This window comes from Paenibacillus glucanolyticus, assembly GCF_037333485.1.
In the GTDB taxonomy this organism is placed as follows: Bacteria; Bacillota; Bacilli; order Paenibacillales; family Paenibacillaceae; genus Paenibacillus_AQ; species Paenibacillus_AQ glucanolyticus.
On sequence record NZ_CP147845.1, the window covers coordinates 6535001 to 6590000 of the forward strand.

Below are 55000 nucleotides of genomic sequence, written 5' to 3' on the forward strand. Positions count from 1 at the left end.
ATTAGAACAAGCCCGGGATTTTCATGCCGCCTGTAAATTTGCCCATATCGGCATTTGCGATTTCTTCTGCCTTGGCAAGTGCGTCATTAACCGCTGTGAGCACCAAGTCCTGCAGCATTTCCACGTCATCCGGATCAACTGCCTCCGGCTTGATGTTGATGGACAGAATTTGCTTGTGCCCACTCACTTCTACGGTAACCACGCCTCCGCCGGAAGTGCCTTCAACGGTTTTGGTAGCCAGCTCTTCCTGAGCTTTCAGCATTTGCTCCTGCATCTTTTTCACTTGCTTCATCATTTGGTTCATATTATTCATGGTTCATCTCTCCTTATAATAGGGTGCACGCAGTCACGTGCTAGTCTTTTATGACAACGAGGTCTTCCCCAAATAACTGGATCGCCTCATCAATCCATGGTTTTTCTCCACCGGCTTCAGCATCAGCCACCTCGTGCTCCAGCTTAAGCTCTTCTGCCTGAGGCTTGCCTGCTCCTTCAACCGCGTCGCTCCAGTCACGAAGCATCATCGTCACCAGATGATACGGCTTGCCGAGCGTAGAATCAAGCACCCCTTCAATCACCTGCTTATTCGCAGGTTTCTCGGTCGTTTCGCGGTGGATGTTGTTTTTGAAAGCGACAAGCACCTTGTCCTCCCATACGGACACCGGCTCTCCATCCATCAGCCACGCGTGGACCGTAACCTTCTCCTCTTTTACATTCTGGAGTATTTGGGCCCACTGCCGCTGAACTGCGGTGTACTCTTCCCCGGTTCGGGAAGCTACATACTGATCCATATGCTGCGGAATCTTGGCTGATGATGCTGCTTTCGGCGCTGGTGTACGGGTAGACTTGGCAGCTTCCCGTTGGTTCGACGTTGGAACACCGTTCTGCATCAGGCGTTCCAGCTTCTTCTCGAGCGCGGCTACATGCTGCTTCAACTGAGCCAGCTCCCCGGCGTCGGCTGTACCATGGGCACTTGTTGCCCCACCCGCGGATTGAGGAATACCGGAAAGCTTAAGCAGGGCTACCTCAAACAAGGTTTGCGGCTGCGAGGCGTACTTCATCTCACTCTGATAGCGGCTCAGCGTATCAATCATCTGAAATAATTCATCGCGGCTGAAGGCATTGGCCATTTCCTGAAATTCTGCCGGATTCAGAACCCGGTCGGTCAGTTTGTCGGCATCGGGCACCATCTTGATCATAAGCAAATCACGGAAATAATACAGGAGATTCTCCATGCACTTGTCGGCACTTTTTCCCTCCTGCATAAACTGCTCCACGATTTGCAGCACGAGCCCGGCATCCCCCTGTTTCACGGCGCTGGCAAGACGCCCAAACTGCTCCGAGGCAATACCACCCGTCATGTCCATGACCTGTTGATAAGACACCGTGCCACCGGTAAACGAAGCGATCTGATCCAGAATACTCAGTGCATCACGCATACCGCCATCCGATAGACGGGCAATATACTGCAGCGCTTCATGATCTGCCGTAATTCCCTCTTCCCCGCAAATCTGCTGCAATCGACCGGTTTGCTCATCAAGGGAGACCCTCCGAAAATCAAACCGCTGACAGCGTGAAATAATCGTTGCAGGAAGTCTATGGGGCTCTGTTGTCGCTAGTATAAACATCACGTGTGCCGGCGGCTCCTCCAGCGTTTTCAATAAGGCATTGAATGCTTCCGTCGTCAACATGTGCACTTCATCGATAATATAAACTTTGCGCCGGACCTCGGTCGGTGCGTATTTGACCTTCTCCCGCAAATCACGGATCTCCTCGACACCGCGGTTGGATGCAGCGTCGATCTCCTGAACATCCATAACGGCTCCGGACGTTATCCGCCGGCAGGCTTCGCATTCGTTGCAGGGTTCCTCAGCCGGACCATGCTCGCAGTTCACGGCTTTGGCCAAAATTTTAGCGGCACTGGTCTTGCCCGTACCCCGTGGACCGCTGAACAGGTAGGCATGGGAAACCCGCTGCTCGCGAATGGCATTCTGCAGGGTCTGGATAATATGCTGCTGGCCCACCATGTCACCGAATGACTGCGGTCGCCAAGCACGATATAACGCGATATGTTCCACTGTGCTTTACCCTCTTTCAACTTCCACTTCACGAAGATTAATAACTAATCGGTATAGACTGCAGCCCCATCTCCGTGTGCGTTGCTCTTACTTTCATGGTCAATCTCAACCTGAAAAAGCGTGAGTTAACGGTTATATTATACTACATTCTATACTACTTTCCCCTGCCTTAGCAAAACGTTTACTTGGAAATCTTTATCCAAGTTAGCATGAAGGATTTCCCTCGATATCAGGCAGCCTCGACAAAAAACACCCTTGCCAATGGCAAAGGTGTTATGTGCAGTTATGTATACCGTGCACCTGTTATTGATAATTGCGATCCGAGCGGCAATCCTGAACAACAACTCGGGCTAGGCACCCCTCCGGCACAAAAGCGATCTTGCTTATGGCTGCTTCCTTCCGGACCTGACCAGGTTCACAAGTGCTCATTGCGGAGGACCCAACCGTCAACATTGAGTGCAGGGACCAGCCTCACATCGACAATACCTCTAACAGGAATTCAACCTCGCTACAGCGGATTGCGAGTTACAGGGCACCGCTACCTCCCCGTCTAGCACGGCGAACTTTAGTATATCGCATGGCTATCAAAAAAGCAACCGACGGAAGAAGTTACAAGGCATATCACGCCTATAGACAGACAAAAACCCTTCGGCCATAGGGGCGAAGGGTTTGTTTATTAGATACCGTATTTCTTTTTGAATCTATCAACACGACCGCCAGCATCCAGGAATTTCTGTTTACCTGTGAAGAACGGATGACAGTTCGAGCAAATCTCTACACGAAGATCTGGTTTTACAGAACCTGTTTCAAACGTATTACCGCAAGCACAAGTAACTGTAGTAACGTGATATTTCGGTTGAATATCTTGTTTCATTGTAGCTTTCACCTCTTTCCGCCCTGAGCCTCATGCGGACCCAGAGTTATATGGACACATAAACCGAGTATATCACGAGCATATCGATTGCGCAATAGCCCATACACAAAACATCAGACAAGTTCACAAATGGAATTTCACCCTGTTTTTAGCAGATAAACAACGGGCCATGTACCGGTTAAATCAGAGACGTTCTCTTCTTCGGTCTTGCCTGTCCGGCAGGAGGTACATGAGTGTAGGATCCAATGACCACATCAGGTAATTCCTCTTGCATAATCTCAATGGCCTGCTTCATCCCGAGAATCTCGCCTTGTGCAGGCGGAATGAGCTGGAGATAGCTTTCAGGGTCGATATTAAGATTACGAAGCTGGATTAATTTAAGCCCAGTACGCCGGGCAAACTCAATCATGGCTTCCAGCTCTTCCTCGCGATCGGTTACGCCGGGGAAGATCAGATAGTTGATGGAAGTATACACGCCTTGGTCGGTTGCATAGCGAAGGGACTTCTCCACATTAGCGAGCGTATATCCTCTTGGTTTGTAGTATGCGTTATAATGGCCATCCAATGCACTGATGGTACTCACTCGCATCAAGTCAAGGCCCGCATCCACGATGCCGCGGATAAAATCGGTCAAACCCGCATTGGTATTAATATTGATATATCCCATATCCGTCTGTGACCGAACTTCTCTCATCGCTTCGATAATGATCTTCGCTTGTGTGGAAGGCTCACCCTCACAACCTTGGCCAAAGCTGATGATGGACTCCGGTGTTTTCAGATTTTCCAGCATCACCTGCACCAGCTCATCTACCCTCGGGCGGAAATTCATCCGGGTCTGAGGGGCGACAAAGCCGCTGTCATCCGGCTGTTCCGAGATACACCCGAAACAGCCTGCATTACAGGAATAGGATACGGGAACCGCACCCTCCCAGCGATTCAGGAACGTGTTCGATGCCGTGAGGCATTCGTATCCCAATGCACAGTTGGACAGATGCTCATAGAGCCGGTTCTCCGGATATTTCTCCTTCAGAGTCTTAACCCCAAGCTCAAGATCATTCAAATCGCAATTCATTGGATTCCACTTCTCAGGGTCATCGGACAAGCGCGCAGTTGTGTAGAATGCGCCATCCTTCCACACGACAGCCGAATAACCGAAGAGCGGCAGCTTGTATTCCTTGTCTGACTTCACATAGCCTGGCAAGCACAATCGGGTATAGCCTTGCGGCAAAAGCGCTCCGACAGCTGTATACCCGTCTTCAAGCGGCATCATTTCACCGGTCTCAGGATCCATCCCGATGGCTCGGGTACTCGGAAGGCCGACCAGCGTAGCCCCATCTGGCAGAGGTATCAATTCATCATCCAATATTTCAACGATCATATCCCCACTGCGGGCAAGCCCGTACAGCTCAGAATGGTCGTATACGTTCCCTTGTTCATCTGCATAAACCAAATACATGTTGATCTCCTATTCTCCGATTGTTCAGGGCTTTACGTCTGAGGTGCCGTCGCTGCAGATGCACGCGATGGACGTCTGGCCGACTGGCCCTGAGTCCCGGTTCCGCTGCTGCTGTTGGCATTAACATCAAATGAAGCCAAGAATTCCGCATTGTTCTTGCTGTCGCGCATTTTTTTGAGGAACCCTTCCACAAAGTCAGCGGAATCGTTCATATTTTTACGGATTGCCCAAATGGTGTCCAGTTCATCCTTGTTCAGCAGCACCTCTTCACGCCGTGTACCCGAGCGACGAATGTCGATTGCCGGGAAAATACGACGTTCCGCGAAACGGCGGTCCAAATGCAGCTCCATATTGCCTGTTCCTTTAAATTCCTCATAAATGATATCATCCATCCGGGACCCGGTTTCAACCAAGGCAGTAGCGAGTATGGTCAGACTTCCGCCTTCTTCCACGTTACGCGCAGACCCGAAGAAACGCTTCGGACGATGGAATGCCGCAGGATCAATACCGCCGCTTAGCGTTCTGCCGGAAGGAGGAATGACCAGGTTGTATGCACGGGCAAGACGGGTAATGCTGTCCAGCAAAATAACAACGTCCTTCTTATGCTCCACCAGCCGCAATGCACGCGACAATACCAGTTCCGCAACCTTGATATGGTTCTCCGGAAGCTCGTCGAACGTTGAAGCAACCACCTCGCCCTTTACGGAACGCTGCATATCCGTTACTTCTTCTGGCCGTTCATCGATGAGTAAAACAAACAGTTCAATCTCTGGATTGTTGGTTGAGATGCTGTTGGCGATTTCTTTCAAGAGGAGCGTTTTCCCTGCTTTTGGCGGCGCCACGATCAAACCGCGTTGTCCTAAACCTACAGGTGCAAGCAAATCCATAATTCGGGTTGACAACTGATTAGGGGATGTTTCAAGAACAAGCTTTTCTTGCGGATAAAGAGGAGTCAAGGCTGGGAAGTGCAAGCGTTCCGCTGCAACGGCTGGATTCTCTCCATTTACGGCGTTAACCTGCAGCAGTCCGAAGTAACGTTCGTTCTCTTTAGGTGTTCGACATTTGCCTGAGACCAAATCTCCGGTCCGTAGATCAAATTTGCGAATTTGGGATGCCGAGATGTATATGTCCTCCGTGCTTGGCAAATAGTTAATCGGTCTAAGGAAGCCGTATCCTTCCGGCAAAATCTCAAGTACGCCCTCCATAAACATCAAGCCGCTCTGTTCCGCCTGGGCTCGGAGAATCGCAAATATCAGTTCTTTTTTCTTCAACTGGCCATAATAAGGAATCTGATATTTCTTGGCCAGCTTATACAGATCCGTCAGCTTCATGCCTTCCAAATCGGATATTTGTAAATCCATTCAATAACCACCTATTCAATTATTTGTTTCTGTCGCAGCAGAACCTGCTGTCATGTAGTCTATTATTCTATGAGAGCTTTACTAGGAGCATTACCCAAATCAGAGGGAGATATGCAGTTCGGTCCACATATTTCCCTCATTTTGGAAAAAATCACTCTTCCTCGGTCTCACGCCATACGTCAGCACCCAGCATTCGCAGATTGGATACCAGATGATCATAACCGCGATCAATGAATTCCACGCCACTGACTTCGGTTACCCCTTCGGGTACGGTTAGACCCGCAATGACTAATGCGGCACCTGCGCGAAGGTCCGTCGCCTTGACTTTGGCTGCGTTCAGCGGCCCGCCTTCAATAATGGCTGAGCGTCCCTCCACACGGATTCTGGCCCCCATGCGAACTAACTCTGGTACATGTTTAAACCGGTTGCTATATACAAAATCACTGAGGACACTGACGCCTTCTGCTTGGGTGAGCAGGCTGGTCATCGGTGATTGCAAATCCGTTGCAAATCCAGGATATATAAGAGCCTTCACGTCGGCATGCTGATACCGGTCCTTACCGGTAACGCGAATGCTTTCGTCCAGTTCTTCGATGCCAACGCCCATCTCGATCAGCTTGGCCGTAAGGGCTTCAAGATGCTTCGGAATGACGTTGTCGATCAGAACATCACCGCGTGTAGCTGCAGCAGCAATCATATATGTACCGGCCTGAATCCGGTCTGGAATAATGGAATGACGGCAGCCATGCATCTCGGTTACGCCCTCAATCCGGATGGTCTCCGTCCCGGCGCCCTTGATGACAGCTCCCATGGAATTTAATAGTGTAGCAACATCTATAATTTCAGGCTCTTTCGCCGCATTTTCGATAATTGTGGAGCCTTTGGCCTTGGCAGCCGCCAGCATAATGTTAATGGTTGCACCAACACTGCTTACATCCAGATATATCTTAGCGCCCCGCAGCTCTTTGGCGTGCAGATGAATCGAACCGTGTTCATTGGTCACGGTCGCACCCAGGGCTTCAAAGCCCTTAATGTGCTGGTCAATGGGACGAGGTTCAAAATTACAGCCGCCCGGCAGTCCGATCACGGCTTCTTTAAATCTTCCAAGCATGGCGCCCATCATATAGTAGGACGCGCGCAGTTTCTTCACGGGTCCGTTAGGCATCGGAATAGATTTGATATCAGAAGGGTCAATTCTCATCTGATTGCCTTCCCATGAAACTTGACCGCCTAACTCTTCCAGTATCTCAGCATAAACAGCTACATCGCTGAGAAGCGGCAAATTATCAAGTACGACTTCCGATTCCGCCAGGATTGCGGCGGGAATTAACGCAATTGCACTGTTCTTGGCACCACTGATTGTTACAGTACCTCGCAGTGGGCGTCCACCGCTGATCATCAATTTTTCCATAAGCTTTCGGGTCCCCCTACATCACTTCGCAGCCGGAAATGGTTCTGATAGCCGTCATTATAGTAAATGAAATGGAAAAACACCGGCTATGCGGTGTGCTTTCCATTTCATTGTATGCAGCATAAGACAGCCTAAATATCTCAGGTGATTCCAATCGTCCTGTTATGGCCCCTAGGGCTACAAGCGACTCGAATAACTATGAATTAAGCTTGATTGTTGGAACCAAACTCACGGATTTTGCCAACAACGGTTTCTTTGATCGCTTCACGACCTGGTTTCAGGAATGTACGAGGATCGTAAGCTTCTGGTTTAGCAGCAAGCACTTCACGAACAACTTTGGAGAACGAGATTTGGTTCTCGGTGTTCACATTAATTTTGGAAGTACCCAGAGAGATGGCTTTCTTGATATCATGAGTCGGAATCCCCGTACCACCATGAAGCACCAATGGAAGCTTCACTGCATTACGGATTTCTTCCATCTCTTTGAAACCAAGGTTTGGCTCGCCTTTGTAAGGACCGTGAACAGAACCAAGCGCAGGTGCCAGTGTATCGATGCCTGTCTCATTCACGATGCGTACACAGTCGTCCAGCTTCGCGTACATTACGTCACCGATTACGTCATCTTCTTGTCCGCCGACCATGCCTACTTCAGCCTCAACGGAAACACCTTTGGAATGAGCGTATTCAACCACTTGCTTCGTTGTTTCGATATTCGTGTCAATCGGGCTGTGGGAATCATCGATCATAACCGAAGTGAATCCTGCGTCGATTGCTTCTTTACACTTCTCAACACTTGAACCGTGGTCAAGGTGAATGGCAACAGGAACTGTTACTTTCAGATCCTCCATCAGACCTTTTACCATGTGTACAACGGTGCTGAATCCACCCATATAACGAGCTGCGCCTTCAGAAACACCCAGAATGACTGGAGATTTCTCTTGCTCAGCTGCTTCAAGAATTGCATATGTCCACTCCAGGTTATTGATGTTGTATTGACCAACAGCATATTTACCTTCAAGTGCTTTGTTCAGCATGTCTGTCATTGATACTAATGGCATGGTTTCATCCTCCTAAAGATGCTTAGTTTGTCTATGGTTTTTAGCCGATATAACATACGGCCTTATTATACCACATCGCGTCATAAATACTAAACAAGCATTTCCTAAAATGCTGCGACGGACCTCACATTCTGGCAAAAAAAAGAATTCCGCCCTTTGAGCAGAATTCATAGTTCAACCGATATTGTTGGCGGTCCCTTTTAACTGCATATTGACGGCTTGCCGCATCTCATCAATATCAAAAGGTTTGGTGAAATGCATCAGTGCGCCAAGATCGGTTGCTTCCTTGATCATGTCGAGTTCCCCGTAAGCTGTCATCATGATCACCTTGATGTCCGGATTCATCTGTTTAATATGCTTCAAAATCTCAAGCCCGTCCATTCCAGGAATTTTCATATCCAGCAGCACCAGATCCGGCGTGTGCAGCTTTACAATTTCAAGCGCTGCCTTTCCGTTCGCCGCTTGAAACGTCTCGTACCCTTCACTGCTGAACACTTCCACAAGCAGGATGCGGATACCGTTCTGGTCATCCACAATCAACACTTTGTGTTTGCTTTGTTTGCTCATCCTTCCAACCTCCCGATACTTAAATCGTGCAATGAGTATATGCAAACTCGAAAGTTCCTAACTTTCCCATAAACCGACCATTATTTGTATTCGCCTGTAGATGTCGAATTCCTTCCTATCTCGAAAAAAGTACGAAAAAAAGATAAATGGATAGCTGTAAACAAAGTCGACAGCAAGGATGTTTACTTCGAACCCTGTCCAAAAACTTTACAAACGCGCCGAAAACATAAAATAAAGTCAAAAAAGAGCCTCTTCAAAAGAGGCTCTTCCCATATTATGCTTTGTGCTGAATCGAAGCTTTTACAAATTCACGGAACAGCGGCTGCGGACGGTTTGGACGGGAAGTGAACTCCGGATGGAATTGCACAGCAAGGAACCATGGATGTCCTGGCAGTTCCACAATTTCAACCAAGCGTCCATCCGGAGATGTACCGGAAATACGCAAGCCTGCTTTCTCGATATCTTCACGGTATTGGTTGTTGAATTCATACCGGTGGCGATGTCTTTCATAAACCAGCTCATCCTGATAGCAGGACTCCGCAAGTGATCCCGGAACCAGCTTGCATGGATACAATCCAAGACGCATCGTACCGCCGAGATCCTCAATGTCTTTCTGCTCCGGCAGAAGATCGATGACCGGATATTCAGTAGCCGGATCGATCTCAGAGCTGTTCGCACCACTCAGTCCCAGAATGGAGCGGGCATATTCGATAACCGACACCTGCATGCCAAGGCAGATACCGAAGAATGGAATATTGCGCTCGCGAGCATAACGAATTGCACTGATCTTACCCTCGATACCCCGGTCACCAAATCCGCCCGGTACGAGGATGCCGCCTATGCCATTCAGCATATCTTCGACGTTGTCTGCCGTAATTTCTTCGGCATTTACCCAGCGGACCTTCACTTCGGCATTCGCATCAAATCCGGCGTGGGATAATGACTCAACAACACTAAGGTACGCATCATGGAGCGCGACATATTTACCAACAATTGCGATCTCAACAGTCTTCTCCAGCTTGGATACGCGTTCTACGAGATCTTCCCACTCGCTCATATCCGGTGCCGGTGTCGTTAATTTCAAATGATTGACTACAATTTCATCAAGACCTTCATCACGCAAATTCAGCGGTACCTCATACAGTGAGGACGCATCGCGGCATTCTACGACCGCGTTAGGATCGATGTCGCAGAAGAGCGCGATTTTCGCTTTCATCTCGGTTGAAAGCTCATGTTCTGTACGGCAGACAATGACATTTGGCTGAATGCCGATACTGCGAAGTTCTTTTACACTGTGCTGGGTCGGCTTCGTTTTCACTTCACCAGCTGCCTTAATATATGGAATGAGGGTTACATGAATATACATGACGTTCTCACGGCCAACGTCGCTCTTGATTTGACGGATGGCCTCAAGGAAAGGAAGGCTTTCGATATCACCAACCGTGCCGCCGATTTCGGTAATGACTACATCCGAACCCGCTTCACGGCCTGCACGGAATACGCGCTCTTTAATTTCATTCGTAATATGAGGGATAACCTGCACGGTGCCGCCCAAATATTCTCCCCGACGCTCCTTGCTGATGACAGATGAGTATACTTTACCTGTTGTCACATTGCTGTTCTTCGATAGGTTAATATCGATGAAGCGCTCATAGTGTCCCAGGTCCAGGTCGGTTTCCGCACCATCGTCAGTAACGAACACTTCGCCATGCTGGTATGGACTCATGGTGCCCGGATCTATATTAATGTACGGATCGAATTTCTGAATCGTTACCTTGAGCCCTCTGTTCTTAAGCAATCTACCGAGCGAAGCGGCGGTAATTCCCTTACCAAGAGATGACACGACTCCGCCTGTTACAAAAATATACTTTGTCACTGTTAAAAACCCTCCTATATAATCTCCATAACTTCAGGCGACATATGATGTTTATCCTAACCCGTTTTCCCCTGATTCATCAGAGGGACCAACAAAAAGCATGGCTCGCTTCCAAAAATGGTGAGCGAGCTGACCTCCGACCTATTACAAACCGCATATACTTGACGCTTCAATGATCCTCGTATAGAGCTGCCTGCACGGCATCATACCGGCGCCGAGCGATTCCGAAATCTCATCACATCTCATCCAAGCACCTAAATCTTAATCGGCACGAAGCTTGGCAAGAGACATCCGCCAAGGCGGATTATTCACTGCAGAGATCAGTACTTCCCTACAAGCAGGATACTTTCTAGCCCACAAGAAAAACGCCTATCGACATACTCCATAGAAGACAGACCCAATTTTTTATGGTAAGTTTTCTTGCGATTTCAGGTCCAGAAGCTAGCGTCGTCTGCACTTTCTAATACCTTAAAAACAAAAAAAGTGACCCCGAATAAATAACGGGGCACTTTTATATTAAACATATTTAATCCACAATCATAAGCCCAAGCAATAGTTTACTCTGTGCCTTATCTGCTTGTCAAGAGAAGAACAAAGCTCAAAATTCCCCAATCACCTGACACCGTAAAACAAAGTCATAAACAAAGCAGACGGGCCCATAAGCCGCTGCTGAGAGACGGATTAATCCTTATCCTTTTCCTCAAATTCTTCCTCTTCCAGATCCTCTTCTTCCTCGGATTCTGAATCTTCATCCTCCAATTCGTCATCATCCAGAACAACGTCTTCATCTACTTCATCTTCGGCATCGTCATCATCCGAGAAGAGATCATCGTGATCATCATCGTCATCGTCGATGCTGTCAAAATCATCCTCGGTTTCGTCGGCACTGTAAGTTTCCTCTTCATCCGTGAAGTCGTCATCATCGTCGTCTTCATCATTAATGATCCGCGGACGCTTCGCGTTCGCAATCGGATCTTCGGACTTCTCAAGCGGGTACCAACGCTTCAGTCCCCACAGATTCGTTCCTACACATGCGAAACGTCCGTCTATATTGATCTCGGTATATAACTGGGCAATCGTTTCGTTAATTTCCTTTTCCGTAAAGCCGCGAAGCTTGGCCACCTCATTCATAAGGTCACGGTAATAATACGGCGTGTTCGCCGCCTTCAGAACCATAAAAGCCAGGTCAACCATTGGGATTTCCTGAATCTTCTCCGGATCGATCTTTAAATTGAGCGGATTACTCACTAACGCACACTTCCTCTCACACAAATCTTCACGTTATACCCTCAACATATCCATTATCAAAACTAAGTAAAACCTATTTGGAAATAAAAATCAAGTTTTTATGCGCCACGGCCCGTCCGATACCAAAAAGGAAAAAGACGGAGACTCTTCCTCTCCGTCTTCTGACTGTACCCGCCCCAAGGATCGACTCCTTACGGGATAGATAAGAGAACCTTGATATTCTCTCCATGTATCTTATGTTCGCCCTTCTGCTTTGACACGCGAATCAGGGCCTATTTCCCGGAAAAAGGGCAACATCCCATTCGGGCTCTCACCCCGACTCATACAATACTGAAGCAACGGTTCATCGAGAAGGGAGATTGCCACACATGGATTACACCCGGATCATGCAATCACTACTGACAGAGACGAACCCTATGCGGAACGTCCGGGACAAGAACCGGCGGCTCCTCACGTTTCATGACCCTCAGCTGTACCAGGAATGCATCAGCGAATGGAATCGGCTCGCGGGGAAAGCGCGTTTCCCGGAATCGATCAGCTACTCGCCGCTTACCCACACCATCATCGCTCCGGCTCCCCAGACAGCGAAGTTTGAAGCGGAGTTTCGACATGAGCTGATGGTCGAGGAGGATGAACAGGTTCATATCCAGGCCATACAGGGAACAATTGGAACGTTAACCGGGATCCCATGGGGTATCAAGCAAATCAAAGCCCCTCATGCCTGGTCTATCTCGACAGGACACCGCATGAAGATTGCCGTTATTGACACAGGTGTGGATTTTTCTCATCCGGATCTGAAATACTCGCTGACCAGGGGGATCAATCTGGTTCATCGAAACATGCCGCCGTACGATGACAATGGGCACGGAACGCATATTTCGGGCACGATCGCTGCCGCGAACAGCACGCAAGGCATGATCGGCGTTGCCCCCCGATCTGTGGTATATCCTGTTAAGGCCTTTGATCATAACGGGTCCGCCTTCGTATCGGATATTATTCTGGCAATCGATTGGTGCGTACGCGCCGAGATCGATATCATCAATATGAGTTTCGGTATGCAGACCCGAAGCCGCGCACTGCTGGATATCGTAGGCAAGGCCAACCAAGCAGGCGTCATTATTGTTGCATCCTCCGGCAATGACGGCAAACGCCGTACAGCTGACTATCCCGCCCGCTATCCCCAAACCATATCTGTCGGAGCTACCGATCGCCACCGAAAAATTCCAGCCTTCAGCAATCGCGGGCAATTTGTAGATATTTATGCACCCGGAGACAAAATCGTGTCGGCCTGGCTGCAGGGAAAATACCACGAGATGAGCGGTACCTCCATGGCCACTTCTCATGTCAGCGGAACCATCGCTCTGCTGCTTGCGCAAAAGCCTGATCTGAAAACGGCAACCATCAAAGCCCTGCTGCGGCGTACCTCCTCTCCACTCAAGCTCAAAAAAGGATACAGCGTCTCCGACGGAGAGGTTAATGCTTTCAAATTTTTGCGCGAGGGCATGAAATTATAATCTTGCACTTAAGAATGGACCCCAAAAATGAAATTCGCTTACAAAAAAACAGCCGCCTTCCCCCACGGAAAGACGGCTGTTGTCACCTATATCAAGGAAAGGTGAACCAAAACTCCATTACATACGTTCTGGCGCCGATACGCCCATCAGGCGAAGCACGTTAGCGATTACGGTACGAACAGCTCCAAGGAGAGCAAGACGTGCCTGTGTCTGATCCGCATCCTCTGTAATAACACGCTCGGCTCTATAGTAGCTGTGGAACGAAGAAGCCAGCTCATATACATAACGGATGAGTCTGTGCGGAGCATAGTTATCCGCAGCAAGCGACACTTCCTGCGGGAGTTCCCCGATTTTGCGCAAAATGTCGTATTCATGCTCGGCGGTGAGCACGCTCAGGTTCACTTCAGCTAGCGGCAGCAGGTTGATCCCTTGCTCCTCGGCTTGGCGGAATACGCTGCAAATACGTGCGTGTGCGTATTGTACATAGAACACCGGGTTTTCGTTGGACGTAGAAACTGCCAAATCCATATCGAAATCCAGATGGGAATCCATGCTGCGCATCGTGAAGAAGTAACGAATCGCGTCCACACCTACTTCATCCATCAGGTCTTCCATCGTTACCGCTTTGCCGGTACGCTTGGACATCTTCACTTTCTCGCCATCCTGGAACAAGCTGACCATCTGGGCGATCAATACAATCAGTTTGTCCGGATCATTGCCAAGCGCCTCCATGGCAGCCTTCATACGCGGGACATAACCGTGGTGGTCCGCTCCCCAAATATTGAGGATCTTGTCGTATCCGCGCTCGTATTTGTTGCGGTGGTACGCAATATCCGGTGTCAGGTAAGTATAGGTTCCGTCATTCTTAACGAGGACGCGGTCCTTATCATCCCCATAGTCGGTTGTACGAAGCCAGGTTGCTCCATCCTTCTCGTAGGCCTCGCCTTTTGATCTCAGCTCTTCCAGAGACTTCTCGACAAGACCGTCCTCGTACAGGGACGTTTCGCTAAACCATTCGTCAAAATGAACGCGGAATCGATTCAAATCGCGTTTGATTTTGCCCAGTTCCTTCTCGAGCCCGAACTCACGGAAAAAGGCTGTTCTCTCTCCAGGGCTCATGGACAACAAGGAATCGCCTTTCTCAGCCACAAGCTCTTTGGCAAAACCTTTGATATCTTCGCCATGGTAGCCGTCTTCCGGCATTTCGGCATCCTGACCCAGCTCTTGCAAATACCGAGCTTCCAGGGATTTAATCAGGTTCACGACCTGATTGCCTGCATCATTAATGTAATACTCGCGCGTTACTTCGTATCCTGCATAGTCGAGCACATTGCAGAGCGCATCGCCTACGGCTGCGCCGCGGGCATGGCCCAGGTGCAGGCTTCCTGTCGGATTGGCACTGACAAACTCCATCTGAACCTTCTGTCCCTCGCCGATGGTAATCCGTCCGTAGTTGTCACCCTGCTCTTGAACCAAAGCTACGATGGGATAGAGGTAACCCTTGTCCAGGGTAAAATTAATAAAACCCGGTCCGGCAATCTCCGCTTTCTCAATGGAAGCTTTCGCCGTGTCCAAATGCTCCAGAATAGCCTCGGCAATTTGCCGGGGATTCTTCTTGGCGATACGCGTCAGCTGCATCGCAGCATTCGTTGCCAAATCACCGTGCGATTTATCCTTCGGCACTTCCAGCGTAATGGCCGGCAGCTCCTCACGGGAAACCAGCCCTGCAGCCACGGCAGCGTCCGCTACCGCTTCGGCAACCAGCCCGTTAATGTGATCTAATGGATTCATAGTCATGATTCTTGTGCCTCCTGAATAGTCAAACTAATAGAAAAGTGTCCCGAAAACTCGCCCGACACATATAAATCATACGCCCAAGCCGCGCGTCCGGACATGCCCTCAAGCGCCAGCTCCAGACGCTGGGTATGCGTAGACAGATTAAATGAAGTGAACGGAGAGCGGTAGTAACCCGGTAACCGCTGACCCAGCTGAAACGACTGCTCGGATTCCACCTCGCCGTGCCGAATCAGCTTAAGCCCGTCCTCCGTCAGCTTGAGCATCGCCCGGGTTTCCCCTTGATGCGGCCCGAGTGCGGGTTCTGTATAACGAACATACAGAGCACTCCCTTTGATAAAAGCCTCTGCGGGCAGCTCCTGTACCGTATTCTCCCCTTCGTGAAGGCTGTGAAGACGGATGCTCACTTGTTTTCGGTCGTTCATGTACGTTCCTCTTTTCCTTACCTATTGTATTACTATATCCAGTATGGCCTTGCAATTCAAATGAGGATTTTAGCAAAAGTCAAATATATGAGCCTCTATCTCCAATTTCCCTGCCCATCACTCGGGCCATTCACTGGAATTCAACACGTCAATTCCACTAGTGCTTCGATAACAGAATAGGCCTGATTCATGAAGAATCAGGCACTCCCTATCGACTTGGTTTACAGCGGCAGCAGCGCTACCCTCTCCTGTGCTTCCAGCTTGGCAATCATGTCGTTCCATGCCTGTGGTTTCTCAGGCAGGACGGCATAATATCGCTTCAGGAAGTTCACAATCAGATCTGCAGGCAGTTCATCCACAGTGTCATCACCCGGCATAAAGCAGAAATCGAGCCCGCTCACCGCTTCGCCATCGTTGTTCCAGGATGGATGGACATACGTGAGATCCGTACGTTTATAGCCAAGATGAGACAGCACCTCACGACGAACAAACGGATCCATCGGCTTCACCCCGCCAAATGCATAGTCCAGCACCTGGTAGGGATCGTAAATCTCGGCAAACATGCCGAACAGCTCTTTACCGTTCGCTGCTGCCAGTTGGTTCAGATCCTTCAGGCGATGCAGCGCCAGAAATCGGCCGATGCCAAGCCCTTCGCGTCCGATGATGGTGAAATCAGTCATCGCCACATTCCAGTCCTCGTAATAACGATACTCCGTCGTACCGACCACTTCTTCTTCATGCAGGGCAACAAATACCCGAATACCCGGATCTTCCAGCGGTTCCTTCCATAGACTGAACTCCAGCACTTCTTCCGGAGGAAAGACTTCCTTCATCAGATTATGCATTTTGCGAAACAAGGGATCGTTAATACTCGTTATGCGAATATATTCCACTTCGTAAAACCTCCTTATATATGAAGTTGTTTATTTAACGTTCGGGAAAATGATGGTGCAATTGACACGTCATCATCCTCTAAACGGGTTCTTCCATTCCATCAGAGCACCGTTATTGCAGGATTCCGCATCCTCCAGATATTCGGCAGCCACTCCGATAGGGGTTCTGCCGCAGCGCAGCAGGAACGTAATCACCGGATCCTTCAGATCCCCCTGGACTACCGCGTCCAGATACTCCGCAGCTGACATCTCATCGGCATGACGATGATATCCTGGCATCCGTCCACCGCCAAGCAGCCGGTCCAGTCCCTGTTCGACCGTCACATGATACAGCGACTGGATCAGCCACTTGCCGAGGCCAAGCTTACGAAAGCGTGGCCTGACGCAAATATCGGCGATGTAAAGCGTATTTCCCTCCGGCTTATGCGTCCGAATATATCCGTTATCCGTTGTGTCCGCCCAAGAATGAGCGGGCTGCAGCGGATCGTAATCCACGATGAGCGAAGTGATCGACCCGGCGAGCACGCCGTCTACTTCAACACATAGCGCACCTTCTGGAAACAAAGTGACATGCTGCATTAGCTGTTCCTTGTTCCACCATTGCTCCGGCGGATACGGGGGCGGGAACGTCTCGGATTGGATGACGATCAGCTCGTCAAAGTCTACTTCCGTGTAACTTCGAACGACAACCGGCACCGGCCGGTTGTCGTCAAATACATAAAACCATTGCTGAAACCGGGCCATTTCCTCTGCACCGCCTCTGTCCTATTTTTCAAGCTATGATAAACCGGGCTTCACTCCCAATCCGGATACAGATCGGTGCGGCGGTCACGCCAAGTCGTTACAGAGCCTTTCTCCCGCACTTGATACAGTAAATCCAGATCGAGATCCGCGGTAATGAGCATATCATGGTTCAACTCGCCCTCAGCCAGCAGACCTTGGGGCGGGAACGGAATGTCGTTCGGCGTAATGATAGCCGCCTGTCCGAAGTTCGCGCGCATCAGATCCACGGTGGGCAGCGAGCCTACCGTACCGGTCAGCACCACGTAGACTTGATTCTCAATGGCGCGAGCATGGCTCGTGTACCGCACACGATGGAACCCATGTCGGTCATCCGTGCAGGATGGACAGAAAATGACGTCAGCCCCTTTGGCCTTGGCCATCCGTACAATCTCAGGGAATTCAATGTCATAACAGGTCAGCATCGCAATGGTGCCTTTGTCTGTCTCAAACACTTCAAGCCCCTCGCCTGCCCCCATATTCCATCCGGAGATCTCCGAAGGCGTAATATGGATCTTGGCCTGCTCCGCGATGCGGCCGTCCGGATAAAACAGATGCGCCACATTGTACAGCTTCCCTTCACGACGAATGACGTGGGTTCCCCCAATGATATGAATGTTATATTGCTTCGCAAAGCCTTGGAACAGCTCACAGTATCGGTCTGTGAAATCCGGAAGATCATGGATCGTTAATGCTTTGCCCTGATCGTCCCCGATGGACATCAGCTGTGTTGTGAAAAATTCCGGAAACAGCACAAAATCGGCTTCAAATTCCTCCGCCGTCCGAATGTAATGCTCCGACTGATGGGCAAAATCGTCAAAGGATTGAATGGTGTGCAGATGATATTGCACGGCAGATACGCGAAATTTCATGCTTTTCCTCCTTATAAATGGTTAGATGCTTTCATTATATCGGATTCCGGGCTCCGAGAACATGAGAACATCAAGTCAGCCCCTTCTGGATACCCTAGTTGTGACGGGAACGTCCGAAAACACGCCGAAACGGTTATCCAAGGCGTCACCTATATCAAATAAAGTTCGATTTTATGAAAAAATACGCGTCATTCATACCCACACTTAACAATTGTCCTGTATACTGTCGTATGTAAGCCCTTGGTCACACTATGAATCTCAGCCCTTACAAGCATACACGGCAGTCATGAACTGGCCCTATGGCAAGCTGCCAGCTTACAAAATTATAATGTGAGGTGTTCTGTTCACAATGATTACTCGTTCGATGGATTGGCTTCAGCAACATGACCACCTTATCTTCCGCTGGTTAAACCGCAAGATCAGCAACAAAACGGTGGATTCGATGCTCGCGCTGGTCACCCATATGGGGGGTGCTATCTTTACCATTGTGCTAACACTTTCGATAGCGTTTTTTGCACCGGAGCCGTGGAATACGATGGGATGGCAGAGCTTTATTGCACTGTCCCTCAGCTTTCTGGTTACGGCCCTCATCAAAAGAAAGATGCGGCGCATCAGGCCTTACCTGGCTTTAGAGCAAGTACGGTTTGAGAAAAAACCGATGAAGGATCATTCGTTTCCTTCGGGACACTCCACGGCCATATTTTCTATTGTTACCCCTTTTCTATTCATAACACCGTGGCTGTCATTACTCTTGATCCTGCTGGCGCTTACGGTCAGCCTGTCACGCATTTATCTCGGCTTTCATTATCCTTCGGATTGCCTTGCCGGCTGTTTTGTCGGAACCACTTCGGCTCTGCTCATCGTACTCAGTTAAAAGAAACCATGCATTCCCAACTGGCCACTGCGGCGGCCCATGATGGGAGGCGTGGTTTTTTTGTGTTGTCCATAGGCAGTACCCGTTATCAAGTAAGCATTCCTCGTCCCCATCATTCTAAGACTCCAAGGCAGAACTTATCGCTCGCTTCCATGCGCTTTCACTACAAATCCTTAGAAACTCTAAAATAAATTGAACCATTCCAGCTGGTAAATCGTACTAACTAATACATCATAATAAGGAGGTATTTATTCATTGAAGAAAAGACTATCACGGATGCTCGTTACCCTATTCGCCGTCACACTGGTTCTTCCAGCCGGGGTCATGGCAGCAGATAACAGCCAGGTTACCGCCGCTGTCCAGGGCCTGGAGAAAACCGCCGCAGAAAAAGCAAAGCTGCTCACAGAGACTTATGGAACCACAAGCGTCCAATATGCCCTTATCGATAACGGCAATATTACCGTGTCCGGGCAAGCAGGCGTGAACGATATCGAAGGAAAGATTCCGCTGACCCAGGATACGATGTATGGCATCGGCTCCACGAGTAAAATGTTTACCGCCGCTTCGGTGATGAAATTGGTGGATGACGGGAAAATCAATCTGGATACGCCTCTCGTTCAGTACATACCCGAATTCACAATGAAAGACGAGCGCTACAAAAAAATTACGCCGCGCATGCTGCTTAACCATTCCTCCGGACTGCAGGGCTCGAGCCTGAACAATGCATTTCTGTTCGAGGATAACGATGCTCATGCGCATGACACATTATTGAAGCAATTATCCACCCAAAACCTGAAAGCAGATCCGGGCGCATACTCCGTTTATTGTAATGACGGTTTTACGCTGGCTGAAATTCTGGTGGAAAAAATCAGCGGCAAAAGCTTTACCTCATTCATTCACGAAAATTTCACCGAGCCTTTGGATTTGGATCATACCAAGACATCCCAGGATGAATTGAATTTGAAGCAAATGGCTGGACTTTATTATCCTACTCATCAGGGACAGCTTCCTAACGAAACGATTAATGTCATCGGTACCGGCGGCATCTATTCCACGGCTGAGGATCTCGTTCAATTCGCACAGATCTTCACGGGCGAAGCGGAAGGCATTCTCACCGACAAGTCCATCAAGGCCATGGAACAAGAAGAGTATAAAAAAGGCCTGTGGCCGGCCGACGCCGACAATTCGTTTGATTACGGACTGGGCTGGGACAGCGTCAGACTGTTCCCGTTCAACCAATATGATATGAAAGCCGTGACCAAAGGTGGGGACACCATTCTGTATCATGCCTCTCTCGTTGTCCTTCCAGAGCAAAACATGGCTGCTGCTGTGTTATCCTCGGGCGGTTCCAGCTCCACAAACCAACTGATGGCGAGCGAAATGTTGCTGCACGCACTGAAGGAGAAGGGCACCATTAAGGAATTCAAGCCGGAAAAATCATTCGGCAAACCCGTCAAGGCGGATATGCCTGACGACATCACCAAATACGCCGGATACTATGGCGTGACTAATCAACAGATGAAAGCCGACATCAAGGATGGCGAACTGTCGATCTCCGTACCTATGGTTCCGGATTATCCGGCAGAGAAATATGTGTACACTGCGGATGGAACATTTGTGAGCGCGGATGGCAGTACGAAGGTCAACTTCGTAACCGAGAAAAATGACGGGATCTACTTATGGGTAAGGCAATATGTATCCATTCCTGGACTCGGACAGCTTGCCATCTCGCAGTATTCCGCCGAGAAGATGAAAGCGAACCCGCTGTCCAAGGAAACCGCTGCCGCTTGGGCTAAGCGGGAAGGTCAAACTTTCTATCCGTTAAATGAGAAATTCACGTCGCTGATGTACTTCATTATGAAGCCGTCCGTAGAGATCAGCAGCAAGAGTGGTTTGGAAGGTTATATGATCGATAAGAAAATCATCGACCCGGATACCGCAGTAAGCGAGCATCGAGTTCCGGCTATTGGAAGCCGGGATACGTCTGAATTCCGTTTTTATAAGGAAAAAGGCGTGGAGTATCTCGAAGCTGCCGGATCGCTCTTTGTGAGCGAGAAAGACGTTAAGCCCCTGTACAAGGGAAAAAAATCAACCGTTACCCTGCAAGCCGATGGATATGCCAAGTGGTACACCGTCTCTGATGCCGTTGCAGGCAAAACGATGACAGTGACGCTGCCGGCACAAGGCGCATTCGCCGTATATGACGAGCAAGGTGCCGTTGTGAACTACACCGTTGCCAGCGGTTCTAACGAAGTGAAGCTCCCTGCCAATGGAACCGTCGTATTTGCCGGTGACCCAGGCTCGGCATTCGGTATCACCCTGAAATAAACACAAAAGCAAGCAACCCGATCAGCCGCCAGGCTTTCGTAGGGTTGCTTGCTTTTTTACTGCCATGGGGCGCAGTGAACCTCACAGCCTGTCCATTATCTTTCAGTAAAGACAGCGAGATTGTGAAGCGAAGAATTTAAGCCCTCTTCGTGATCTTCCTGCCGTATGCCCTCAGGAACGTTCTCGCAAACAATCGTCACCTCCGTGCCTTCCGCGAGTGCGGTCAACGTCCATGTCATAGTCATCGAGCCCCCGTAAGCGGGGTCATCCGACTCGAATTCAAAACACTGCACGATTTTTTTATTGGGCACCAGCGCCAGGAAAGTACCTTGGACGATATCCGTGCCTTCCGATGATTTGCCAAGGTTCACGTGGTCCGATCCGATATAGTTGAGTACCATTCGATAACTCCCGCCTTCACGTGCATCAAAGCTGTCGATCTGACCTGACATCCCCTCCGGCGGAAGCCACGATACCCAAGCCCTGGGGTCCGTGAACGCCTGATAAATGGTTTCGGGCGATGCTTTAATCAACCTTGAAGCAGAATCCGTTCTCTTCTTGATAGACGAATCGGTCATGAGGTTAACCTCCTTATTAGCGTCTTCATATCTCATCTCCATTAAGTTTATAACATCTGACCCCGGTCCATTTCTTCTCATTTGCTCAAAGTGCGGCCTACGCCCACACGAAAAAGCAAGCCGAACCCCGATAGCCGCAGGCTTAGATAGGGGAGGCTTGCTTTTTCTTCTCCAGCCGAGGGGCGAAGCCTCGGCTGCTCATACACAGGGCTGGCCCACCAGGAGTCCCCCGCAGGGGTGCCTTCCGAGGGGGCCACGCAGCACGAAAAAGCAAGCCGACCCCGATAGCCATAGGCTTAGATAGGGGAGGCTTGCTTTTTCTCTTCCAGCCGAGGGGCGAAGCCTCGGCTGCTCACACACAGGGCTGGCCCACCAGGCGTCCCCGCAGGGGTGCCTTCCGAGGGGGCCACGCCCGTACGAAAAAGCAAGCCGAACCCCGATAGCCGTAGGCTTAGATAGGGGAGGCTTGCTTTTTCTGCTCCAGCCGAGGGGCGAAGCCTCGGCCACCAACGGGCGCTGTTAAGGCCACGAGGGCGTCCCCGCTAGGGGAGCCCGAGATTGGCCGGGCCCAAGCTCGAGCCCCTCTCAGATCCTCACATCAGCACCGAACACCAAAGTTCCGGGTGTCCAGAGGGCAGCGCCCTTGGGGCCCTCCCTGGCAGGGAGGGTTTGGGTGGGTGGAATCCCCCCCTACTTAACAAACCCCAGCAGCATCTCACGGATCAGCTTCGCAGCTACGATCTGGGTCTGCTCGGACGGATCATAGATGGGTGCCACTTCCACGAGATCGCAGCCGACAACGTTCACGCCGGAGTTTGCAATCAGATGCACGGCTTCCAGCAGCTCTTTCGATGTGATGCCGCCCGCCTCTGCCGTTCCGGTGCCCGGTGCGGCCGATGGATCCAGCACATCGATATCGATGGTCACGTAGACCGGACGGTTGCCCATGGAAGGCAAAGCTTCCTTAAGGGGCGCAGCCACCTCGAACGGGTAGAAGTTGATGTTCTCGCGTCCGTATTGGAACTCCTCACGGGAGCCGGAACGGATGCCGAACTGATAGATGTTCTTGCCGCCCATGATGCCTGCCGCCTTGCGGACCGGTGTGGAGTGGGACAACGGCTCTCCCTCATAATGCTCACGAAGGTCGGCATGCGCATCGATATGAATCAGAATGAGATCAGGGTACTTCTCGTACACCTTCTGAATGATCGGCCAAGATACGAGATGCTCCCCGCCGAGTCCGATCGGGAACTTCCCGTCATCCAGCAGTTTGCCTACATAGTCGCCAATCACTTCAAGGCTGCGGCCTGCGTTGCCGAAAGGCAGCATCAGGTCGCCTGCATCGAAATAGGTCATATCTTCAATGCTTTTATCCAAGTAAGGGCTGTATTCCTCCAGACCAACGGACGCCTGGCGAATACGGGCAGGACCAAAACGGGAGCCGGGACGGTAGCTAACCGTAAAATCCATCGGCATACCGTAAATAACGGCCTTGGACCCTTCATAATCCTCGGAGCTCAGAATAAACACGTTGCCGGAGTAACCTTGATCCAGTTTCATCAGTTTATACGGCCTCCTTATTTCACCAAGTCTTCAACGAATTTCGGCAGCACGAATGCGGCTTTGTGCAGACGAGGGGAATAGTATTTCGTATCCATCTCATCAATGGTGGACTCGTCCACTTCAAGCGGATCGTACGTTTTGCTGCCCATCGTAAAGGTCCACAGACCGCTCGGATAGGTTGGAATGTTCGCTCCATACACGCGCACGATCGGGAAGATTTCCTTCACGTCTCGGTTAACCTGCTGAATCAGGTCCGCCTTGAACCAAGGGTTGTCCGTTTGCGCTACGAAAATACCGTCTTCCTTCAGCGCCTCGTAGATTCCTTGATAGAATCCGCGCTCAAACAACGGAGCAGCCGGGCCCACAGGCTCTGTGGAATCTACCATAATAACGTCATATTCGTTCTTATGCTCAATAATGTGCATATATCCATCGTTAACCAGCACTTCAACCTTCGGATCGTCCAGCTTGCCGGCAATCTCGGGGAGGTACTGCTTCGAGTATTCAATGACTTTTCCATCGATTTCAACAAGTACAGCTTTCTCTACGCCCGGGTGCTTGATCACTTCGCGAATGACACCGCCGTCTCCGCCGCCGACAACAAGAACCTTCTTCGGATTTGGATGCGTGTTCAGTGCGGGGTGAGCGACCATCTCATGATAGACGAATTCGTCCTTGATCGTAGTCATGACCATGCCGTCCAGGACGAGCATGCGTCCAAATTCCTCGGTATCGATCATATCCAGTTGTTGAAACTCCGTCTTCTCATGTACAAACGTTTCCCGTATTTTCGCCGTAATGCCGAAAGTCGGCGTTTGTTTCTCCGTGTACCATAATTCCATCGTCTCTACCTTCTTTCCGCTAGAATAATGTTCAGCCGTCCAGATCCAAGCCGTAAAACTTTATTCGGGGCAGATGCCTTTTGCTTACAGTTTCACACTCTTTCTATTGTACCAAACAAATTAGATTATATTAAATCAAGCCCAAATTGCAACCAAAAGTTCCTGAGCATTAAAATCAAGACCATATCCTGGTCGTGTCACATGAATATCCTGCCCTTTCCAGTCCCATACTGTATAGAAAAGGAAGACGGCCAAGGAGAATGTAAACTCATCTTTTCAACCTTGGCATCCTCTGCTCTCAAACCTTACAAAAAGGACTGGAAGGAGACCCCCCATGCCGGGACCAAAAAAATCACCCAAGCGCAAACGTCGTTTCGTCCGGCTTGCTACATTTCTGTTTGTGCTCCTTGGCCTATCCATCATCGCCGGCGGCATTCTGCTCGCCTATTTATTTATAACGCCGCTGCCCGTCGCGGAAACATCCCGCTACTCGCGTCTGCTCGACAGTCAGGGAGATTTGATCGCCACCTTCTCTACTACGGGACACACATCCGAGCAGGTAAACCTGGCTGATATATCTCCCCTTCTGGTCCAGGCAACTTTGGCGGTAGAGGACCGGAAGTTCTACAATCATCCGGGGTTTGATGTTAAAGGCATGGCCCGGGCCGTCCTGGTGAACCTGCAGCATATGGATCGCAAACAGGGAGCAAGCACATTAACCCAACAGCTCGCACGAAACTTATACCTATCTCATGAGAAAACATGGACACGCAAACTCAAGGAGGCCAAATTCACCGCCCAGCTTGAGATGAAATATACCAAAGATGAGATACTCGAAATGTACCTGAACGAGATTTATTACGGCCACGGTGCTTATGGGATCGAGTCGGCGTCACAGCTGTACTTTGGCAAATCTGCAAAAAAACTGACCTTGGCCGAAAGCGCCCTGCTTGCCGGTATTCCAAAAGGGCCAACGTATTACTCACCCTACAATCATATGGACAATGCAGTCAAAAGACAGCATATCGTCCTGAACGCCATGGCGGAGACCGGATTTATTACGGAGACCGAAGCCGATAAAGCAGCCACAGCCAAGCTCGCCTTGCTGCCCCAGGACCGACAGGAGAACAAGGTGATTGCTTCCTACTTTCGCGACTACGTCCGCGGTCTTGTCACCAAGCAGCTCAACATGACGGAGAAGCAGCTCGAACAAGGCGGTCTTAACATTTATACGACCCTGGATCCTCAGGCACAAAAGGCTGCGGAAGAGGCCGTAGCGGAGGGCATGGACAGCAAGAGCGAGCTGGAGACGGCACTCGTATCCATCGACCCGCGGACCGGCCATATCAAAGCCATGGTTGGCGGCAAGAACTATCGCGAGAATCAATACAACCATGCGCTGGCTAAAACAAGGCAGCCTGGATCGGCTTTTAAGCCAATCATGTATTTAACCGCCATTGCATCCAAAGAGATGACAAGCACCAGCGTGTTTAACAGCCAGCCGACCCTATTTCATTATGATAACAATCGCAAAACCTACCAGCCCAGCAACTTTGGCGATAAGTATCTAGGGGAAATTCCGATGCGGGAAGCCATCGCCGCTTCGGACAATATATATGCTGTGAACACCATCATGCAGATTGGACCGGACAAAGTCGCTGACATGGCGAAAAAAATGGGCATCACAAGCCCGCTGGAGCCTGTCCCTTCCCTTGCTCTGGGCACCTCGCCTGTCAGCCCTTTGGAGATGGCCTCCGCCTACGCTGTCATGGCTAATAACGGCACTCGGGTCTCACCGGTCGCCGTACTGAGCATTACCGATGCGGCTGGTCGCAGCTTATATACAGCTCCGGAAGCTGCGGGGGAACAAATTGTTGAGCCCTCGGCAGCTTATGTGATGACACGCATGATGGAGGGCGTATTCGAGACCGGAGGAACGGGTAACCGCGTCTCTACTCTAATGAAGCGACCGGTCGCCGGGAAGACGGGTACAACCGACTCCGATGCCTGGCTTGTCGGGTATACCCCGGAGCTGTCTACCGCGGTATGGGTTGGATATGACAAGGGACGGGAAATCAGCAAAATTGACGGACGGCGGGCAGCCCCTATTTTTGCGCAGTATACGGAGACCGCACTGGAGAACGTGCCGCCCAAGATTTTTCCGATCCCGGATGACGTCATCAGCGCGTATATCGATCCGACGACAGGCAAGCTTGCAGGCTCTGATTGTCCCGATAAAATTCTGGAGGTATTCGTGAAGGGTACGGAGCCTACCGAATATTGTGGAGAGCACGGCAGTGGAGAGGCCCCGAAGAAAGCCAACCCTGCAGATGCTGCCGAGAAACAGGAGGAACGTTCCTGGTGGCAGGATTTTAAACGATGGTGGGTTGAGTAACACCAGAAACAACGCCATGCCCCAAAAAAACAGCAGGCTCTATCCCGGTAATCCCGAGAGAAAAGCCTGCTGTTTTTCATTTATTGCATATGTAAATACAACCCGTTAAAAGCCCGTGATATATCCGATCATGGAGTTGCCCAGTATGACGATCACGAGCATCACTGCGACATAAACCAGTAGAATCGCGTACAGTGGATCCAAACCGCCAACCATTCTTCTCTTATAGCTAGTCATGACCAATAGCGGTACGGTCATCAGGGTGCTAATGAAGGAAAGAAGGATGATCACTTTCGATATATCTCCATTCAGGAACAGGAACAGTAGGCTGACAACATAGAGCATAAGGAATAGTGTCAGCAAAGTGCCGAACCTGGCCATCACTTCCTTGAGCTTCACGGCCGGGTTAAACGACAGCTTGACCGCAGCGTAAGTAAAAACATTCAACAGGAACATAAATAATGCGATCCAAATGACAGGCTTAACGACAAGCTCGGCAAAGGCCCCCGCAGGCAAACCCTGCAGTTCATGGTGAAGCGTTGCATATATCGTGAGCGGAAGCAGCAGAACATACAGCAGCATGGATACCATCGCGTTTAAGAACTGACTGCTGTCTGTGGCGACAGCCGCGCTGAACGGATGTTTGATCCCCTTAAGAAAGTATTCCCCATAGAGCTGTCCATACAATTTCAAGCTGGTCCAATAAGGATTCGGTTCCTCTTCTGCCTCTTCCCCATGCTGCCGACCTGCCGTTTGAAATGGAATGTCGGGCGGGGTATACACCGGCAGTGCGGGCTCTCCTTGGTTCGTCTGAGGTCTATCCCCTTTGCTGCTTACGCTTGTTCTATTGATGCTGTATACTTCCGATGCCGCCGCTTGCTCTTTCATGGCAGCAAAAACGGGTGACTCCTCGATAATCAGTCTTGCCCCACACTTCTTGCAATACTTCCCCTCTCCCGTTTCATATCGACATATTGGACAAGTCATACTCCTGCCTCCCCTGTTTATACACATCCGCAAATAGAAGGATAGGTATTCGATTATGTACACATTCGAGTCGAAACGATGGCCTAGCCCGCTTAAGATGTGATGAGTTTATGTAGCGCTGGGCCGCAGGTTAACTTCTTGTGTGAATTTACATCTTTTTGCTAATAGTATAAGTTGGCCTGTAATGAAATGGAAGGATTTTCTGAAAAGAGGCGATGCACCCTAACTGCTGCAATTGGTTCATACTATAGAGCTTGCAGATTTATTCTTAGACTGTGAAGCACTCGTGAACAATCAAACATTCGTTTGAATATAGTGTGGAAATCGGGTATATTATGATTAACAATCAAATAAACGTTTGAATATATAAAGTAAAGAGCACTTATTGCTCCTCATTCAAGGAGGTTGTATTTTATGAATGCCCGAACCATGAACGAAGAAGTCTCTCTTGAGCTGTGCGAAATAGAATGTCCTTCCACTGAAAGGGTTGCCTTGTTAAAAGACACGATCTCTGACGATGACATGAGCGGCATGGCGGAGATCTTCAAGGCCTTGGCAGACCCCACACGAGTTAAAGTGGCCTATATGCTGGATCGAGGTGGCGAGCTATGTGTCTGCGATGTGGCTGAGGTGCTTGGAAGCTCTACGGCAACAGCCTCCCATCATCTGCGCACGCTGAAGAACAAAGATATCGCCAAGTCCCGCAAAGCCGGGAAAAATGTATACTATTCCCTTAAAGACGATCATATCCGGACATTGCTTCATATGACGCTGGAGCATCAGAAGGAGAAGATGTAGATGAGCGCGAACCATCCTCAGCTTTCCAAATCATCTCCTGGCGCAAGTAACAGCCCACTTATTGAATATCGGGTTCAAGGCCTCTCTTGTCCCAACTGCACACGTGAGATGCAGGAAGAGATCCAGAAGCTGGACCACGGGGACAACGCCCGCCTGAGTTACAACAGCGGGAAGCTGATCCTCTCCCCCCATGTGGATCTATACCAGGTAGAGACGATTCTGAAAAGTGACGGCGCCCGTATCGTTCATGCCCCCCTGTCAGCCTCTTCGGATGCTGATGCGGACACTCATGACCCTTCATCCCATCAGCATCAACCGTCACATGGGCATGACCACGGTCATGCTCATGAGCAAAGTCATGGCGGCGATGGAAAAATGAAGTGGCTGCTAACCATCTCGGCTGTTTTTTATCTGCTGACCTTTATATTGGAAGGTAACGTTGCCGAGCCGGTTGTAATCGCATTGTATGCAGGTGCCATGATTCTGAGCGGATATACAACGTTCTTGCGCGGGCTGCGCAACCTGACCCGCTTCAAATTCAATATGGACACCCTGATGACCGTTGCACTCATTGGTGCTGTCATTATTGGGGAATGGCGGGAAGCCACGCTGGTTGCCATTCTGTTCGGCCTCAACGAGCTGCTGGAAGGCTACGGCATGAATCGGGCCCGGCAATCGATGGAGGCGCTGCTGGCCGCGGCACCGAAGGAAGCCGAGCTGTGGAAAGACCGTCAGGCCAAGCTGGTACCGATCACAAGCCTCTCTCCAGGTGATGTGGTCCGGGTAAGACCAGGCGAGAAAATTCCTTCCGACGGTGCCATATCCCAAGGAACCGGCGCTGTCAACGAGGCTGCCATTACGGGAGAATCCGTGCCTGTAACGAAACGGGAAGGCGATGCTGTCTACGGTGGCAGTGTAAGCACCGATGGTGTGCTTTACATCGCGATTTCGAAGGCCTACGAGGATTCTTCCCTTGCCAAGATCATGCATCTGGTACAGGAAGCGCAGGACAGCAAGACACCAACAGAGCTTTTTATTGATAAATTCGCTAAATATTATACGCCTGCCATCATGTTGATTGCGTTGGCCGTGACGCTGATTCCACCCTTATTGCTGAATCAGCCCTGGATGACCTGGATCTACCAGGGTCTGTCCATTCTGATCGTGGGATGTCCTTGTTCACTCGTGCTTTCCTCACCCATTGCACTTGTCAGCGGTATGACCCGTGCAGCACGCAACGGTATCCTGATCAAAGGCGGGGTCCATCTTGAGCAGCTTGGTCGGCTGGAAGCCATCGCTTTTGACAAGACAGGAACGCTGACCAAGGGTGAGCCGGCGGTCTATGCGGAAACGGTATACGATGAGAATAAATTCTATGGTGTTATCGGCGCACTGGAGCAGTCCTCTCTCCATCCGCTAGCCAAGGCCGTCATGAAACATCTGGAGATCAAGCAGCCGCAGTGCATGTTTAATGAACCTCAGCAGATTACAGTTTTGCCGGGCGAAGGGATTCGGGCTGAAATCGGCGGCAACTTATTCTGGGTTGGCAGCGAGGACGTGCTGAGACATGTTCAGGGACAGCAAGAACATATCCGCGCCGTGGAGGAAGACATCCGCCGATTGAAGAGCCAAGGCTACACCATCGTTGCAGCCGTAAGCGAGGAGCGCGTATTAGGTCAATTCGGACTCGCCGATGAGATCAGGCCGGAGACTGCGACTGTCGTTCGCAAGCTTCACGAGGCCGGTATCACCGATACGGTCATGCTGACAGGCGACCATGAGCAGTCCGCACAGACCATTGCGAAGCAGTCCGGGGTTACCCGTGTATTCGCAAGCCTGCTGCCGGAAGAAAAGGTTGCCAAGGTCAGGGAGCTTTCTTCCCGTAAAAAAACCGGCATGGTCGGTGATGGCATTAACGATGCCCCTGCGCTGGCGGCGGCCGATCTTGGCATCGCGATGGGCAAAGGAACCGACAGTGCCATTGAAACCGCCGACGTGGTGCTGATGCAGGATCACCTTGGGAAGCTGCCCGGGGCCATCAAAACGGCTAGACGGGTTAATCAGATTATTAAGTGGAATATCGGGCTCTCCCTGTCGCTGAAAGCCATCGCACTGCTGCTCACGATCCCGGGATGGCTGACACTTTGGATTGCGATTATCTCGGACATGGGAGCAACCATTATCGTTACCTTGCTGGGTCTCACCATCCTGCTGGGCAAGGATAAGGAGTTAAAGTCAGGATATTAATAATACCGGAGCTGTATCCCTTGTGGAGCAGCTCCGGTTTTTTTCTATCTCTCATTTTTTACATGAACTCGTGATTTAGAGAAACATTTTCCATTAGCCAGACGTTTAAATAGATGGGAGTGATAACCACCAAGGAGGAATTTCATGAAAACCGTTCAATTCATTAAATTAGCAGGCACCGCATCCTTAGCACTTTCATTAATGTTCACGTCTTCATCCCTCATAACCGTACCTGCCCATGCAGCAGAAGCCTCAACATCACAGAGCAAAGCCTGGGGCGCTCTGGATGTGAAGCATAAACCATATACAAATAAGGGCGTATTGTTTATACCGCTGAAGGAAGTTTCTGAACAGTTGCATCTGCAGCTTACGATTCCAGGGAAAAACGAGCTGTATATCAACAGTCCGAAACAATCTGTTCGCATTACAGTTGGACAGTCACGCGCAGTCAATGCCAAGGGCACCGTTCTGAAGCTTGAAGCTGCACCAGTGATAAAAAAAGGTGTGACCTACGTTCCAGCCAGTCTCATTACCAAGGGTTTCAGCATTCCCCTCAAGTATGACAGTAAATCCGGGCTAACGACGACCTTTGGCTCACAGGGAGGCTATGCCTATACTGCTGTTGGCAATGTCCTGTTCTGGGTCAACCGCGATTATGGGACACTGTTGATGGGTAAAGCCGGAACCACGCCTGTCCAAGTCGGCCGTTTACCGGTTGAGAATCTGGAACTTCTGAGCATAAGCGCACATCGAATCAACAGCAGCACCTACGTTGCCGATATTACGAACGATTACGGCGAGCCGCATATTCATCAAGAGAGATACCGTGTGCTTATTCAAGACAACAAAATTCTCAAGGATTCCAAAACCAGCCACTCCAATTTTGCCGGGATCAATTACAGCAGAGACCAACTCAGCTACAAAGGCAACATCGCGATGATGAATGGCAGTACGCTGGAGCTGGTACATCCAACGGGTAAAACGGTCAAGACCTACAATCTCGCTGAGCTTACAGGCGTGGATGACCAATTTATAATCGAGGCCATTGAGGGAGACTTCCTGCTCGTCCGTCCGTATAAACAAGCTACACTGTACGTCGTACATCCTGCCGGCAGCACAGCGAAGCTGATCTATCCTGAACTTCTGGATGCCGATAGCAAGGACATGATTGAAGAGTATCCATCCAATGAAGTCGGCTATTATGGTGACGGGCTGACTTATAAAGGATATGCCAATGGTAAGCTGAGTTTCGATTTCAAAAACCCTTTCTTGGGGAAAACCGCGAAGCACACCTACACACTGCCTTTTTAAAAAAACAGAAAACCGGCAGGATTCGTTATGAATCCTGCCGGTTCTTTATTATGTCAGGCTTATCATATAACTTGCCGATTTCATGATTCCGTTGTCTGAAGAGCATCCTTGAACTCGTCCGGTGAAGCATTCCACCACTCTTCGTTGCGTGAGATCAACAGTTCACGCAGCGCCTTCTTCTCTACATCACCCAGGCCATCCAGATTGATTTTGCGTTTCATGGCCGCATCCATTTTATTGACATGATCCGCGAGGATCTTCCAGCCTCGGCGGGCCTCATGGTCTATCCACATCTCGCAGGCAGTCATGCCTGCATAATGCTGACCTTCCACAGTACGGTCTACAGCCACCCACACGATCCACACCTGGCGTCCATTGGGAACGTCATCGCGATTCATGCTGAAACGAATTCCCTTCTCCACCTTGCTCTTGGCATGCATCGCTCCAATATCCACTCGAGCCTCACCATTGTCGATGATGACAGGAGACAAACTATTCAGATCGATGGAGCCTGATCCAAACCCCTTATGCTTACTCTTGCTATTAATAATATTCAAAGCAATCTGCTTCTTGGCACCCTGCTTCTGATCTTCATTCTCCACTGCTGCCGACCTCCTATATTCAGAGCCGATCCTTACGTGACGGCTGCTAAATTTGTTAACCATGTCCCAATAATTTTATTTTAACTAATAATCCCCCAAAAGCAAACATATACATGCACTAGATGCTTGTCAACGGGAGGTTGTTCGATATGGTCCCACCACGTGCCAAAGTCTTTCTATCATCCTTGCTCGCCCTTGGATTGCTTGCAGGATCGATGCCGATATTTCTGAATCCAGGGTCCTCAGCGTCCGCCCTTGCCCCAAATGCGGGCAAGCCCTCGGTCTCCGCCGTGGAGAAGTCCCCTCTCTCGCCGCCTAAGGTGCAGCCTGATGTTCCCGCTCCGGCGCTGAGCGACCGTTTAGTGGAATATCACATGGATGTTCGGTACGAGCCTGAAGAGAACAAGCTTAAGGGCAAACAGACACTCACTTGGACCCATCCAGGCAAAAAAAGCGTAAACGAGCTGTACTTTCATTTGTATCCCAATGCATTTTCATCCAACGAAACAACGTTCATGAAGGAATCGGGCGGCAGATTGCGTTCTGATCCTATGCCTGATGACGGATACGGCTCCATGACCATTACCAGCGTGAAAACAACCGAAGGCCTGGCCTTGACGCATCGCCTTCAATTCGTTCAACCGGATGACGGCAATATCAAGGATCACAGCCTTGTCAAACTAAGATTGCCAAAACCCATAAAAAGTGGGGAAAGCATCACCATCCATATGGAGTTTGAAGTCGAGCTTCCCAAAATATTTGCGCGCATGGGCACCACCGAGAATTTTATTATGGCTGGCCAATGGTTCCCTAAAATTTCAGTCTATGAGCCGGCAGGTCTTCGTGGAAGAACGGATGAGGGATGGAACCTCCATCAATATCACGGCAACTCCGAGTTCTATTCCAACTTCGGCATCTACAGCGTTCGAATCCGGGTTCCCGAAAATTATATTGTTGCCGCTACCGGATTCCCGACGAAGCCCGCACAGAAGACGAATGGCGAGAAGGTTTATCAATTCTATGCGGACGATGTCCATGATTTTGCCTGGTCAGCATCACCGAACTTTGTCACGGCAGAAGAAGCCTTCTCTGCGCCAGGTGTACCGGGTGTCCGCATCAAGCTGTATCTCGATCCTGTGCATAAAGACTTAAAGGACCGATACTTCGATGCTGCCAAATCCGCACTTGCTTCATTTGGTAAATGGTATGGATCCTATCCATACTCCACGTTGTCCATCGTGGTGCCGCCTGAATCGGGCAACGGTGCCGGCGGCATGGAGTATCCGACGCTGGTAACTGCCTTCGGTGCCAGAAATGATTCACCGGGGTATGAGCTGGAACGAACCGTCATCCATGAGATCGCCCATCAATATTTTTACGGGATTATTGCGAATAACGAGTTTGAGGAAGCCTGGCTGGACGAGGCCTTTGCGACCTATGCTGAAGAGAGAGTGATGGAGAAGGAATACGGCATTACCTCCAACACCGCAGCTCAAGGAGCGTCGATTACCTCACCTGCACCGCTGAAAATGGATTCCTGGAAATACAGCTCCCACGAAAACTATGCACTGAACGTTTACACGAGAGGCAAACTTGTACTGCAAGGCATAGAACGGCAGGTCGGTCCACGGATGATGGAGAAGATTCTGAACACCTATGCCCAGAAATACCGTTTCAAGCACCCCACCACGTCCGACTTCCAGAAGGTCGTTGAACAAGTAAGCAAAACCTCCTGGCAGTCTTATTTTGACCAGTATGTATATGGAAACCAAATGGCGGACGTCGCAATCGATCTGATCAAAACCAAAAATAAAGGGACGCAGGACAATCCAGAGTATGAATCTACGGTCAAGATTACAAGCAAAGACGGAGATGTTACCGATGTCCCGATCATATTTGCGTTCGAGGACGGCAAGACCGTGGAGCGAACCTGGAGTGGCAAGGACGGTAAAGTCACTTACACTCTGGACTACACCTCGCCGCTATCCTGGGCGATGGTTGACCCGAAATACTCCATGGTTCTTGAGAACAAACACATCAATAATTATATGAAGGCAGGAATGGATCCGAAAGTGGTGACACGCTGGAATCTCAGCATTACCAAACTCGTGGAGACGCTGTTCGGTAGCCTGTCATGGTGAGGGGTGAGCACATGAAAACTTATGCAGGCCAAGGGTGGACCAGTGTTAAAGACCAATTATACGTCTCTATTCTGCTCTTCTTATACCGTTTGCTGTGGGGATATTGCCTGTACCGACTTGTAAAATCAGCCGTCGTTCCCCTTCTGATGCGGTATCCAGACTCTGCACCTAACGAACTGAGCCGGCTATTGTTCTTCTACGAGGGAGAGATGAGCCTGACGTTAAGCAATACGGTCCATACCTACGGATGGCTTCTGGCTGGATTGCTGCTCATCCGGATGGTGCTCACCCCGCTCATACGGGCAGGCATCTTCTATAACCTCCACCAGGAAGCCCAAGGTGAACGCGGCTTGTTCTTCTTCACGGGAATGCAGAAGCTGTGGAAACCCGTGACGATATTCTATCTGATCGAGTTGATCCTCACCTTTGCTCCCGGCTACTGGATTGTGCCCAAAATTCTCCCGATCCTGCTCAACGGCATCCAGGAGCCCGCTCTGCTGCTCCACGCGCTGCCCTATGCGGCAGGCTGGTTCCTGTACGCCTATCTGATTCGGATATCCCTGCTCTATATGCAGTTTGGCCGTATCGGTGATTCCGGTATGATCAGCTCTATTCTAACTCTCTTCAACAATCTGGGCACGGCAGTCCTCCTGTCCATAACCGTGGGCGGTGCCGCCGTTGTTATACTTCTGCTCCTTAGCTCTGCCTCACTCATCTGGGCAGGACTAATCGGTTTAATTATTCAGCAAGCCTCCTATTTTCTAAATGGACTTTTCCAAATTTGGGTAATTTCCTCCCAGTATCATCTGTGGAAATCATCATCCTCACAGCACTCCTAGAAGTTACATTTCGTTACAATAGTATGATCGACAGGCTCGCGAATAAACTGTAACCGGAAGCGACATGGATCTTAATCCCTGCCATTTTTACAGAAAATAGGATTTCATTTATCCTCCATATCACAAATTTCAGAGCGCGAAATTACAAAAAAACCCGTTCCAGCATGACTGGGACAGGTTTTTTTGTTTAAATATACACTTTCCTCGTTTGCCAAAATGTTAATACTCTGCTAAAATAACGAATATGTTAGTAACAACTTTGTCATCTTTACTGTAACTTTTGCTGGAACTATGTTATTTCGTTAATCATGTTGGAACGTCAGACGTCAATGAATGGGTTCATCAACATTTTAAGGAGCCGAATTCCCATATCGATTGGGAAGCGGGGGATCCGTTTTGGGTGAATTGATCTCGCAAGAGAGGGATCATAGGGGACCTTCAACCGAACCCTTAAGCTAACCTCGCAGGCATTGGAAGGAGCATTTCGTTTTGAAAAAGAAGTTAACGGCCGTTTCTCTCGGCCTAGCCCTCGCGCTCACATTAGGGACCGGAAGCGCTTTCGCCGATTCCAAATTAAATACCGCAATCAAACCAGCCATTGGTGTATCTTATAAAACAGGTGGAACCACAACAAATGGTTTTGACTGCTCCGGCTTCACCACCTATGTTTACAAGAAGCTTGGTCTCAGCCTGCCACGAACATCTACCGCTCAATACAAGGTAGGTACGGCAGTATCCAAGAGCAATTTGAAAGCTGGCGATCTCGTGTTCTTTAACACATCCGGTAAAGGTGTATCTCATGTGGGTATTTATGTTGGGGGTGGAAAGTTCGCTCATTCCTCATCTTCTCGCGGTGTCATTGTCAGTCCGCTAAGCCAAAGCTATTACGCACAGCGCTATGTGGGCGCTAAGCGAGTGATGAGTCAAAGCACGTACAAATCTGTAGCTGTAAACTACAACTAATTGGAACTTTATTGATTTATCCTTATAAGAGAGCCCTGGAGTTTTGAGATTGTGCCGATCTCACCCAGCGGCTTTTTTCTTTTGTTCACTGTGTATACCTCTATAACGTTTGGGACAACGAAAAAGTTCCCGCTTTTCAAAAAAAATATAAATTTTATTAATCCAGAAACAACTTCATCAGCATTATTGGCAGCCCTTCATAAAGATCCTTACCTTTTATATACCCTTCCCGGCCTTCATTAAACGCAATATTGGAAAATAATTGATTATACCTGACACTTCGACAGCTGATGCTATTGAATAATAGCGAAAGTCATCAAGAAATAATTGCCAAGCTTGTTTGCTGTCTGATAGAATGGGTACAGTAACAACTTTGTCATTAATGTAAGTGCTTTAATACATAGATTACGATTGCCGAATTCCCATGGATATGGGAAGCGGGGGAACCATTTACGGGTGAATTGATCTTGCTGTCAAGGGATCATAGGGGACCTTCAACCGAACCCTCAAGCTAACCTCGCAGGCAGCGGAAGGAGCTCTTCATGCTGAAGAAGACGTTATCAGCGGCAGCCCTGAGTATTACGTTACTGTTCACTTCAGGCATTGGCAGCGTGTTTGCCGATAGTGCGCTGGACCAGGAAATTGATAAGGTATTGGGTACAAGATATAGTTATGGAGGTACAACCACGAGCGGATTTGACTGCTCCGGTTTTACCATGTATGTGTATGCCAAACTCGGCCTGAAGCTCCCGCATCAATCCGGCTCTCAATTCGATATGGGGACAAGCATAACCCGCAAAGATCTGCGGGCTGGCGATTTGGTGTTCTTCAACACAACGGGGAGCGGTATATCCCATGTTGGCATTTATGTAGGCGATGGCAAGTTTGCCCATGCCTCGTCGAATCGAGGTGTCGTCATCAACCGACTTGCTGAGGATTACTATGATCAGCGTTACGTCGGTGCCAAACGCATCATGAGTGATGATAAGTATGAACAATCGGCCGATACATCATCCTAGATGATAGAGGCTGACGATCCAGTGCACAGACCTACTGCCCGTTAAAGGAGAGCCCGCCTCTCTTTGACGGGCTTTTTCATGCAGCTCGCTCCCTTATATAAAGGGTACATGGATAATATACGAATGGAGGAAACTACCAATGGATGTTACCCCTATTTCATTTCGCGCCGTCATCATGCGTGAGGAACACGCTGAAGAAATATGCACCTGGTCCTATCCCCCTCCTTACGATATCTATGGCTTCCTTCCTTGGGAGCAGATGAAAGGGCTCGAGGTGGAATTTGGCGATCCGATCATACGCCAGCAGCAATATATCTCGATTCTGGATGACCAGGATTCTCTGTGGGGGTTTGCCCAGCTGTTTCCCATACACGAAGTGACACGGATCGGGCTTGGCATGCGGCCTGATTGGTGCGGGCGTGGAATGGGTAAACGATTTATGCAGACCATAACGCAGGAGGCCAGGCGCAGGAGGCCTACGGATGAGATTGATCTGGAAGTAATGACCTGGAATGAGCGTGCGATCCGTGCTTATGAAGGGGCGGGATTTCGCATCACCGATACGTATGAGCGGCTTACTCCGCAGGGAAAAGGCATTTTCCACTGTATGGTGTATGAGCCTCCAGCAAATGAGGAATAGTAAGCTTGTCTATATGAAAAAGCACAAATTTGTGTATTTTTTATGAAGCCTCTTTGGATCGTTGCTTTTTTTGTCACAACTGGCTATGCTGTCTAGGGATGTTGGTTTATAATGGAGACAAGTGCAAAAGTGCAGTATACATAGAAGGGACGATATGACGATGCAAAAATGGATCATGAGCGGATTGTTCTTCGTCGCATGTGCGTTGGCTATCGCGCTGATGTTTACGCTCCCAGGTAAGGAACAGGTAGCTCAGGAAGAGAAGCCAACCATGCCGGAAGTGACTCTCGATGCTGCCGCAGCGGAAGCCACACTGAAAGCAAGCTGCATTAGCTGTCACGGTGACCAGCTTCAAGGCGGCGCTGGACCAGCTCTGAATCAGGTAGGCGGACATATGGATGCGGATGCCATCTTCAACGTTGTAACCAAAGGTCGTAAAGGAATGCCTTCCTTTAAAGATCAGCTGAAGCCTGAAGAAATCGCAAACATCGCGCTGTACCTTGCTGAGAAAAAATAAAATCAGCTTACACGCAAAACACGCTTGATATCCGGAGAACCTACCGGTGCAAGCGTGTTTTTACATTAATTGGGGCCTATGGCGATTCTAACATCCTCATTGTCTCCCGCTTCTATTACTCCGCCTTGCTGTCCTTGGAACGACTCTTCTCGTAGGCCTCGTTAAATTGCTGCGCTTCCTTAATATCCACAGCCGTAATGCCGCCGTCATCCCATGAAGTAAGACGCAACGTAACAACTTTATAATCTATGGTGATGTAGGGGTGATGTCCGAAAGCTTCCGAAATAGCTGCCACTTCATCAACAAAAGCGATTCCCTTCATGAAGGAGGAAAAGGTATACTTTCGTACAATCCATCTCCCTTGCTCAAACTCCCAACCCTCAAGCTTTTCCAGATGAGCCTCTACTTCTTGCTGCGTATAAAGCATCTTTTATCTTCCTCCCCGAAAAAAACCTATCGTAAAGCAGACTGACACATTGTATTGGCATTCTGTCATCTATTCTATTCTGCCCAGTATCTGTTCATAACTGACGTGATTATACAAGAGCTACAAAGGCCAGTTCTTCTTCACCAATCAAAATATGTATTCGATGGTTGGTCTGGTCATGCATGACAACGCCGCTGCCCACGCTAATAACCGGTTCGGTACCCAAAGCGTAGAACAGATCCTCTGCCAGCGCCTCATGAACCTCCGTTTTCTCGGCCTCGCCCAGATTGTTCCATTCCTCCGCTTCCATTTCAAAGAAGACATAGCTGTCGGAAATTCTCCCAACTGCTTCCGTTAATTCTGCCAGAATTTCGCCGTAATCTCTTCCGTGCTTAACGCCCATCTCGATCACTCCTTTCCTTGCCGTACTTAGCCTCGTTTCCCTTCCTTCCATTATACCGGAAATTACAACTAAAAAAAAAAGCCCGACCTGACGATAAATAGGATAACGCCCCACAAAAGGCGCCCGGTTCTCCATGAGAGCCGCTCTGACGAATGGATTCGTTATTTTATTTCTCACGGATGAGGTGTGGTATGGAAATTTCAACAATTATAGGCTTAATCATCGGTATCGTCGCGGTAGTGGTGGGCATGCTTCTGAAAGGCGCCTCCCTTCTCGCTCTGTATAATCCGGCAGCCTATCTAATCATTCTTGGCGGCACGGCAGCAACCTTATTCATCGGGTTTCCACTAGTCGAGCTGAAAAAGATTCCAAAGCTGGTCAAGATGACCTTTCTCAAACAGAATCTGATGGACAAAACGGACATGATCAAGCTGTTTATGGAATGGGCTTCGATCACACGCCGTGAAGGACTGCTCGCGCTGGAGACCAAGGTCGATGAGATTGATGACACCTTCCTGCGTAACGGTATGCGTATGATCATCGATGGAAATGATCAGGAATTCGTACGCGATGTATTAATGGAAGATATTAATGCCACCGAGGAACGCCATCGCTCTGGCGCCTTGATCTTCTCCCAGGCGGGTATGTATGCACCATCCCTTGGGGTACTTGGAGCCGTTATCGGCCTGATCGCTGCACTTTCCCATATGGAAGATATGGGAGAACTTGCCCATGCGATTGGAGCTGCATTTATTGCAACCCTGCTTGGTATCTTCACCGGTTATGTCATCTGTCATCCCATTGCCAACAAGCTGAAGCGTCTATCCAAACGCGAAGTTGAAATCCGCTTGATGATGGTAGAAGGCCTGCTGTCCATTCAATCCGGTGTGTCCACCATCGCAATTAATCAGAAGCTCTCCGTGTTCCTGACACCGTCCGAACGGGCTGAGCTCAGTGAGAGGGAGGCTGGTGCTAGTGAGCAAAAAGACTAGGCACGAGCCGCATGAGGAGCATGCCGATGAATCCTGGCTCCTTCCTTATGCAGACCTTTTGACATTGCTTCTGGCCTTGTTCCTGGTGCTTTACGCCATGAGCGCGACCGATGCACGCAAATTTCAAGAGATGAGCGAAGCCTTCAGCGTTGCTCTCACCGGGGGTACCGGCGTCCTGGATTACAGCAAAACGCTGCCCAGCGAAGATCCGCCGAACGTTAATGATCATAAGGCATCGTCCCCTAACGTTCCCGCTACAACCCCTGACCAAAGACGGGCTGAGTTAATGCGCCAAGAACAAGAGGACCTGGAGAAACTGAAGAAGCAGCTTGATAACTATATTAAAAATAACGGTTTAACTTCGGAGCTCAGCACGAAGCTGAATCACTCCCAGCTCGTCATTACGATACGGGACAACGCCTTGTTCCCTTCCGGCGAAGCCGTTGTGAAGCCTGAGGCCCGTAAGCTGGCCAAAGCCATCTCACAAATGCTGCACAAGTTCCCGGATTATGAAATCATCGTATCCGGCCATACGGATAATGTCCCGATCGCCAACAGCAGGTATCCTTCCAACTGGGATCTGAGCTCGGATCGAGCTTTGCAGTTTATGAAAATACTGCTGACCAACTCTGCGCTTGATCCGAAACGGTTCATGCCGATTGGCTACGGCGAATACCATCCGATCGCCGATAACAAAACCGAAGCCGGACGAGCCAAGAACCGCAGGGTTGAGGTATCCATTATACGTAAATACCAAGATAGTACAACCTTTACCAACGTTGAAGATGTAACCAACGGAAATTAGTCACTACAGACTATAACACACAATAAACAACCGATGCACCTGGTCACCAGGGGCATCGGTTGTTCTGTGTAGATGCGGCATACCGCCAAACGGCTTCCGTCACACTACTCCAGCTTGTAGTTCAACAGCCGGCCGAGCTCCTCCCTCTCCTTCTCGTTGAGATCGCGCCACGAGCCGACGCGCTGGCTTCCAAGACGGATATTCATAATCCGGATTCGCTGCAGCTTTCGAACCTCATAACCAAAGGCGCTGCACATTCTGCGGATTTGGCGATTTTTCCCCTCTGTCAGAATAATTCGGAATACACGCTCGGACATTCTCGTGACCTCGCAAGGAAGTGTCATCTCACCTAAAATTTTTACGCCACTGGACATCCCTCTCAAGAATGTATCTGTAAGAGGGCGGTCTACCGTGACAATATATTCTTTCTCATGTTTCCCTTCGGAGCGAAGGATTTTATTGACGATATCCCCATCGTTCGTTAACAGAATCAATCCCTCGGAGTCCTTGTCCAAGCGTCCAATCGGAAAAATCCGTTCTTTGTGCCCGACAAAATCCACAATATTGCCCTTGATATGCAGTTCAGTTGTACTCGTTATCCCTACCGGCTTATAAAGTGCAATATATACATGCTTCTTCTTATCTTGAAGCGGCCGCCCCTGGATACGGACATCATCGCCTTCCTCAGCCTGGCTTCCCAAGACAGCAACCACACCATTAATGGTTACCTTCCCGCTCTCCACCAGCTTATCCGCTTCACGACGCGAGCAATATCCTGTTTCACTGATAAATTTATTAATTCTCAAGATGCCATCCCCTTATCTGTAACTGCTTTCCGCTCAGCCCTCAATTGCAGTCCGCTGCACTGCAGGCAGGACAATACTCACCTTTGTGCCTATGCCCACTTCACTCTCAATCTCCATCGTGCCACGATGACCCTGAATGATACGCTGGCTGACCATCAACCCAAGCCCGGTACCGGTCTCCTTATTGGTAATAAACGGTTCACCTAGATGTGGCATAAGTTCTTCCGGGATGCCTTGACCCTCATCCCGAATGTCGATCTGCACAAGCTCTGCGTTAGGTCGTTTAAGATCGATCCAGACATTGCCGCCTTCCGGCATCGCTTCAATCGCATTCTTGAGCAAATTGATAAATACCTGCTTAAGCTGGTTCTCCTCACAGTGGACAAAGGTCGGTTCTACAGCAAATGTCAATTTGAACTCGATCCCGTACAGATGGGCCTGGCTATCGAGAAAAGATATGACATCGCCCATGATAATTCTAACGTCTCTCTCCTGAAAATGAATTGCCTGCGGCTTGGCTAATATCAGGAATTCACTGACAATCAGGTTGATTCGATCCAGCTCCGACAGCATCAGATCAATATGATCCGGATTGGTTTTATGGGTCTGCTGCTGGAGCTGCAGAAATCCGCGAAGGGTCGTCAGAGGGTTCCGTATTTCATGTGCAACCCCTGCAGCCAGCTGTCCAACCGTATTCAACTTCTCCGAACGCCGCAGCAGCTCCTCAATCCGATTGCGTTCTGTTACATCCCGGGACACACTAATCATCGAGGTAACCTCACCATTCTCATCCCGCACCAGCGAGGTGCTGATGCTGACCTCAATCGTACTGCCATCCTTACGCAGACGAACGGTCTCAACCGGGGAGAGCCGTTCCCCGGCCCGCAGCCGCCGGATGCGTTCCTTTTCTTCTTCCTCTTTGGCCGGAGGCACTAACGCAAGCTTCCGCCCGACCACCTCATGCGCCTTCCAACCATATAATTGTTCAAACGCCTTGTTCACGCTAATCACTCGTTCATAGGTATCTGTGGTATGAATCGCATCCGCCGTTTGATTAATGACGGATTCCAAATATTCCTTAACGGACTGATTCTCATCAACCATCTGCTTCAATTGACTCGTGTAGTTACCCAAATTGCGGGTCATCGCATTGATTCGGCCTGCAAGCTGGCCCAGTTCATCCCGACTGCTTACCTCCAGCCTTCTATCAAAGTGACCGTCGGATACGTCGTTGACCGTCCCCAATATGGCTTGAATCGGCTTTGTAAAGTAACCCGCTACAATATAACTTCCAAAAATCACGATTTCCAGTAAAACCAGCGAGATGGCCACAAGACTGATCATCTGCTCCCTCATGACAGAAGAGATGGCCTCATAATCCATGACCACACTGATGATACTTGTCGGTTTATCCTCAGATACGATGGGGATAAAGCTTTTCAATACCTTTTTACCATGAATAGTGCTGACAAATACGACATTATCACGGGTAGCAACAGCCTGCTGTACGGCCTCCATATCCTGATCCAGGCTGCCGTAATCATAGGTACCGAACGTTATCGGTCGATTGCGAAGCTTATAATGTACGTCGTCCGTTCCATCCTCCCTCATATATTCATTGCCAAACGTTTCAGGGTTGATGCCTGTCACTTCCAATATTCGCGGATTGGATTTCAGTGTCTCTTCCACGACCGTATCCGGACTCGTAATTTTCACAAAATCCTTGATGTTCGAATTCCGTATGTAGGGATCAATGATATAATTGCGTTTGCCGTCGTAATAGTACCCCCATTTATCAATAAATTCCGGATTGGATGTGGAGAACTCAAACGGTCCCGACCAGAAATGTTCGGCGTGCTGCCCCTCCGTAACCGATACGACTTTACCATACTGAAACAGCTCCTGAAACGCGGTATACCAATAGCCCCATTTCTTAGTCGAAAGACCGATTTCCTCTTCCGCGGAGGAACGGGCAACCACGATATCATCTTGAGTGCGGACCAGCAATGAAATATGCGTGACGCCGATCTCCTTGCTGAGCTCTTCCAGCTGCCGATTGGTTATATTTTTAATATCCGGATCCAATGCTCTGGCCGCATTGACCGAGGCCACCTTCAGCATATCGCCGAATATGTCATCCACATATCCAGAACTAAACCCGGTTTGCTGGACCGTTATGGCAATCTGAGTAGCTGCCATTACCATCTTGGTTTCACTATCCTGCTGCAAATTTTCCTGGGTTGTGTAATAGTTCAGCGTAATGTTGAGCAGAAGAATAAATAATACCGATATGGACATGATCATCGATAATTTCGTCTTGATCGACAAGTGGCATCTTCACCTTTCTGCTATCACATAGACGACTTGCGAATCTATATCCTCATGATACCTTGATCACGAACGTTTGAAAAGACAGGCATAACAACGCTTTTTTACACAATCACATTGCTATTGAAATAGGGAATCCTTACAATAAAGAGGTCATTCCAGGCGAAAAAAATAACGTATCCACAGATTGCGCACAAATACACAACTCATCTGTGGATAATGTGCATAACTTTGTGCATAAAAATTTAACTTATCCACAATTCTGTCCACATCATGTTAACAAACGAATAAATGTTCGTTGAACAATGGGTATAAATACAGGGTTTTGACTGGATGTGAAAGGAGACTTTCGTTTGATACCGAATTCAATAGACCCACTGACTGTGGATAATCATAATCATGAACACTGGATGAGAGAAGCCATTGCAGAAGCACGTAAAGCCGAGGAGCTCGGTGAAGTTCCTATTGGCGCCGTCATCGTTCGTGGTGATGAGATTATTGGTCGCGGATACAATTTGCGTGAAACAACTTATGATGGAACGGCTCATGCAGAGATGGTGGCCATCCGTGAGGCAAGTCAACATCTTGGAGCGTGGAGACTGCTGGACTGTCGTCTGTACGTCACGCTGGAGCCCTGTCCCATGTGCGCAGGTGCCATCGTGCAATCCCGGGTTCCGCAGCTCATCTATGGCACAGGTGACCCCAAAGCTGGTTGTGCAGGCACTCTGATGAATTTGCTCCAGGAGCCGCGCTTCAATCACCGCACAACTGTCATAGACGGTGTACTCCAGGAAGAGTGCGCTTCGCTGCTCACTCAGTTTTTCCGACGTTTGCGTGGAAAATGACCATATGTAAAGAAACAGAAAACCCGGCCATGACGGCCGGGTTCTGTTGTCTATGATGAACGATATTAATAAGTGCCCATTTGGCTCATCGATTCCTCAAATTGCTCCATCGTGATGACATCAGCGTCTTTTGGAATACCGATTTTGAACTCTTGTTTTCCGTTGATGTTGTTGTATTGGGTACTACCCTTCACAGCCAACTTCACGTTCTCATTGGTTTCTGGATCATTGAAATCTACGTTCAATACAACATCTTGATAAGCAGGGAAATCTTTTTTATCGATCGCTGTATTGATGTTAAAAGTATTGATCTTCAGGTATTTCTGGATTTCGTCCAAGCCCGCTTTGAATTCGTCTTGGTTCACAGCAGATACTTCCGCTTTAGCTGCGTCAATATCTTCTTGCGTCAGACCCAGCAATTCACGGTACTCGTCTTTAGCTGCAATATCAACTACCTTCGGAGCAACCTTGTTTACCAGGATGTCTAATGCTTCATTAAGCGTATCATTGGTTACAAAGAATTGAACGACTTGTTTCGCATCCACGCCCTCTGGAAGAGCAGCATCTTTTACATTGATATCTTTGAAGTATTTGGCTTGATCATATTCGCTAAGCAACGCTTCAAGGATTTCATTCACGAATTTCTGAGACTTTTCGGTATCCAGGCTCTCCGGACTAAATGTTTCGCCGGATTGCTCAGCAAGCTCTTTCATATCCATCACGAGGTACTTACCTACAACATCCTCTGGGAACGGAAGCATCGGAATGCTTGGAACCTTGACGTAGATCTTCTCATTGGTCATTACCATATCAATGTTGATGGACATGGCCATGTCGCCCTTCAGATTGATCCCCATGTTCATTTCGGTTTGCATAGGCTCCGCTTGATAGATGCCATCCAGCGTAACTTCAGCATTTTTCAACATTGTCATCGCCTGGGTTACACTTGGGTCGCCTTCAACTGCAGGTATGTTAACTTGAAGGTCTTCAATGACAAATTTACTCTTCATTTCGTACGACGTCATCTTCATGGCATTCGTAGCAGCATTGGTCATCGCCGCTTTAGGCTCTTCTTTTTTGGCGCAGCCGGATAGCACAACCGTCACTGTGAGCAGCAGTGTCAGCATGATAGCTGCAAACTTCTTGTTCATTAAAATTTTCTCTCCCCTCTAACATCAAAAAAAATAACAGACCTTCTAATCATAAACCATTTACCTAAAATGAGAAACACTTTCTGGAATATTTGCTGAAATTTATATTTCCTTTCTTTTTCCAGGAGTCTTAAATTTGAACTTCTTAACATGCGAATAAGGTGGGGCCCCAAAATATTACACTTGCACACTAATACGGAAGATTTATGAAAAGGTTTCATAACGAAAAAAAGAACCTCCTGTCGAATTACAGGAAGTTCTCACGATTCTTGCTTCTAGCGCTTCTATATTAGCGCCTGGGGCCGTTTAGCCTTCCGGGTTGAAATGCCCGTCCTGCTTACGGATCTTCGCTCTGTGTGAGCCTGACAGCGGCTCCTGACCGCCACGGTCATGATCCTTGCGCCTTTTCGGCTGCTCTTGTGCTTCAGGTACTGGAATCGACTTTGGCTTGCTCATCTGGTAGCCCTCCATTTCGTGGATAACAACGATGGTTTCGGCAATCCTGTCCTGATTTCGTAAAGTGAAGGGACTGGGATATGTCATTCATATAATCAGTGATGCGTGATTTGCTGCAGCGCTTGAGCACATTCATGAATATGGCGCGTATAGTCGCCTACCATACCCTGAATATTCTCGTTACGCTCATCTGTCGTTGCGCCATCTCGCTCCACATCGACCAGTTCTACCTTCACTTCCCTTGAATCTACATACGTGCATTGAAAATCAAACGAATACTCCTGGCGCCCTGCCGCACCGATGTGAATACGGATGGCATTCGCATCCCCTTCGTCCGCAGCCACTTCGGCGCGATCGCCCGGCTTTAGAATCGTTGATAGCCTTTCCTGCCAGGCATTGACCAGCATGGCCTGATCTACATTCAGTTCTGAGTTCATGTTCACACCTCCCCTTCTCTATAAATTGCGATAATGGGCCTTGTTTTATACAGCGTCCATCCACATAGCCGAACTTTACGGACAAGCCAAGTAACGGTGTGCCCTTGCTAAAAAAAGCATACAAAAAAACCGTTTCCCTAAGGAAACGGTTTGTATTTGTTATGTATGGCGGAGAGGATGGGATTCGAACCCATGTGGAGTTGCCCCCTAACGGTTTTCAAGACCGCCCCGTTATGACCGCTTCGGTACCTCTCCATGTGGCAGTGATTACACGTAAATTAATCACGTGCAAAAATCATTATACCACAAGACAAAATAATTTATCAACTATTTTTTCTGCTCAATGATACTGACGTTGCCCATATAAGGACGAAGCACTTCTGGAATGATCACCGAACCGTCTGCCTGTTGATAATTCTCCAGAATGGCAGCAACTGTACGGCCCACAGCGAGCCCGGAACCGTTCAAGGTGTGGACAAACTCCGGCTTGCTCTTCGGCTCCGGACGGAAGCGGATATTGGCACGACGAGCCTGGAAGTCCCCTATATTCGAACAGGAGGAAATTTCCCGGTATACGCCGCTCTCTGGGAGCCATACTTCCAAATCATATGTCTTCATGGAGCCAAAGCCCATGTCCCCTGTACAAAGGGCCATCACGCGATATGGAAGATTTAGCAGCTGAAGCACACGCTCTGCATCCGTTGTCATCTTCTCAAGCTCATCAAAGGATGTTTCCGGATTTACGATCTTCACCATCTCCACCTTATTGAACTGATGCTGACGAATGAGTCCGCGTGTGTCGCGCCCTGCCGCACCGGCTTCGGAACGGAAACAGGAACTGTAGGCCACATAGTATTTTGGCAGATCCTCGATGTTCAGGATTTCTTCACGATGGTAGTTCGTTACGGGAACCTCCGCCGTTGGGATCAAATAGTAATCCGTATCGCTGATCTTGAATAAATCCTCTTCAAATTTAGGAAGCTGTCCGGTTCCGTATAGGCTGTCCCGGTTGACGATATATGGAGGCAGCATTTCTTCATAGCCGTGTTTGTCGCTGTGCAGATCCATCATGAAACTGATTAAGGCACGCTCCAGGCGAGCACCCAGACCTTTGTAGAACGTAAATCGGGAACCTGTCACCTTCGCACCTGCTTCAAAATCCAGTATACCCAGATTCTGAGCAAGCTCCCAGTGAGCCTTAGGCTCGAAATCGAAGGCATTAGGCTCCGCCCACCGGCGGATCTCCACGTTCTCCTCCTCCGAGGCGCCTACCGGCACACTCTCGTGAGGAATATTCGGAATCGCCAAAGTAAGCTCGGAAATACTCGCTTCCAGCTCACGCACTTCCTCATCCATCGCTTTAATCCGGTCTGACACTTCTCGCATCTCCAGAATCAGCTCATCTGCATTCTCACGATTCTTCTTCAGCCTGGCTACTTCAGCCGACACGGTGTTGCGGCGGTTCTTCAAACTTTCGCTTTCCTGCAGCAACTCCCGGCGCCGGGCGTCAAGCTTAGGAAAATCCGCAATTAAATCGAGCGATTTGCCACGATTCTTCAGCGCTTCTTCTACACGACTGTACTCGCTGCGCAATATTTTTACGTCTAACACGGGAAACCCTCCTAAAGTAAAACATCCATCAGTATATCGAAGCAGCTGCCCTCTATGTCTACAAAAAGCCTTGGGACAAGGCTGCATGACCTCTATTACATACGATACATCTTATTGCATTTCAGCGAAAAAGACAACTTGACTCCTGTATACTGCCTAAGAGTCAAGATGTCTTCTGCTGTAGCTATTACTTCTGTGCGGCTGCGGACTGCGAGCGGACCATCTCCACAAAATATTGATGGAGACGATAATCGTCCGTCAGCTCCGGATGATACGAGGCCGCAAGCAGATGCCTCTGTCTGGCTGTAACGATCTCATCCTTATACGTGGACAGAACCTCAACGCCTGCGCCCACTTCCAGAATCAGCGGTGCTCGAATAAAGACAGCGCGAACCTTCTCATCGATTCCTTTGACATCCAGATCGGTCTCAAAGCTCTCGCGCTGACGTCCAAATGCGTTACGGGCTACCGTGATGTCCATGAGCTTCAAATGCGCCTCTTCATCCCCTTGAATTCGCTCAGCAAGCACAATCAGTCCGGCACAAGTACCGAATATCGGTTTGCCTTGGGTTGAGAATTGAGTAATTGCATCCATAAAGCCGTATTTACGCATAAGCTTGCCAATGGTGGTGCTCTCTCCGCCAGGAATGATTAAACCGTCAACGTCCTGAAGCTGCTCTCTCCGCTTGATCGGAACGCCCTCTGCACCGGCAAGGGATATGCTTCGAATATGCTCTGCAACGGCACCCTGAAGTGCCAGTACTCCGACCTTCATGTTACCCCTTCTCTCTTACCAGCCGCGATCCTGCATACGCTCGGCTGGACTAAGCTTGGATATCTCGATGCCTTTCATCGGAGTACCCAGATTCTTGGATACTTCGGCAATCAATTTATAATCATCATAATGTGTAGTCGCTTCTACGATCGCCCGTGCAAATTTCTCAGGGCTGTCCGATTTGAAAATACCGGATCCCACGAAGACCCCGTCAGCGCCCAAATGCATCATCAATGCGGCATCTGCAGGTGTTGCTATACCACCAGCTGCAAAGTTAACCACGGGAAGCTTGCCTGTCTCATGGATGCCTTTCAGGAGGTCATAGGAAACACCCAGGTTTTTCGCTTCTGCATACAGCTCGTCCTTCGACATGTTACGAACTTTACGGATTTGGCTGTTGATCAAACGCATATGGCGAACAGCTTCCACGATATTGCCTGTTCCCGGCTCACCCTTCGTACGAAGCATCGACGCGCCTTCACCAATACGACGCAGCGCTTCACCAAGATCCTTCGCTCCGCATACGAATGGTACCGTGAAATCCCATTTATCGATATGGAACACTTCATCTGCCGGTGTCAGAACTTCACTCTCATCAAGGTAATCCACACCAAGAGACTCCAGCACTTTCGCTTCGACATAATGACCGATACGAGCTTTGGCCATAACCGGAATGGATACAACCTTCATGACTTCCTCAACGATCGTTGGGTCAGCCATCCGTGCCACTCCCCCAGCAGCGCGAATATCGGAAGGAACGCGCTCCAGCGCCATAACTGCCGTTGCACCGGCAGCTTCAGCGATTTTCGCTTGTTCCGCATTCATGACGTCCATAATGACGCCGCCTTTTTGCATTTCCGCCATACCTCTTTTTACCGTTGATGTTCCTGTTTCCATGCCCCTAGCCTCCCGATTATATGTTGTATCTCATCGCCATAACGCAATCCTGGCGATATGGTCTGTGCCTATATAGGTACATACTTGCAATGAATCTAACTCGATATTTTACCGCATCAAAATCAAATATACAACCCATTTACTCGGAATTTATAGCTGTTAAAAAAGATTTTTGATGGAATCAAACAAATCCGCAAAAAAATCGCCGATTGCCCGCAGGAACAAACTGAACCAGCCTGCCTTCTCAACCTCATCCGCCGTGATTAAGTTCACCGTTTCGGTCTGGGCATCCTTCATGCCTTCAATTTTATAGGTGTAGGTCACCGTGCCCACCTTCGTACCTTTAGCCACTGGAGCTGTCATGCTGGAGGAGTCCAGCTTGGCTTCGAACGTAATATTCTTGCCAGTCGATCCTTTGGGTACAACAAAAGTGACTGCTTTATCGGTTACGACTGCAGTTTGCTTGCCTTTACCCTTCTTCACCTCAATGCTATCAAAGCCTTCAACGGTTGCCCCAGCAGCTTGAACTTCCTTCACTTCGAAGTTGTCAAAGCCGTAATCCAGGACTTTTTTGGATTCTACAAAACGAGCTCCTTCGGATTTTGTGCCCATAACCACGCTAATCAGACGCATGCCATCACGCTCAGCGGTACCCGCGAAGCAATACTTAGCTGCATTGGTATGGCCTGTCTTTAATCCGTCCAGACCTTCGTAAGCATATTTCTTGAAGTTGGTGATATCTTTATTGGCTTCAAGCATCCAGTTATAGTTGATAATTGGATGCGTGTCGCGCGGTCGAAATTTGTGGGATTGAATGGCCGTGAATCTTGCAAAATCAGGATGATCCTCAACGATGAATTTGGCCAGTAACGCTGTATCCATTGCTGACATTACCGTTTCCTTGTCCTCTGCAGGACGATATTTCTCGGGCATGTCCGCACGGCTGAGACCTGTAGAGTTAATGAAGAATGCCGTTTTCAGCCCCATCTTTTTTGCCGTGTCGTTCATCAGGGTAACAAACTCTTCCTCGGAACCAGCCACATGCTCAGCCAGTGCTACCGTAGCATCGTTAGCTGAACCTACAGCCATAGCTATGTAGAGCTCTTCGACTGTATGTTGGTCGCCCTCAGCCAAAAATATCCGTGAGCCCACCGTTTTTTCTGCATTCTCTTTTACCGAGACCATTTCATCCCAAGCTAGCTCACCTTGCTTAACTTTCTCCGCAACGATGTACTCCGTCATCATCTTGGTCATGCTGGCCGGCGGCAATGCTTCATCAGCATTAACCGATAACAGGACCTGCCCTGTAGAAGGCTCGATCAATACGGCAGAGCTGACGTCCAATCCAAGCTGATCTATGGATGGAACTTTATCCGGCTTGGCATTATCCGTTGCAGCCTTGTCGGTTGCTGCTTTATCATCTGTAGCATTGGTCGTATCCGCTGTTGCCAGCATATGAGGTGCTGCCAATGAAACCGCCGGTGCAGCGGAGAAACACAGTATATTAAACAGCATCAAGGATGCCAGCGTTCTTTGAATTCGTTGTCGTTTATTCTTCTTTACAGACTTGTCTATCAATGGAATAACTCCCCTCTAATTCTCAATAAGTCATTAACTTGTTCTATTCTATCATAGGGGGGGTATCAAAAAAAGACAAGCTAGATGAATTTCATCCAGCTTGTCCAGGAAATAAATGACATATATTGTCTATCCTTGTTTCACCTCAGTGTATTACAAGGAATAGTTAGGTGCTTCTTTGGTGATTTGGATATCATGCGGATGACTCTCGCGAAGCCCTGCGCCTGAAATACGGATAAACTGAGTGTCATTACGCAGCTCATCCAGGTTTTGCGTGCCGCAATAGCCCATGCCGGAACGCAATCCACCAATCAACTGATGAATGGTATCGGCCAAAGGCCCTTTGTAAGCAACACGACCCTCGATGCCCTCCGGCACCAATTTCTTGTCGTCATCCTGGAAGTAACGGTCTTTACTGCCTTGTTTCATAGCAGCAAGGGAACCCATCCCGCGATACGCCTTGAAACGACGTCCTTGGTAGATCTCAGCTTCGCCCGGGCTTTCCTCCGTACCGGCAAACATGCTGCCCAGCATGACGGCACTTGCTCCGGCTGCGATGGCTTTCGTGATTTCTCCGGAGTATTTAATACCGCCATCGGCAATAATTGGCACGCCGTACTCCTTAGCAACGGTCGCACAGTCATAAATTGCTGTGATTTGCGGTACGCCAATACCAGCAATGACGCGGGTCGTACAAATGGATCCCGGTCCGATACCGACTTTAACAACAGATGCTCCGGCTTCGATAAGATCTCTTGTAGCTTCACCTGTAGCTACATTACCCGCAATGATGGTTAGATCCGGATAAATTTCACGCAGCTTGCGAACGGAATCAATGATGTTAATGTGATGTCCGTGAGCGGAGTCAACAGTAATGACGTCTACACCGGCTTTTACAAGCGCTTCTGCTCTTTCGAATGTATCTTTGGAGATCCCGATTGCCGCACCCACCAGGAGACGTCCTTGTGCATCCTTCGCCGCTCTAGGGAACTGAATTGCTTTCTCAATGTCTTTAATTGTAATAAGCCCTTTAAGAACATTATCTTCATCTACTAGAGGCAGCTTCTCGATCTTATGCTTTTGCAGGATCATTTCGGCATCCTGAAGCGTCGTTCCTACCGGAGCCGTTACCAGGTTCTCACTGGTCATCACTTCACTGATTACCGTACTGTAGTCATGCACAAACCGCAAATCACGGTTGGTCAAAATCCCGATCAGTTTATTGCTCTCATCCACGATCGGCACTCCGGAAATCCGGAATTTGCCCATGAGTTTCTCTGCATCGGATACAAGATGATCAGCATGAAGCGAGAACGGATTCGTGATAACACCGCTTTCCGAACGTTTAACCCGATCTACCTCTTCTGCCTGTTGTTCAACGGTCATATTTTTATGAATAATGCCGATTCCGCCTTCTCTAGCAATGGCAATTGCCAAAGGAGCTTCCGTTACGGTATCCATTCCAGCACTGATGAGGGGAATGTTCAATCTCACATGCTCGCTCAATTTTGTGCTAACATCCACTTCTTTTGGAAGCACCTCGGATTTTCTAGGAACCAACAATACATCGTCAAAAGTGAAGCCTTCCTTGCTAAACTTATCTTCCCACACCTGGGTTATTCCTCCTTTTTGTCGTCTTCCTGCGGACTACAACTACTGTCAGAGCGGGACCGGACGGCATTTTCAATGAATTTTCAGAAATATATTATTGCCATCTTAGCAAAGGGCCCATAGGCTGTCAAGGATTGAATTGGCCCTTTTTATGGAGGTCACAAGTATCCATCCAGCGCGTTGCCTTGTCTCTCCATAGTGGACAAAACCATTAACTTTCTTCTATAAAATGGAGACTTATCCACGTTTAGACCTTCTCTGCCATTACCCTGATCGCCTCGGATGGGATCACAGCAGCCTGTCGCATAGTATCACCCAAGCCAGCACGGGATAGTCTGTTATTTACAAATGTAAGAGCTGGACTATAGGAAAAGACCGTTATCGATTACTCGATAACGGTCTTTATGGTTGTTCGCTTGGCGACGTCCTACTCTCCCGGGACCCTGCGGTCCAAGTACCATCGGCGCTGGAAGGCTTAACGGTCGTGTTCGGTATGGGTACGCGTGGAACCCTTCCGCCATCGCCACCAAACGGCTTCAGATGTTTGATCACCTGAAAACTAGATACGAAACGAATTTGCAGCACATTGAAATATCTTTGGATAAGCCCTCGACCGATTAGTATTGGTCAGCTCCATGCATTGCTGCACTTCCACCTCCAACCTATCTACCTCGTCGTCTTCAAGGGGTCTTACTAGTTGGGAAATCTCATCTTGAGGGGGGCTTCACGCTTAGATGCTTTCAGCGCTTATCCCTTCCGTACGTAGCTACCCAGCCATGCTCCTGGCGGAACAACTGGTGCACCAGCGGTACGTCCATCCCGGTCCTCTCGTACTAAGGACAGCTCCTCTCAAATTTCCTACGCCCACGACAGATAGGGACCGAACTGTCTCACGACGTTCTGAACCCAGCTCGCGTACCGCTTTAATGGGCGAACAGCCCAACCCTTGGGACCTACTTCAGCCCCAGGATGCGATGAGCCGACATCGAGGTGCCAAACCTCCCCGTCGATGTGGACTCTTGGGGGAGAT

The 55000-nt window shown here is 49.2% G+C and carries 48 protein-coding genes, 1 tRNA gene, 2 rRNA genes, 1 other RNA gene and 2 riboswitches (1 of these 54 only partly in view); of the genes, 16 read left to right on the forward strand and 36 right to left on the reverse strand.

Features of this window, described 5'->3' with window-relative positions; translation table 11 throughout:
* Position 1 precedes the first annotated feature (1 nt).
* The 11 genes from WDY75_RS30055 to rpoE form a co-directional block, all read right to left on the reverse strand.
* The gene (locus WDY75_RS30055) at positions 2-313 is read right to left on the reverse strand and encodes a YbaB/EbfC family nucleoid-associated protein (protein WP_006207508.1); all 312 of its coding nucleotides are present in this window, start codon (positions 311-313) and stop codon (positions 2-4) included.
* 40 nt (positions 314-353) lie between these two features.
* Entirely contained in the window at positions 354-2075 is a 1722-nt protein-coding gene (gene dnaX / locus WDY75_RS30060; RefSeq protein WP_063478248.1) for a DNA polymerase III subunit gamma/tau, read from the reverse strand.
* A gap of 292 nt (positions 2076-2367) precedes the next feature.
* An RNA gene (gene ffs, locus WDY75_RS30065) (signal recognition particle sRNA large type) lies at positions 2368-2634 on the reverse strand.
* A gap of 117 nt (positions 2635-2751) precedes the next feature.
* The gene (rpmE, locus tag WDY75_RS30070; RefSeq protein ID WP_006207505.1) at positions 2752-2949 is read right to left on the reverse strand and encodes a 50S ribosomal protein L31; all 198 of its coding nucleotides are present in this window, start codon (positions 2947-2949) and stop codon (positions 2752-2754) included.
* A gap of 178 nt (positions 2950-3127) precedes the next feature.
* Entirely contained in the window at positions 3128-4405 is a 1278-nt protein-coding gene (locus WDY75_RS30075) for a radical SAM protein (RefSeq protein ID WP_063478247.1), read from the reverse strand.
* 32 nt (positions 4406-4437) lie between these two features.
* Entirely contained in the window at positions 4438-5766 is a 1329-nt protein-coding gene (rho, locus tag WDY75_RS30080; RefSeq protein WP_036642926.1) for a transcription termination factor Rho, read from the reverse strand.
* 151 nt (positions 5767-5917) lie between these two features.
* Entirely contained in the window at positions 5918-7177 is a 1260-nt protein-coding gene (locus WDY75_RS30085; protein WP_006207502.1) for a UDP-N-acetylglucosamine 1-carboxyvinyltransferase, read from the reverse strand.
* 203 nt (positions 7178-7380) lie between these two features.
* The gene (fba, locus tag WDY75_RS30090) at positions 7381-8235 is read right to left on the reverse strand and encodes a class II fructose-1,6-bisphosphate aldolase (RefSeq protein ID WP_006207501.1); all 855 of its coding nucleotides are present in this window, start codon (positions 8233-8235) and stop codon (positions 7381-7383) included.
* 174 nt (positions 8236-8409) lie between these two features.
* A complete protein-coding gene (locus WDY75_RS30095) occupies positions 8410-8802 on the reverse strand; it encodes a response regulator (protein WP_006207500.1) in 393 nt (130 codons plus the stop codon).
* A 274-nt stretch (positions 8803-9076) separates the two neighbouring features.
* Positions 9077-10678 carry a CTP synthase gene (locus tag WDY75_RS30100; RefSeq protein WP_036642924.1) on the reverse strand — a complete coding sequence of 534 codons (1602 nt, stop codon included), beginning with the start codon at positions 10676-10678 and terminating at the stop codon, positions 9077-9079.
* A 681-nt stretch (positions 10679-11359) separates the two neighbouring features.
* Positions 11360-11926 (reverse strand): DNA-directed RNA polymerase subunit delta, encoded by a 567-nt coding sequence (gene rpoE, locus WDY75_RS30105; protein ID WP_036642922.1) that lies wholly within the window; start codon positions 11924-11926, stop codon positions 11360-11362.
* Positions 11927-12294: 368 nt separating this feature from the next.
* Between rpoE and WDY75_RS30110 the strand changes: the two genes are divergently transcribed.
* A complete protein-coding gene (locus tag WDY75_RS30110) occupies positions 12295-13440 on the forward strand; it encodes a S8 family peptidase (protein WP_036642920.1) in 1146 nt (381 codons plus the stop codon).
* A 117-nt stretch (positions 13441-13557) separates the two neighbouring features.
* Here the strand turns inward: WDY75_RS30110 and argS are convergent, their stop codons facing one another.
* The 5 genes from argS to WDY75_RS30135 form a co-directional block, all read right to left on the reverse strand.
* Entirely contained in the window at positions 13558-15237 is a 1680-nt protein-coding gene (gene argS, locus WDY75_RS30115) for an arginine--tRNA ligase (protein WP_006207496.1), read from the reverse strand.
* Positions 15234-15659, reverse strand: a complete 426-nt coding sequence (locus WDY75_RS30120; RefSeq protein ID WP_006207495.1) for a DUF1934 domain-containing protein — start codon at positions 15657-15659, stop codon at positions 15234-15236. Before WDY75_RS30120 ends, argS begins: the two co-directional genes overlap by 4 nt.
* Positions 15660-15880: 221 nt before the next feature.
* The gene (locus tag WDY75_RS30125; RefSeq protein WP_006207494.1) at positions 15881-16552 is read right to left on the reverse strand and encodes a hypothetical protein; all 672 of its coding nucleotides are present in this window, start codon (positions 16550-16552) and stop codon (positions 15881-15883) included.
* A gap of 72 nt (positions 16553-16624) precedes the next feature.
* Positions 16625-17296, reverse strand: a complete 672-nt coding sequence (locus WDY75_RS30130; RefSeq protein WP_063478246.1) for a GNAT family N-acetyltransferase — start codon at positions 17294-17296, stop codon at positions 16625-16627.
* Between the two features lie 50 nt (positions 17297-17346).
* Positions 17347-18204 (reverse strand): carbon-nitrogen hydrolase family protein, encoded by an 858-nt coding sequence (locus WDY75_RS30135; RefSeq protein WP_063478245.1) that lies wholly within the window; start codon positions 18202-18204, stop codon positions 17347-17349.
* Positions 18205-18553: 349 nt separating this feature from the next.
* Between WDY75_RS30135 and WDY75_RS30140 the strand changes: the two genes are divergently transcribed.
* Positions 18554-19078 (forward strand): phosphatase PAP2 family protein, encoded by a 525-nt coding sequence (locus tag WDY75_RS30140; protein WP_006207491.1) that lies wholly within the window; start codon positions 18554-18556, stop codon positions 19076-19078.
* Between the two features lie 255 nt (positions 19079-19333).
* On the forward strand, positions 19334-21406 hold the full coding sequence (locus WDY75_RS30145) for a serine hydrolase (protein WP_063478244.1): 2073 nt from the start codon (positions 19334-19336) through the stop codon (positions 21404-21406).
* Positions 21407-21501: 95 nt separating this feature from the next.
* On the opposite strand, the gene WDY75_RS30150 is transcribed toward WDY75_RS30145, so the two are convergent.
* From WDY75_RS30150 to speE, 3 genes are all read right to left on the reverse strand, one after another.
* Entirely contained in the window at positions 21502-21984 is a 483-nt protein-coding gene (locus tag WDY75_RS30150; RefSeq protein ID WP_036642915.1) for an SRPBCC family protein, read from the reverse strand.
* 690 nt (positions 21985-22674) lie between these two features.
* Entirely contained in the window at positions 22675-23544 is an 870-nt protein-coding gene (gene speB / locus WDY75_RS30155) for an agmatinase (protein ID WP_006207488.1), read from the reverse strand.
* Positions 23545-23561: 17 nt separating this feature from the next.
* Positions 23562-24389 (reverse strand): polyamine aminopropyltransferase, encoded by an 828-nt coding sequence (gene speE, locus WDY75_RS30160; protein WP_036642913.1) that lies wholly within the window; start codon positions 24387-24389, stop codon positions 23562-23564.
* A 334-nt stretch (positions 24390-24723) separates the two neighbouring features.
* Here speE and WDY75_RS30165 point away from each other — a divergent pair, with 334 nt between their 5' ends.
* Positions 24724-26784, forward strand: coding sequence for a transglycosylase domain-containing protein (locus WDY75_RS30165; RefSeq protein ID WP_063478243.1), 2061 nt, complete (start codon positions 24724-24726; stop codon positions 26782-26784).
* Between the two features lie 105 nt (positions 26785-26889).
* Here WDY75_RS30165 and WDY75_RS30170 read toward each other — a convergent pair whose 3' ends face one another.
* Positions 26890-27771 (reverse strand): hypothetical protein, encoded by an 882-nt coding sequence (locus tag WDY75_RS30170; protein ID WP_036642910.1) that lies wholly within the window; start codon positions 27769-27771, stop codon positions 26890-26892.
* Between the two features lie 414 nt (positions 27772-28185).
* Between WDY75_RS30170 and WDY75_RS30175 the strand changes: the two genes are divergently transcribed.
* The 3 genes from WDY75_RS30175 to WDY75_RS30185 all read left to right on the forward strand — a co-directional run bounded on the left by WDY75_RS30175 (position 28186) and on the right by WDY75_RS30185 (position 32127).
* Positions 28186-28569 carry an ArsR/SmtB family transcription factor gene (locus WDY75_RS30175; protein ID WP_006207484.1) on the forward strand — a complete coding sequence of 128 codons (384 nt, stop codon included), beginning with the start codon at positions 28186-28188 and terminating at the stop codon, positions 28567-28569.
* Positions 28570-30816, forward strand: coding sequence for a heavy metal translocating P-type ATPase (locus WDY75_RS30180; RefSeq protein ID WP_063478242.1), 2247 nt, complete (start codon positions 28570-28572; stop codon positions 30814-30816).
* A 144-nt stretch (positions 30817-30960) separates the two neighbouring features.
* Positions 30961-32127, forward strand: coding sequence for a copper amine oxidase N-terminal domain-containing protein (locus WDY75_RS30185; RefSeq protein ID WP_063478241.1), 1167 nt, complete (start codon positions 30961-30963; stop codon positions 32125-32127).
* A gap of 80 nt (positions 32128-32207) precedes the next feature.
* On the opposite strand, the gene WDY75_RS30190 is transcribed toward WDY75_RS30185, so the two are convergent.
* The gene (locus tag WDY75_RS30190) at positions 32208-32729 is read right to left on the reverse strand and encodes a YwhD family protein (RefSeq protein WP_036642903.1); all 522 of its coding nucleotides are present in this window, start codon (positions 32727-32729) and stop codon (positions 32208-32210) included.
* Positions 32730-32878: 149 nt separating this feature from the next.
* Between WDY75_RS30190 and WDY75_RS30195 the strand changes: the two genes are divergently transcribed.
* From WDY75_RS30195 to WDY75_RS30220, 6 genes are all read left to right on the forward strand, one after another.
* The gene (locus WDY75_RS30195) at positions 32879-34870 is read left to right on the forward strand and encodes a M1 family metallopeptidase (protein WP_063478240.1); all 1992 of its coding nucleotides are present in this window, start codon (positions 32879-32881) and stop codon (positions 34868-34870) included.
* Between the two features lie 11 nt (positions 34871-34881).
* Positions 34882-35709 (forward strand): hypothetical protein, encoded by an 828-nt coding sequence (locus WDY75_RS30200; RefSeq protein WP_063478239.1) that lies wholly within the window; start codon positions 34882-34884, stop codon positions 35707-35709.
* A gap of 346 nt (positions 35710-36055) precedes the next feature.
* A riboswitch (cyclic di-AMP (ydaO/yuaA leader) is annotated at positions 36056-36194 on the forward strand.
* Between the two features lie 4 nt (positions 36195-36198).
* Complete coding sequence (locus WDY75_RS30205; RefSeq protein WP_006207479.1) at positions 36199-36672, forward strand: C40 family peptidase; 474 nt, start codon at positions 36199-36201, stop codon at positions 36670-36672.
* A gap of 402 nt (positions 36673-37074) precedes the next feature.
* Positions 37075-37213: riboswitch (cyclic di-AMP (ydaO/yuaA leader) on the forward strand.
* Between the two features lie 4 nt (positions 37214-37217).
* Entirely contained in the window at positions 37218-37691 is a 474-nt protein-coding gene (locus tag WDY75_RS30210) for a C40 family peptidase (RefSeq protein ID WP_036642931.1), read from the forward strand.
* A 139-nt stretch (positions 37692-37830) separates the two neighbouring features.
* Entirely contained in the window at positions 37831-38331 is a 501-nt protein-coding gene (locus WDY75_RS30215; protein WP_063478238.1) for a GNAT family N-acetyltransferase, read from the forward strand.
* Between the two features lie 160 nt (positions 38332-38491).
* Positions 38492-38848: a c-type cytochrome gene (locus tag WDY75_RS30220; RefSeq protein ID WP_006207476.1), complete on the forward strand. Its 357-nt coding sequence runs from the start codon at positions 38492-38494 to the stop codon at positions 38846-38848.
* Between the two features lie 115 nt (positions 38849-38963).
* Here the strand turns inward: WDY75_RS30220 and WDY75_RS30225 are convergent, their stop codons facing one another.
* Positions 38964-39275, reverse strand: a complete 312-nt coding sequence (locus WDY75_RS30225; protein WP_006207475.1) for a 4a-hydroxytetrahydrobiopterin dehydratase — start codon at positions 39273-39275, stop codon at positions 38964-38966.
* Between the two features lie 109 nt (positions 39276-39384).
* Positions 39385-39678, reverse strand: a complete 294-nt coding sequence (locus WDY75_RS30230; protein ID WP_006207474.1) for a hypothetical protein — start codon at positions 39676-39678, stop codon at positions 39385-39387.
* A gap of 191 nt (positions 39679-39869) precedes the next feature.
* Here WDY75_RS30230 and motA point away from each other — a divergent pair, with 191 nt between their 5' ends.
* A complete protein-coding gene (motA, locus tag WDY75_RS30235; RefSeq protein WP_006207473.1) occupies positions 39870-40670 on the forward strand; it encodes a flagellar motor stator protein MotA in 801 nt (266 codons plus the stop codon).
* Positions 40654-41475, forward strand: coding sequence for a flagellar motor protein MotB (gene motB / locus WDY75_RS30240; protein WP_063478237.1), 822 nt, complete (start codon positions 40654-40656; stop codon positions 41473-41475). The genes motA and motB overlap by 17 nt, the downstream gene beginning before the upstream one ends.
* A gap of 104 nt (positions 41476-41579) precedes the next feature.
* Here motB and rluF read toward each other — a convergent pair whose 3' ends face one another.
* Together rluF and WDY75_RS30250 are read right to left on the reverse strand one after the other, a co-directional pair.
* On the reverse strand, positions 41580-42281 hold the full coding sequence (gene rluF, locus WDY75_RS30245) for a 23S rRNA pseudouridine(2604) synthase RluF (RefSeq protein WP_006207471.1): 702 nt from the start codon (positions 42279-42281) through the stop codon (positions 41580-41582).
* Between the two features lie 33 nt (positions 42282-42314).
* Positions 42315-44609, reverse strand: a complete 2295-nt coding sequence (locus WDY75_RS30250) for an ATP-binding protein (RefSeq protein ID WP_063478236.1) — start codon at positions 44607-44609, stop codon at positions 42315-42317.
* Positions 44610-44962: 353 nt separating this feature from the next.
* On the opposite strand from WDY75_RS30250, the gene tadA reads away from it, so the two are divergent.
* On the forward strand, positions 44963-45454 hold the full coding sequence (gene tadA / locus WDY75_RS30255) for a tRNA adenosine(34) deaminase TadA (protein ID WP_006207470.1): 492 nt from the start codon (positions 44963-44965) through the stop codon (positions 45452-45454).
* 65 nt (positions 45455-45519) lie between these two features.
* Here tadA and WDY75_RS30260 read toward each other — a convergent pair whose 3' ends face one another.
* The 11 genes from WDY75_RS30260 to WDY75_RS30310 form a co-directional block, all read right to left on the reverse strand.
* Entirely contained in the window at positions 45520-46605 is a 1086-nt protein-coding gene (locus WDY75_RS30260) for a hypothetical protein (RefSeq protein WP_006207469.1), read from the reverse strand.
* A 306-nt stretch (positions 46606-46911) separates the two neighbouring features.
* On the reverse strand, positions 46912-47061 hold the full coding sequence (locus tag WDY75_RS30265; protein WP_338841617.1) for a small acid-soluble spore protein P: 150 nt from the start codon (positions 47059-47061) through the stop codon (positions 46912-46914).
* Positions 47062-47156: 95 nt separating this feature from the next.
* A complete protein-coding gene (locus WDY75_RS30270; protein ID WP_006207466.1) occupies positions 47157-47498 on the reverse strand; it encodes a hypothetical protein in 342 nt (113 codons plus the stop codon).
* Between the two features lie 166 nt (positions 47499-47664).
* A tRNA-Ser gene (locus WDY75_RS30275) sits at positions 47665-47753 on the reverse strand.
* A gap of 72 nt (positions 47754-47825) precedes the next feature.
* Entirely contained in the window at positions 47826-49109 is a 1284-nt protein-coding gene (serS, locus tag WDY75_RS30280) for a serine--tRNA ligase (RefSeq protein ID WP_006207465.1), read from the reverse strand.
* A 187-nt stretch (positions 49110-49296) separates the two neighbouring features.
* A complete protein-coding gene (gene pdxT, locus WDY75_RS30285) occupies positions 49297-49884 on the reverse strand; it encodes a pyridoxal 5'-phosphate synthase glutaminase subunit PdxT (protein WP_006207464.1) in 588 nt (195 codons plus the stop codon).
* Between the two features lie 15 nt (positions 49885-49899).
* Entirely contained in the window at positions 49900-50781 is an 882-nt protein-coding gene (gene pdxS / locus WDY75_RS30290) for a pyridoxal 5'-phosphate synthase lyase subunit PdxS (protein WP_006207463.1), read from the reverse strand.
* Positions 50782-50940: 159 nt separating this feature from the next.
* Positions 50941-52359, reverse strand: a complete 1419-nt coding sequence (locus WDY75_RS30295; protein ID WP_006207462.1) for a D-alanyl-D-alanine carboxypeptidase family protein — start codon at positions 52357-52359, stop codon at positions 50941-50943.
* 153 nt (positions 52360-52512) lie between these two features.
* Positions 52513-53970, reverse strand: coding sequence for an IMP dehydrogenase (guaB, locus tag WDY75_RS30300; RefSeq protein WP_006207461.1), 1458 nt, complete (start codon positions 53968-53970; stop codon positions 52513-52515).
* A 414-nt stretch (positions 53971-54384) separates the two neighbouring features.
* A 5S ribosomal RNA gene (gene rrf / locus WDY75_RS30305) occupies positions 54385-54501 on the reverse strand.
* Positions 54502-54567: 66 nt separating this feature from the next.
* Positions 54568-55000 (reverse strand): 23S ribosomal RNA (locus tag WDY75_RS30310); it runs 2611 nt beyond the window's last position.

Excerpts from the sequence above, each read along its gene's own strand:
- WDY75_RS30055 (WP_006207508.1), bottom strand. The coding sequence starts at position 313 with ATGAATAATATGAACCAAATGATGAAGCAAGTGAAAAAGATGCAGGAG.
- rpmE (WP_006207505.1), bottom strand. The coding sequence starts at position 2,949 with ATGAAACAAGATATTCAACCGAAATATCACGTTACTACAGTTACTTGT.
- WDY75_RS30075 (WP_063478247.1), bottom strand. The coding sequence starts at position 4,405 with ATGTATTTGGTTTATGCAGATGAACAAGGGAACGTATACGACCATTCT.
- rho (WP_036642926.1), bottom strand. The coding sequence starts at position 5,766 with ATGGATTTACAAATATCCGATTTGGAAGGCATGAAGCTGACGGATCTG.
- WDY75_RS30085 (WP_006207502.1), bottom strand. The coding sequence starts at position 7,177 with ATGGAAAAATTGATGATCAGCGGTGGACGCCCACTGCGAGGTACTGTA.
- fba (WP_006207501.1), bottom strand. The coding sequence starts at position 8,235 with ATGCCATTAGTATCAATGACAGACATGCTGAACAAAGCACTTGAAGGT.
- WDY75_RS30095 (WP_006207500.1), bottom strand. The coding sequence starts at position 8,802 with ATGAGCAAACAAAGCAAACACAAAGTGTTGATTGTGGATGACCAGAAC.
- WDY75_RS30110 (WP_036642920.1), top strand. The coding sequence starts at position 12,295 with ATGGATTACACCCGGATCATGCAATCACTACTGACAGAGACGAACCCT.
- argS (WP_006207496.1), bottom strand. The coding sequence starts at position 15,237 with ATGACTATGAATCCATTAGATCACATTAACGGGCTGGTTGCCGAAGCG.
- WDY75_RS30120 (WP_006207495.1), bottom strand. The coding sequence starts at position 15,659 with ATGAACGACCGAAAACAAGTGAGCATCCGTCTTCACAGCCTTCACGAA.
- WDY75_RS30130 (WP_063478246.1), bottom strand. The coding sequence starts at position 17,296 with ATGGCCCGGTTTCAGCAATGGTTTTATGTATTTGACGACAACCGGCCG.
- WDY75_RS30135 (WP_063478245.1), bottom strand. The coding sequence starts at position 18,204 with ATGAAATTTCGCGTATCTGCCGTGCAATATCATCTGCACACCATTCAA.
- WDY75_RS30140 (WP_006207491.1), top strand. The coding sequence starts at position 18,554 with ATGATTACTCGTTCGATGGATTGGCTTCAGCAACATGACCACCTTATC.
- WDY75_RS30150 (WP_036642915.1), bottom strand. The coding sequence starts at position 21,984 with ATGACCGATTCGTCTATCAAGAAGAGAACGGATTCTGCTTCAAGGTTG.
- speB (WP_006207488.1), bottom strand. The coding sequence starts at position 23,544 with ATGAAACTGGATCAAGGTTACTCCGGCAACGTGTTTATTCTGAGCTCC.
- speE (WP_036642913.1), bottom strand. The coding sequence starts at position 24,389 with ATGGAATTATGGTACACGGAGAAACAAACGCCGACTTTCGGCATTACG.
- WDY75_RS30165 (WP_063478243.1), top strand. The coding sequence starts at position 24,724 with ATGCCGGGACCAAAAAAATCACCCAAGCGCAAACGTCGTTTCGTCCGG.
- WDY75_RS30170 (WP_036642910.1), bottom strand. The coding sequence starts at position 27,771 with ATGACTTGTCCAATATGTCGATATGAAACGGGAGAGGGGAAGTATTGC.
- WDY75_RS30175 (WP_006207484.1), top strand. The coding sequence starts at position 28,186 with ATGAATGCCCGAACCATGAACGAAGAAGTCTCTCTTGAGCTGTGCGAA.
- WDY75_RS30180 (WP_063478242.1), top strand. The coding sequence starts at position 28,570 with ATGAGCGCGAACCATCCTCAGCTTTCCAAATCATCTCCTGGCGCAAGT.
- WDY75_RS30185 (WP_063478241.1), top strand. The coding sequence starts at position 30,961 with ATGAAAACCGTTCAATTCATTAAATTAGCAGGCACCGCATCCTTAGCA.
- WDY75_RS30195 (WP_063478240.1), top strand. The coding sequence starts at position 32,879 with ATGGTCCCACCACGTGCCAAAGTCTTTCTATCATCCTTGCTCGCCCTT.
- WDY75_RS30200 (WP_063478239.1), top strand. The coding sequence starts at position 34,882 with ATGAAAACTTATGCAGGCCAAGGGTGGACCAGTGTTAAAGACCAATTA.
- WDY75_RS30215 (WP_063478238.1), top strand. The coding sequence starts at position 37,831 with ATGGATGTTACCCCTATTTCATTTCGCGCCGTCATCATGCGTGAGGAA.
- WDY75_RS30220 (WP_006207476.1), top strand. The coding sequence starts at position 38,492 with ATGCAAAAATGGATCATGAGCGGATTGTTCTTCGTCGCATGTGCGTTG.
- WDY75_RS30225 (WP_006207475.1), bottom strand. The coding sequence starts at position 39,275 with ATGCTTTATACGCAGCAAGAAGTAGAGGCTCATCTGGAAAAGCTTGAG.
- WDY75_RS30230 (WP_006207474.1), bottom strand. The coding sequence starts at position 39,678 with ATGGGCGTTAAGCACGGAAGAGATTACGGCGAAATTCTGGCAGAATTA.
- motA (WP_006207473.1), top strand. The coding sequence starts at position 39,870 with ATGGAAATTTCAACAATTATAGGCTTAATCATCGGTATCGTCGCGGTA.
- WDY75_RS30260 (WP_006207469.1), bottom strand. The coding sequence starts at position 46,605 with ATGAACAAGAAGTTTGCAGCTATCATGCTGACACTGCTGCTCACAGTG.
- WDY75_RS30265 (WP_338841617.1), bottom strand. The coding sequence starts at position 47,061 with ATGAGCAAGCCAAAGTCGATTCCAGTACCTGAAGCACAAGAGCAGCCG.
- WDY75_RS30270 (WP_006207466.1), bottom strand. The coding sequence starts at position 47,498 with ATGAACTCAGAACTGAATGTAGATCAGGCCATGCTGGTCAATGCCTGG.
- pdxT (WP_006207464.1), bottom strand. The coding sequence starts at position 49,884 with ATGAAGGTCGGAGTACTGGCACTTCAGGGTGCCGTTGCAGAGCATATT.
- pdxS (WP_006207463.1), bottom strand. The coding sequence starts at position 50,781 with ATGGAAACAGGAACATCAACGGTAAAAAGAGGTATGGCGGAAATGCAA.